This window comes from Allobosea sp. GW822-FHT03F07 (assembly GCF_058801345.1).
In genome coordinates, this window is the sequence record NZ_JBXAND010000001.1 from 1281764 (window position 1) to 1338951 (window position 57188).

A 57188-nucleotide genomic window follows, 5' to 3' on the forward strand; every position below is an offset into this window, starting at 1 on the left:
GTCTCCGGCGAATGGTGGATCGCCTTCTTTCCGGGGCTGGCGCTGATGACGGCGGTGTTCTGCTTCAACCTGCTCGGCGACGGCGTGCGCGACCTCGTCGATCCCCAGCGTCGCAACTGAGGGCCTTGTCATGATCCCGGCACCGCTCCTCGACATCACGAACCTCACCGTCGAATTCGCCACGCGCCGCGGCACTGTGAAGGCCGTCAAGGCGATCGACATCAGCGTCGGCAAGGGCGAGACGGTCGCCATCGTCGGCGAATCCGGCTCGGGCAAGTCGGTGACCTCCTACGCTGTCGTGCGTATCCTTGACCGGGCCGGCCGGGTGGCGGAGGGCTCGATCACCTTTTCCGGCATGGACCTCGTCACCGCGCCCGAGTCGCAGATGCGCGACCTGCGCGGGCGCGAGATCTCGATGATCTTCCAGAACCCGCGCGCGGCGCTGAACCCGATCCGCAAGGTCGGCAAGCAGATCGAGGACGTGCTGCTCGAGCATGTCCAGGCGACGCGGGCCACCGCGCGGGAGAAGGCGATCGAGGCGTTGACCAAGGTCAAGATCGCTCGGCCCGAGGAACGCTACGACGCCTATCCCTTCGAGCTTTCTGGCGGCATGTGCCAGCGCGTCGTCATCGCGCTCGCGCTCGCCTGCCAGCCGCAGCTCCTGATCGCGGACGAGCCGACCACCGGCCTCGATGTCACCACGCAAAAGGCGGTGATGGACCTGATCGTGGAACTGACGCGCGAGCGCGGCATGTCGACGATCCTGATCACCCATGATCTCGGTTTGGCAGCCGCCTATTGCGACAAGGTCGTGGTCATGGAGAAGGGCCTCGTCGTCGAGACGGCGGCGGCGGGCGAGATATTCCGCAACCCGCAGCACCCCTATACCCGCAAGCTGATGCAGGCGACGCCGCGCATCGGCATGAGCCTGCGCGACCTGTTGCCCGACGCGCCGAAGGCGCCGCCGGCGCAGGCCGCCGCGCCGCACCCGGCGCAGGCGCCCGGGGCCGAACCGCTGATGCGGGTCGAGAATCTGGTGAAGGAGTACCCACGGCCGGAGACAGGCAGTTTCCTGGCGAAGCTGATGGGCAAGGCTGAAGCGCCGAAGCCGGCTTTCCGGGCGGTCGACGGCATCAGTTTCACCGTGGCGAAGGGCGAGACGCTCGGCCTCGTCGGCGAGTCCGGCTGCGGCAAATCGACGACCTCGATGATGATCACCCGCCTGATCGACCCGAGCGGCGGCAGGATCGTCTTCGACGGTACCGATATCGGCGCGATTCCCGCCAAGCAGTTCGCGGCCTCGCCGCACCGCCGGCGCATCCAGATGGTGTTTCAGGATCCGACGGACAGCCTCAACCCGCGCTTCACGGCGGAGCGGGCGATCGTCGATCCGATCCTGCGCATGGGCTCGATTGCGGGTCGCGATGCGCTGCGGGCGCGCTGCGAGGAGCTGGCGCGGCTGGTCGGTTTGCCGGTCGAATTGATCGACCGCTTTCCGCATCAGCTTTCCGGCGGCCAGAAGGCGCGCGTCGGCATCGCGCGCGCCATCGCGCTCGATCCCGATCTCGTCATCCTCGACGAGCCGACGGCGGCGCTCGACGTGTCCGTGCAGGCGGTCGTGCTGAACCTGCTGGAGGAGCTGAAGGGCCGGCTCGGCATGAGCTACCTCTTCGTCTCGCACGATCTCAACGTCGTCCGTCTGCTCTGCGATCGGGTGATCGTGATGCGGACCGGCGCCATCGTCGAGCAGGGCACGGCCGAGGAGGTTCTGGGCGCTCCGAAGGCGGAGTATACTAAGCAGTTGCTGACGGCGATTCCGCATCCGCCGCTCTAACATGACACCCTCCGCCGTCATTCTGGACAAGCCGCGTCAGCGGCGCCGCTCCGGAATCCATCGTAGAGTTTAGTGCCCTCCGATGGACGCCGGGTCTGCGCTTCGCTTGCCCGGAATGACGGCGCGGTTTTGAGACAGGACGACGCAAGATGAAGATCAACGACCCCGCCGTGCTGGCCGAAGTCGAGGCCGCCTTCATGGCCTATGAGAAGGCGCTGAACGAGAACGATGTCGCGGTGCTCGATGCGTCTTTCAAGGACGCGCCGGAGACGATCCGCTACGGCATCGGCGAGAATCTATACGGTTTCGGCGAGATCGCGGCGTTCCGTTCGGCGCGCTCGCCCGTCGGGTTGCTGCGCACGATCGAGCGGACCGTCATCACCACCTATGGCGATACGATGGCGACTGCCAACACGCTGTTCCGGCGCGAGAGCATGGCCGGCAAGGTCGGCCGCCAGAGCCAGACCTGGGTCAAGTTTCCGGAAGGCTGGCGCGTGGTCGCCGCCCATGTCAGCGCGATTGCCGAATGAACGCTCACATCCGATGATCCCGCCGCCGCTGCCTGCGGACCTGGCGCGCATCCAACCAGCCGAGATCATGCCTCCATGCTGCGCCACGCCGCCATCCCCAGGACGCCCAAGCCGGTCGCGGCGCCGTTGACGCGCACCGAGACGCTGCGTTTGCAGATCGCCGACGAGATCGTTTCGGGCGTACTCGAGCCGGGTACCCCACTCGACGAGCAGGAACTGGCGGCGCGGTTCGGCGTGTCGCGCACCCCGGTGCGCGAGGCGATCCGCCAGCTTTCGGCTTCGGGACTGGTCAGCGTGCGGCCGCATCGCGGGGCGGTCGTCGCGCTGCCGACGCCTGCCCAGCTCAACGACATGTTCGAGGCCATGGCCGAGCTGGAGGCGCTTTGCGCCGGGCTCGCTGCCCGCAGCATGACCGTCCCCGAGCGGCGCGGGCTCGAGGCCCTGCATGGCGAGCTGCGGCTCCTGGTGCAGGAGGGCGATCCGGTAAGGTACCACGAGAAGAACGAGGCTTTTCACGCCGCGATCTATGCAGGCTCGCATAACGGCTATCTGGCCGAGCTGACCCTGATGACGCGAACGCGCGTCGCGCCGTTCCGCCGCGCCCAGTTCCGCGCCACGGGCCGGCTCGGCGGCTCCTATCAGGAGCACGACCTGATCGTCGAGGCGATCCTGCGCGGCGACCAGGCGGGCGCCAGCGAGGCGATGCGCGCCCATATCGGCATCGTCAGGGACGCGTTCCGGAGTTATGCCGAGACGCGGTGAGAAATACCTCGGCTGGACTACAACGCGCCGTCATCCGGACGAAGCGAAGCGGAGATCCGGGATCCATTCCGGAGCCTTTGTCGGATGCGCTCCGGCGTGAATCCCGGATCGGCGCGGCTGCGCCGCTTGTCCGGGATGACGCCGCGGGTGTTACGTGGCGTTACATCAAGCATTCAACCCGTGCTCGTCTGTGCCGCCACAAAAGCTCGCCAGCCGCCGAATTGCGTCACGTCGCGGGCGGCTTCCGTCGCGATTGTCTCGCAGAGGAAACCCTTGACGCGCGTGCCGTCGGCCAGCGCCAGCGTGCCGATGCCGAGCGGGGAGGGGATGCCGGCGACGAAGCGGCCGAAGCCCTCCGGCGGCAGCGACCAGACTTCGAGCGCGATCGCCGCACCGCCCTCTCCGACGCGGACCAGGCCCGGCCGCGCCGGGGGGCCGCCAGGCAGTGCGAAGAGGCGATAATCCGGGGTCGTCGCGGTAGCGCGCAGGAAGGTTCCCCCGAGGCGCGTCAGTTCGCCGTTCAGCGGCATGCCTGAGAGATGCGCGCCGACGACCGCGATCTCGATCGCGTCCGGGGTTGCCCTGACCGGCAAGGGGGCGGAGGACGGGTATGGCAGGCCGGTCGCACCCAAAGGCAGGCCGGCGGCCTCATGCAGGGCGCGGCCGAGACCGGCGAGGACCGCGTCGTGGCCGGAGGGCGCGATCAGCGTGACGCCGGCCGCCGTGCCATCCGCTGCCAGGCTGACCGGGATGGCCAGGGCGCACATGTCGAGCAGATTGACGAAATTGGTGTAGCGGCCGAGCAACGAGTTCGCGCCGATCGGGTCGGCGGCCATCTCGCTGAGCGTGACGGGCCGCGGCGCGGTCGGGACCATCAGCGCATCGACGCCCTTGAGCGCGGCCTTGGCCGTCAACGCCAGTTCGGCGACGCGATAGCGCGCGGCGAAGGTCTCGGCGGCGTCGGGCAGGGGCTTGCCGGCGATGACGGTGCGGATCACCGGCAGGATCGCTTCGGGATCCCTCGCGAGCAGGTCGCGGATCGCCAGGAAGCGCTCGGCCACCCACGGGCCTTCATAAAGCAGCCGCGCGGTCTCGTAGAGGGGTGCCATGTCGAGCGAGGCGATCTCCGCGCCGAGCGCCAGCGCGCGTTCCACCGCCAGGGCGAAGCTTTCCTTCGCATCGGCATCGCCGGCGAAGTCGAGATCCTCCGGGCGGGGGACTGCGATGCGGAGTTTCGACGGCACAGTGCCGGGCTGGCCAAGCGGGACGGGCCGGGAGAACGGGTCGGTCGCGTCCGGGCCGGCTATCACGTCGAGCACGGCCCAGGCGTCCTCCACCGTCAGGGCAAAGACCGAGACGCAATCGAGCGTGCGGCAGGCCGGTACGACGCCCGACGTCGGAACGAGGCCGAGGCTGGGCTTCAGGCCGACGAGGTTCTGCAGGCCGGCGGGGACGCGGCCTGAGCCGGCCGTGTCGGTGCCGAGGGCGACGGGGACGATCCCGGCAGCGACGACGCTGGCGGAGCCGGAGCTGGAGCCGCCGGGGACGAGATCGGCGCGCAGCGTGTTGAGCGGCACGCCATAGGGCGAGCGCGTGCCGTTCAGCCCGGTGGCGAACTGGTCGAGATTGGTCTTGCCGATGATGATCGCGCCCGCCGCCCGCAGGCGCGCGACCGCGCTCGAATCCTGTTGCGGATCATAGGCGAAGGCCGGGCAGGCGGCCGTGGTCGGCAAACCTGCGACGTCGATATTGTCCTTCACCGCTACGGGTACGCCCCAGAGCTTTCGCCCGAGCGGTCCTTCCGCCTGCAGCCGCTCGGCCTGCGCCAGCACCTCGGCTTCCGGCCGCAAGGCGATGAAGATCGCCGCATCGCCATGAGCGCGGTGACGGGCATAGCAGGCCGCGATCGTCTGCGGGATGGTGGTGCGGCCGTCCAGATGGTCGGCGAGGAGGCTGGTCAACGTCGGCACAATGCCCTCTCAATCAATATGCCCATATCAAAGGCATAACTCTTCATCATGCATACAAGGATTATGCAATCGGCGCCCGGTAGTGCTCCCTGGCGTGTGGCGATGCGATGTGGCGTTCGGGAGCTAAGATTTCGATTCCGGACGATTCCATTGCGATCCCAAAGGCCTGGCATGCACTTCTGAGATCTCGATTCCGCGGCGGTCGCGTGACTCGCTCTCAGGCACGGCCCTTGCAAAGCCCGTTCCGTTCGTCCGCGATCGGGAGCGCCTGCCGTGAGCCGCTTCGAGATTCCAGCCCAGCCCTTTCCGCTCAGCGTCGATTTCGCACGCACGGCGCTGGTCATCATCGACATGCAGCGCGACTTCCTGGAGCCAGGCGGCTTCGGCGCGGCGCTGGGCAACGATGTCTCGCGACTGGTTACGGCAGTCGAGCCCTGCCGGGCCGTTCTGGCCGCGGCGCGTGCCGCCGGGACGCTGGTGATCCACACCCGCGAAGGCCATCGTCCCGACCTGTCGGACGCGCCGCCGGCCAAGGTCCTGCGCGGTCCCGCCGACAAGCGCATCGGCGCTTGCGGACCGATGGGGCGCATCCTGATCCGGGGCGAGGCCGGCCACGACATCATCCCGGCGCTCGCACCGCTGCCTGACGAGCCGGTGATCGACAAGCCGGGCAAGGGCGCCTTCTACCAGACCGATCTCGACCTGATGCTGCGTAATCGCGGCATCGAGACTCTGATGGTGACCGGCGTCACCACCGAGGTCTGCGTCCACACTACCGTGCGCGAGGCGAACGACCGCGGCTATCGCTGCCTCGTGCTGGGCGATGCCTGCGCTTCCTATTTCCCGGAGTTCCATGAGGTCGGCCTGCGGATGATCGCGGCGCAGGGGGGAATCTTCGGTTGGGTTTCGACGACGGGTGAGGTGCTGGCGGCGCTCGCCGCCACGGAGCGGGCCGCCTGAGCGCGGCGAGGGAGGGGACATGGCGACGACCACGACGGCTGCGACGACCTCGCCGAAACTCTGGACGCCAGGCGACTGGAACGCCCTGTTCGGCTTCGGGACGAACATCCTGGTCAACCTGCTGGTGCTGACCGGCCTGTTGCAATTCGTGTTGAAAATGCCGAGCGCAATCGTCTTCGGGCGCATCCTGCCGGCGCTCGGGCTGATGATGTTCCTATCGACCGGCTATTACGCCTATCTCGCCTGGAAGCTGGCGAAGGAGACCGGGCGCGACGATGTCTGCGCGCTGCCGTCGGGCATCAGCGTGCCGCATATGTTCGTCGTCACCTTCGTCATCATGCTGCCGATCGCGACGATGACAGGCGATCCGATCAAGGGCTGGGAGGCGGGCCTCGTCTGGGTGTTCTTCCAGAGCTTCATCCTGATGGCCGGCGGTTTCATCGCGCCCTATATCCGCAAGATCACGCCGCGTGCGGCGCTGCTCGGCACGCTGGCCGGCGTCTCGATCGCCTTCATCTCGATGCGGCCGGCGCTGGAGATCTTCCTGACGCCCGCGATCGGGCTCACCTGCCTCGCGATCATCCTGGTGAGCTGGTTCGGCGGGGTGCGCTATCCGCGCGGCATTCCGGCCGGGCTCGTGGCGATAGCCTTCGGCATGGTCATCGCATGGGGGGCGGCGCTGCTCGGGCTCGATGTGGGCGGGTTGTCGCTGGCCAAGCTCGGGGCGGCGTTCTCGACCTTCGGCTTCTCACTGCCGCTCCCGGCCTTCGACCACGTCTTCTCGGGCTTCAGCTATCTCGGGATTATCCTCGTCACGGCGATCCCCTTCGGCATCTACGATCTCGTCGAAGCCATGGACAATGTCGAGAGCGCGGAAGCGGCCGGCGACCATTACCCGACGACGCGGGTGCTGACGGCCGATGGCGTGGTGTCGCTGATCAGCTGCCTGATGGGCAACCCCTTCATCAACGCAGTCTATATCGGCCATCCCGGCTGGAAGGCGATGGGCGGACGGATCGGCTATTCGGCTGCGACCGGGCTGATCGTGATCGTGCTGTGCTGGTTCGGTATCATCGCGCTCTTGCTGGCACTGATCCCGATCGTCGCGATCTCGCCGATCCTGCTCTATATCGGCATGCTGATCGGGGCGCAGGCCTTCCAGACCACGCCGGCCAGCCATGCGCCGGCCATCGTGCTGGCGATCACGCCGCATCTCGCCGCCTGGGCCAAGGTGCTGATCGATGGCGCGCTCGGCGCGGCCGGGACCAATGCGGCGGCCGTCGGCATCGACAAGATGGCCAATATGGGCGTGCTCTATCACGGGCTCGAACTGATGGGCGGCGGTGCGATCCTCTCCGGCCTCGTGCTTGGCGCCATCGCCGTCTTCGTGATCGAGAAGCAGTTCATGCAAGCCGCGGCCTTCGCGGCAGCCGGTGCTGTCCTGACCTATTTCGGGCTGATGCATGGCGAGGCGATCGGCATCGGCAAGGGGCTCGGCGTCACGCCATCGATCAGCCTGGCCTACGCCATGGTCGCGGGCTTCCTCTACTACTGTGCCAAATCTTTGGCGGGAGAGACGGCCGGCAAGACGATGACGACCGAGCCGCATGCCAAGCTGGAGCCGGCCGAATGAGCAAACCCGATGCGGGGGGTGGCTTCGATGCCGCCCGCCATCTCGATGCGATGGCGCCGGCGCTCGGCCTGACGATCACCACGGAGCAGCGGCCGGCCGTGCTGCAGTTCCTCGCCATCGCGCATGGCATGTCCGAGATCGTGCGCAAGGCGCCGCTCGATCCAGCCTCGCTCGAACTCGCGCCCGTCTTTCGGCCGGCCGCTGCGCGCGGAGAAGCCTTGTGAGCTTCGATGTCTTTACGCCGGCTCATCGGATCGCGGCGGAGATCAGGGATGGCGGGGTTTCCGCCGAGACGGTTGCAACGGCCTTTCTTGCCCGCATCGACAAGGTCAATCCGGTCGTCAACGCCTTTACGGATGTGACGGCGGAACGCGCGCTGGAGCAGGCGCGCGGCATCGACAAGGCTCGCTCTGCCGGCCAGACGCTCGGCCCGCTCGCCGGCGTGCCCTTCGCTGCCAAGAACCTCTTCGACATCACGGGGCTGCCGACCAAGGCAGGCTCGAAGATCAACCGCGAGCGTCCGCCTGCCGCGCGCGACGCGGTGCTGATCGAGCGCCTGACGGCGGCCGGCGCGGTGTTGCTCGGCGGGCTCAACATGGGCGAATACGCCTATGACTTCACCGGCGAGAACGCCCATGACGGGCCGGGCCGCAATCCGCATGATCCGAGCCGGATGGCCGGGGGGTCATCCTCGGGGTCGGGCGCGGCGACGGCAGCGGGGCTCGCTCCGATCTCGCTCGGCTCGGACACCAATGGTTCGATCCGGGTGCCGAGTTCGCTCTGCGGCGTGTTCGGGCTCAAGCCCACCTATGGCCGGCTGCCGCGCACGCGCAGCTTTCCGTTCTGCGACTCGCTCGACCATCTCGGGCCCTTCGCGCGGCACGTCACCGATCTGGCGATAGCCTACGACCTGATGCAGGGCGCCGACCCCGAGGATCCCCACTGCGCACAGCGGCCGGTGGACCGGGTGCGGCCGGCGCTGGAGCTCGGGCTCGACGGTCTCCGGATCGCAGTGGCCGGCGGGCATTTCGCGACGGACGGCATGCCGGAGGCCGCCGCGGCCGTCGCCGCGGTGGCGCAGGCGCTGGGCACGAGGCGCACGCTCGATCTGGCGGGAGCGGGCATCGCGCGCGCCGCTGCCTTCCTGATCACCAATGCCGAAAGCTCGACCTTCCATCTCGACCGGCTGCGCGAGCGGGCGAGTGATTTCGACCCCGAGACGCGCGACCGCTTCCTGGCCGGGGCGATGCTGCCCGCGGCCTGGTATGTCCAGGCGCAGCGGGCGCGGCACTGGTTCCATGACGAGATGATGAAGGTCTTCGCGGATGTCGACCTGATCATCGCGCCGGCGACGCCCTGTCCCGCTCCGCTGGTCGGGCAGAAGGTTCTGGAACTGCGCGGCGAGAGCGTGCCGCTGCGGCCCAATCTCGGCCTGTTCACCCAGCCGATCTCGGCGATCGGCCTGCCGGTTGCGGCGGTGCCGGTGTTCGGGACGGGTTTGCCGATCGGCGTGCAGATCATCGCCGCGCCCTGGCGCGAGGACCTCTGCCTGCGGGCGGCCTATGTGCTGCAGCAGATGGGGGTCTGCGAGGCGAAGGCGCCGGCGCAGGGTTAGGGCGTCATTCCGGGGCGCTCCGCAGGGGCGAGCCCGGAACCCATAACCGCGGGTGGTGCGCCAATGTGCATCTTGCCGGGCCGCTTCATCCCGCATCAACGGCGGTTATGGGTTCAACGGCGGTTATGGGTTCCGGGCTCTTCGCTTCGCGAAGCCCCGGAATGACGTCGAGCGGTCGCTCACGCCCCGCCGATCAGAATTCCCGCCGCGAGCACGAGGCTTCCGCCCAGCACGATCTGGAAGGCGGCGCGCAGGAAGGGCGTCTCCATGTAGCGGTTCTGGATCCAGACGATGGCCCAGAGCTCGACGAAGACCACTATCAGCGCGATCACGGTCGCCGTCCAGAAATGCGGGATGAGATAGGGCAGGGCATGGCCGAGCCCGCCCAGGGCCGTCATCACGCCCGAAGCCAGTCCACGCTTCCAGGGGGCGCCGCGGCCCGACAGCTTGCCGTCGTCATGAGCCGCCTCGGTGAAACCCATCGAGATGCCGGCGCCGACCGAGGCGGAGAGGCCGATCAGGAAGGTGGTGCGCGGGTCCTGCGTCGCGAAGGCCGTGGCGAAGATCGGCGCCAGCGTCGAGACCGAGCCGTCCATCAGCCCGGCGAGGCCGGGCTGGACCCAGGTCAGCACGAACTGGCGCTTCGCGGCGTGGTCCTCCTCGGAACGGGTCTCGCCGTCGAGCTTTTCCTCGGTCAGGGCCTGTGCCTTCGCTTCGTGCCCGGCTTCGGCGGCTGCGAGCGAGCCCAGCAAGCTGCGCGTGTCGACGTCGGTCGAGCGGCCGGCTGCCGCGACATAGAAGTCACGCGCCTCCCGCTCCATGTCGGCGGCTTCCTCGCGGATCCGCTCCAGCCCGAGATTCTCGACCAGCCAGACGGGCTTGCGGGTGTAGAAGTCCGCGACATGCTCGCGGCGGATCGGCAGGACGACGTCGCCGAAGCGCAGCCGATAGAGCTCGAGCAGGCGCTGGCGGTGTCCGTCTTCCTCCTGCGCCATGCCGTCGAAGATCGCGGCCGAGGCGGGGTAAGCCTGCCGCAGGATCTGCGCATAGGTCGCATAGATGCGACCATCCTCCTCCTCGGATGAAATTGCGAGAGCCAGCATCTCCTTCTCGGAGAGGTCGTCGAAGCGGCGCTTGCCTCCGAGGCTCGGCAGGGAGAGGCGAGAGAGCATAGTGATACCTCTAATTTAGAATTATTCTAAATTAGAGGTTGCCGACGCGCTGCGCAAGAGGCGTGCTCATGCCGGAGACTGCCACAGCGACAAAAAATACCCGGCCTCGCGGCCGGGTATCGCAAGCTCCGTCAAAGAAGCGTCGATCAGACAGTCAACTTGCCGGCCTTGGCGGCGGCGTAGCGCTCGTTGACCTTGGCCCAGTTGACCACGTTCCACCAGCCCTTGAGGTAGTCGGCGCGGCGGTTCTGGTATTTCAGGTAATAGGCGTGCTCCCAGACGTCGTTGCCCATCAGGACCGTCTGCTTGTCCATCAGCGGGCTGTCCTGGTTCGGCTTGCTGAGCAGCGTCAGCTTGCCGGCCTTGTCGACGGTGACGAAGACCCAGCCCGAGCCGAAGACGCGCAATCCCGCCGCCTCGAAATCGGCCTTGAACTTGTCGAAGCCGCCGAGATCCTTGGTGATCGCGGCTGCGACGTCCCCGGTCGGTGCGCCGCCGGCGCCCGGCCCCATGATCTCCCAGAACATGCTGTGGTTGGCGTGGCCGCCGCCGGCATTGCGCACGGCTACGCGTACCCCTTCCGGCAGGTTGGTGATGTCGCCGAGCAGTTCGTTGATCGGCTTGGTGGCGAGCACACCATGGTCCTTGGCGGCCGTGTTCAATCCCGTGACGAACGCGGCATGGTGCCGGGTGTAGTGGATGTCCATCGTCATGGTGTCGATATGCGGCTCCAGCGCGGCGGCCTCATAGGAGCGCTTCGGCAGTGAGAAGGGACCGGTCGGGGCGGCAGGCGCGGCCGCCTGGGCCCAGACCTTCGGCGCGGCGGAGACGGCGATGGTGGCGGCACCGAAACCGAGCAGGGAGCGGCGCGAGAGAGATGTCGTGGCGATCATGGGATCCTCCAATGGCGGAATCCGATTCCGCCTTGCCCCTAGGTTATGCGGGATGGGCGCGGGCGGATGCAACGGGTATGCGACTTTCGCTTCGACAGGATGTCCTGACGGTGCGGCCTTCGTGTTCGAACGCAGTAACAGGCGGATGAAGCTATCCGGTGAGCAATCGGAAATTCGCCCGAAAGTTGCATTAACCCTCGATTTACCGCGTTTTGCTAGCGTCAGGATCGAATTACCGAGGCCCGAAAAGGACCCGCCGATCATGCATGCGCTCGCGCTGAAGGCCCCTGAGCCGGCCAATGAGGACATGCCGACCCAAGCCCTTGCCCCGACCTCTGCCGAAGCTTCCGCCGAGCGCGCCGTGCGCGAGATTGCCGAGCGCTTCGGCAAGCTCGGGGTGGAGATCACCGACATCTCCGGGCGCATCAGTGATGTGACCCGCCAGCTCGAAGGTCAGACGGACGGCCTGCATCGCGTCGTCACCGCGGTCGAACAGGTGTCCCGGGCCAACCGCTCGATCCAGCAGGCAGCCGAGGGCGCACAGACGACCGCGTCCGTCGTCCGCACTGGGCTCGAACGCGTCACCGGCGCGGTCAAACTCGGCTTGAACGCGGCACAATCGGACATCGAGGCCCTGTCGCAGGGCGCCCAGTCGATTTCTGAGGCGCTGACCCAGGCCGTTGCCGATGCCCACAAGGTGCAGGCGTCGAGCGATGCGATCCAGGCGATCGCACGCGAAATCCAATTGCTCTCGATCAATGCCGGAGTCGAGGCGGCGCGCAGCGGCGCCGCCGGGCGCGGCTTCGCGGTCATCGCGGCCGCGGTCAAGCATCTTGCCGAGCAGACCCGCGACGCCACGGCACTCAGCTCCCGGCAATTGGAGGCTCTGGTCAAGTCGGTCGATCTGCTGGCGAGCAAGAGCGACGAGAACGCCTCGACGGCGCGACGCGCCAGAGACGAGAGCCAGTCGATCTCGCAGCATCTCGGCGAACTGGACAGTTTCGGCCGATCGGTCGTCGGCCTGATCGGCGACATCGACGCGATCTCGAACCCGACACGGGAGAATGCCGTCGCCTTCGCCAAGGTCGGCGACGACCTGCGGGCGCTCGTCGAGGGCGTCGATCATTCGAACGCGAACCTCGAGCGGGCAGCGCAGCGCGGCGACGCGCTGGTGGCGATCAGCGAGGGGATTCTGGGCGCGATCGCGGCCTCCGGCGTGCGCACCGCGCAATCGGAGCTGATCGCAACTGCAATGGAGACGGCCGCCAGAATTGGCGGGCTGTTCGAGCGGGCGCTGGACAAGGGCGAGCTTAGCCTCGCCGATCTCTATGACGAGGCCTATCAGCCGATCGCCGGCACCAATCCCGTGCAGCACATGACGCGTTTCGTGACCCTGTGCGACCGCTTGTTGCCACCGATCCAGGAGGCCCTGCTGACGTCCAACCGGCGCATCGTGTTCTGCGCGGCGGTGGACCGCAACGGCTTCCTGCCGACACACAACCGCAAATACGCGCAGCCGCAGGGTTCCGATCCGGTCTGGAACAATGCGAACTGCCGCAACCGGCGCATCTTCGACGATCGCACCGGGCTGGCGGCGGCACGCAATCGAAAGCCGTTCCTGCTCCAGACCTACAGGCGGGACATGGGCGGCGGCCAGTTCCTGGTGATGGAAGACCTTTCGGCGCCGATCATGGTGAAGGGCCGGCACTGGGGCGGCTTCCGGTTCGGCCTCAGCGTCTAGCCAAACAAAGATTTGCGTTGCGTCAGTTTCAGGTCGAGTGAGTTGGCGAGCCCCGCGTCATGCATATAGCACCGTCATTCCCAAATCTGTCGGTGCTCCTGATCGACGCGAGCCCGCATTACCGGCGCATCGTGCGCACGATGCTCTATCAGGCCCAGCTCAGCCGCATCTTCGAGGCCGCGGACCTCGCCTCCGCCGCGACGATGTTCATCCAGAAGCAGCCGAACATCGTGATCCTGGATTGGGATCTGCCCGATAATGGCAGCACGAAGTGCCTGGCGTCGATCCGCTCCTTCAAGACCTCGCCCTTCGCCAAGGCCCCGGTGCTGGTCATGATGGAGCGACCCGACAGACGCTCGGTCGTGCAGGCAGCCAAGCTCGGGGCTCACGAGATCATCACCAAGCCGATCTCGCCCAATAATCTCTGGCTGCACCTCTCGGGCATCATCAATATCCCGCGCAAGTACCGGGAGGCGAACGGCAGCATCTCGCTCGTGCCCCGCGCCATCAGCAACAGCATGTTCTGAACGGTCTGCGCGCGCGACCGGCGCCCTCCCGACCGCAGGCGCGGTCGCCTGCGCGCCGCACCGTGGCAGGAGGCCATGCCGCAGCGCAACAAAAGTTGCGGTTTCCTGCCTTCGCTTCGCCCAAAACGTTGACGCATCGTCCTCCGGTTAGGGAAATTTTTACCAGTCTGCCGTGATGTTGAGTGGCGCAATCCTGGGTCGTGTCACCATGGTCATCACCGTCTCGCTCCCCACCTTTCTGGGCCGCTCCGAAGCGGCAACCTTCCGCAACCAGTTGCTCGTCGCGCTGGAGCAGAAGGAGAGCATCGCCGTCGAGTGCGCCGAGGCCGGGCCGCTGCCCAGCCTTTGGGTCCAGCTGCTGCATTCCGCCGCTGCCAGCGCCAAGGCGCGCGGGTTGTCGGTCTCGCTCAAGGCGGCGTCGGTAGAGTGCCGCGATTCCTTGCGGGCGATCGGTTTCGATCCCGCTCACAGCGCTCTCGTTCTGGAGTGATATGAATGCGCATTCTTGCCATCGACGACACCAAGACACTGCTCAGCCTGCTGAGCCTGACCTTGCGCAATGCCGGCCATGAAGTGGCGGAGGCGGAGAACGGCGAGGACGGGCTGGCGAAATTCGACCAGTTCAAGCCCGATCTCGTGATCACCGACCTCAACATGCCCCTGATGGACGGCATCGAGTTCACCCGGGCCTGCCGCGCGCGGCCCGCCGGCCAGAACACGCCAATCATCGTGCTGACGACGGAGAACGGTGCCGAAATCAAGGCCGAAGGCCGCCGCGCCGGAGCCAGCGCCTGGATGGTCAAGCCGTTCGAGCCCAACACCCTGCTCGGCCTCGTCGCCCGCTACCAGAACTGAGGCTGCTCTATGGATCCGTTGGCCGAACTCAAGCAGACCTTCTTCCAGGAGTGCGAAGAGCTTCTGGGAGCGCTCGAACAGCGCCTCCAGGCGCTGGATGAAGGCTCGACCGATCCCGAGGACGTCAACGCCGCCTTCCGGGCGATCCACTCCATCAAGGGCGGCGCGGGCGCCTTCGGCTGCACCGAACTCGTCTCCTTCGCGCATGTGTTCGAGGCCTCGCTCGACCATCTGCGCTCCGGCCGCGTCGCACTGGAGGATGCGCCCTTCGCACTCTTCCTGCGCTGTTCGGACGCGGTGGCCGATCTCGTCTCCGCCGCCCGCAACGACGAGCCCGCCCGGGCGCGCCCGGATCTTCTGGAAGCGCTGGAGCAGGTCGGCAAGCCGGCCGGCGCTGTGGCGCCCCAGCCGGCCGCGCCAGCGGCGCCGCCCGCTCCCCCTGCGCCGGCACCCGTCGCCGCCGCTCCTTCCGCACCGGCGAACGATGCTCCGCTCGGCGTCGCCGCGCTCGGCAACCTGCTCGCGATGGTCGAGGCCAAGACCGGCATGGGCGCGCCGGCCGCCGATCTCGGCTGGGACGACGCGCCGGCCGCAAAGCCTGCCTCCAGCAAGCCGGGTCGCGACGTCGTGCTGCGGATTTCGCCCGAAAGCGATCTGTTCCGCCGGGTGATCGAACCGCGCGTGGTGTTCGCCTCGCTGCCGGCCGATGACATCGTCTCGATCGTCTGCGATCTCAGCCATGTGCCGATGCTGGAGACGATCGACGTCTCCGACTGCTTCATGCGCTTCGTCGTGACGATGCGCACGGAATTGTCGATCGAGGAGATTTGCAGCCGCTTCGACTTCACCCTCGCCACAGAGGAATTCGAGATCGAGGTTCTGGCCGAGGCGGCGAACGATGATGCGCCGGTCGTGGCCCCGGTTGCCACTATTCCCGTTGCGGCTGCGGCGCCTGTATCCCCCGAGGTGCCTGGTTCGGTTGCCGCCGATCTCTCGGCCATCCTCGCCAAGCTCGGCCCCGCCCCAGTTGCGACGGCCGTGCCCGATATCCAGCCGGCAGCGCCAGCGCCCGCGGCCTCGCCGGTTCCGGCCCCGGTCGAGGCGGCTCCGCCCGCGAAGGCCGCAGCTCGCGCTCCGGCCAATGACGCTGCCGCGGCTCGCCAGCGCCAGGCCGTCAGCGTCCGTGTCGATCTCGACCGTATCGACAAGCTGATGAACCTCGTCGGCGAGATCGTCATTACCCAGTCCATGCTGGTCGAGTGCGTCCGCTCGCTGCCCTATGACGTCTATGCCAAGACCGCCGAGGGCATCCTGACGCTGTCGCGCCAGACGCGCGAGCTGCAGGACCATGTCATGGCGGTCCGCGCCCAGCCGGTGAAGGCCGTCTTCCAGCGCATGCCGCGCCTGGTGCGCGAGCTCGCCCAGACGCTCGGCAAGGAAGTGCGCCTCGTTCTCGAAGGCGAGAACACCGAGGTCGACAAGACGATCATCGAGGAACTCGCCGATCCGCTGACCCACATGATCCGCAATTCGATGGATCACGGGCTGGAGACGCCGGAAGACCGCATTGCTGCCGGAAAGCCGCCGGAAGGTACGATCAAGCTCATCGCCGAGCATCGCGCCGGCCGCATCGTGATCTCGGTCACCGACGACGGACGCGGCATCGGCCGCGACAGGCTGCTGGCGAAAGCCAAGTCGCGCGGCCTGGTCGGCGCCGACGAGAAGCTCGCTCCCGAGGAGATCGATCAGCTCATCTTCGCCGCTGGCCTGTCGACGGCTGAGGTGATCAGCGACGTCTCCGGCCGCGGCGTCGGCATGGACGTGGTGCGTCGGAACGTGGAATCGCTCGGCGGCCGCATCTCGGTCGATTCCGAGCCGGGCAGGGGCTGCAAGTTCACGCTCGCCTTGCCGCTGACGCTCGCCGTGCTCGAAGGCATGGTCATCCGCTGCGGTGACGAGCGCTACGTCATCCCGATCGCCAGCGTGATCGAGACGCAGCATCTGGCTTCGACGCCGATCGAGCACCTGACCTTTGGCCAGGAAGTGCTGCGCTGGCGCGGCGAGATCACGCCGCTGCATCGCCTGGGCGCCGTGATGGGCTCGTCGGGCACGCCCAACGAGAACATCATCATCATCGCCGAGACCGAGCGGGGCGACAATGTCGGCATCGCCGTCGACGAGATCGTCGGGCAGCAGCAGGTCGTCGTGAAGAGCCTCGAAGGCAATTACGGCACGGTCCACGGCGCCTCGGCCGCCACCATCCTGGGCGACGGACTCGTCGCGCTGATCCTCGACGTCGACTCCATGCTACGCCTCGCCGCCTCGGGCGAGCGCCACCCTGCAACCGAAATGAAACTGGCTGGATGACCATGAGCGTGCAACTCGGCGAAAAACACTTCTCGTCGGCGCAGCCGGAATCGGCAGCGCGCCGGATCGTCACCTTCAAGGTCGGTGACCGGACCTTCGGCATCGATGTCGGCATGGTTCGTGAAATCAAGGGCTGGCAGACGACGACGCCGCTGCCGCATGCGGCTCCGCATGTGCGCGGTGTGCTGAACCTGCGCGGCGTCATCCTGGCGGTCTACGACCTGCGCACCTCGATCGGGCTAGGCACCACCGATGCGACCGCGACCCACGTCATTGTCGTCGTCGACATCGAGGACAAGGTGGCGGGTCTGCTGGTCGACTCGGTCTCCGACATCGTCGACGTGCCCGTCAGCGCGGTTCGCCCGGCGCCCGATCTGGAGCGCGACGAGCATGGCCTGATCGAGGGCCTCGTGCTGCTCGACACCGATATCGTGGCACTGCTGGATCTTGCGGCGGTCATCCGTGACGGCGGCGTCGAGACCTCGGCACGGGTCGCCCGCGCGAGCTGAGTGCAAAACAAGGCCGGGCCCGAGGAGTCGCGTTGGGAAAAGCCCGGACCAGAAAAGAAACGACACCATCCATGGGCAGCGTCCCCGGTCCCTTCACGCGACTCCCCTTCGAGCTTCCGCTCCTGCTCGCCACCACAGCCCTCGTCGCGGGCGGCACGGCGGGCGGCGTTGCCTATCATGCCGCGCTGGGGCAGCTCGGAGGTACGTCCTTGCTCGCCCTGAGCGTAGCGGGCCTCGCTTTCGCCGGGCTTATGATCTGGGGTTCGGCGCGCCGCCTTCAGCATCCGATCTCCGCAATGCGTGCCGCGATGACACGGCTCGCCGCCGGCGAGGATGCGGCTGTTCCCGGCCTCGATCGCAGCGACGAGATCGGCGATCTCGCCCGCTCCCTCAAGGCGATGCATGATTCCGGCGCCGAGGCGGCCCGCATCCGGGCGGCGCTCGATGGCTGCCGAACCAATGTCATGGTCTGCGACGCCCAAGGCCATGTGGTCTACGTCAACAACTCCTTGCTGAAGTTCTTCGGCGAGGCGCAGGAAGACTTTCGCACCGCCTTCCCCGGCTGCTCCGCCAAGGACATGCTCGGCAAGGTGATGGAGAGCGTGCAGGCTCAGGCCGGATTGCGCCAGGGCCAGCAGCAGGCGATCCGCTTCGCGCTCGGCCGGCGCACCGTCTCGCTTTCGCTCTCGCCGGTGATGCACGCCGATGGCCGCAGGCTCGGCACGGCGGTCGAATGGCTGGAGCTGACCGACGAACTCGCTGCGGCGGCAGAGGTCGCCGAAATGGTGGCCGCGGCCGTCGAGGGCGATTTCTCGCGCCGGGTGCCGGTGGCGGGCAAGCCGGACGCGCTGCTGCGCATCGCCGAAGGCATGAACGAGATCAATGCGCTGGTCGAGAGCGCGGTCGGGGAATTCGCGACGGTGGCGGGCGGGCTCGCGGAGGGCGACCTGACGCGGCGCATGACCGGGACCTACCGGGGGCGCCTGGCAGAGCTAAAGTCCAGCCTGAACACGGCACTCGATCATCTGGGCGAGACCGTTGCGACGATCCAGGGCACGGCGGGCGATGTCGCACGGGCTGCGAGCGAAATCGATTCCGGCGCAGGCGATCTCGCCGGCCGGACGGAGCAGACCGCCGCCAGTCTCGAAGAGACGGCGGCGACGACTGAACAGCTCGCGGCCTCCGTCAAGCAGAGTGCCAGCCGCTCACGGGAAGCGACCGAACTCGCCAACGAGGCGATGGGCGTGGCGCAAGACGGCAAGGACGTCGTCGCCCGGGCGGTCGGAGCGATCGAGCGCATCGAGAGTTCGTCGGAGCGCATCTCCGAGATCGTCTCGGTGATCGACGACATCGCATTCCAGACCAATTTGCTGGCGCTGAATGCCGCGGTCGAGGCCGCGCGCGCGGGCGATGCGGGGCGAGGGTTTGCCGTCGTGGCCTCCGAGGTGCGGGCGCTGGCGCAGCGCTCCGGTCAGGCGGCCAAGGACATCAAGGGGCTGATCGTCAGCTCCAACGAGCAGGTCGGCGAGGGCGTGCGCTTCGTGCGCTCGACCGGCGATGCGCTGGAACGGATCGTCGCGGCGGCGGGCAAGGTCTCGACGACAGTCGCCGACATCTCGCGTGCGGCGGCCGAGCAGGCGCATGGCATCGATGAGATGAGCCGCGCCGTCGCGCATATGGACGAGACCACGCAACAGAATTCGGCCCTGGCCGAGCAGAGCGCGACCTCCGCCACCGAGCTGATGACCGAGATCGCGGCGCTGCGACGCCTCGTTGCGTTCTTCCGGGCCGATGCCTCCGTCAGCGGCGAGAGCAATTCCGCTCAGGCGCCGCTTCGCGCCGGTGTCGAGATGCTCAGGTCACAACGTCAGGCCGCGCCTGCTGCGACCCCGCGCCCGGCTTCGCGAGCCAATGAAACACGCCGGGCCGAGCCGGCACCGAAATCCTGGCAGGAGCCGCGCAGGCGCGCAGCAGGCGGCGGACGTGCCGATGACTGGGCGGAGTTCTAATGAGCATGTCGAGATCCAGCGCCGCCTTCGCCCAGCCACAACTCGCCGACGTCACGCTGACGCGCGACGATATGGGCTTCATTTCGAAGCTCGTCTACGAGCAGGCGGGCATCGTCATCCGCGAGCACAAGGAAGCGATGACGCGTGGCCGGCTGGCGCGCCGCGTCAAGGCGCTGGGCCTGAATTCCGTCGCCGAATACTGCGCCTTCCTCAAGACGCCGCAGGCCGTCGACGAGATTCCGGAACTGATCAATGCGGTGACGACCAACCACACCTCGTTCTTCCGCGAGCGGCACCATTTCGACCATCTGCGCAAGGAGGTGCTGCCGCGCCTGCTGCAGGAGCGCAGCGGGCGACGGGGCCGCATCCGGATCTGGTGTTCGGCTTCGTCATCGGGCGAGGAGCCCTACAGCATCGCGGCGGTTTCGCGTGACGTGCTCGGCACGCGCAGCGATGTCGACTTCAAGATCCTCGCCACCGACATTGACACCGACATCCTCGTGAAGGCCGAGACGGCGGTCTATTCGAGCGACCAGTTCGACCGGCTGCCCGCCGACATCAAGCCGCTGCTCAAGCTGGAGGCGCATGCCGGCAGGGGTGAGTCCCGCATCAGTGAGGATTTGCGCCGCATGATCGCATTCAAACGGCTCAATCTGATCGAGCGCTGGCCGATGAGCGGCCCGTTCGATGTGATCTTCTGCCGCAACGTCTTCATCTATTTCGACACGCAGACCAAGGCATCCATCCTCGACCGTTTCGTCACCCTGCTCGCACCCGGCGGGTTCCTCTATCTCGGCCATTCAGAATCGCTGCCCCAGCCTCACCCTCAACTGCGGCTGATTGGCCGTACGATCTATGAGAGACTGCCATGAGCGTCGCGCGTACATCCCGTCGCTATTTCGATCCCCGCTTCGAGGCGACCATCATCACGGTCGCTCCTGGCGAGCACGAGATCACCTCCGCCAAGGACGAAATCGTCGCAACCGTGCTGGGCTCCTGCATCTCGGTGTGCATGCGCGATTCTCATACTGGAGTCGGCGGCCTCAATCATTTCCTGCTGCCCAAGAACAATGGCGGTGCGGATGCCAGCGCGGGCGAGCGCTATGGCGACACGGCGATGGAAGTGCTAATCAACGGGCTGCTGAAGCGCGGCGCCAAGCGCAGCAATCTCGAGGCCAAGGTCTTCGGCGGCGCGCGCGTGCTGTCGGGTGCGACCATGCTGGCGATCGGTGACGGCAATATTGCCTTCGTGACCGAGTTCCTCAATCGCGAGGGTATTCCGACCGTGTCCAAGGATGTCGGCGGGACGCGCTCCCGGCGCATCCATTACCAGCCTGCCACGGGGCGAGCCTGGGTCCAACATGTCCAGTCGAGCCAGAAGAGCACCGAGCACGAGCAGGAAGTCGCCTATCTCAACCGCCTCAAGACCCAGCCGGTCGCCGGCGAAGTCGAAATCTGGTGACGAGCATGCCGAGCATCCCCGCAGATCCGGTTCGCGTCCTCGTCGTCGACGATTCCCTGCTGATGCAGAAACTGATGACGCAGATCATCGACGGAGCCCCGGGCTTCAAGGTGATTGGCGTCGCCGGCAGCGCCGAAGAGGGCTGGGACGCCATTCAGGCGCTACGTCCCGATGTGGTGACGCTCGACCTGGAGCTTCCCGGCCGCCATGGCCTGAAGCTCCTGGCGCGCGTCCTGAAGCAGGACCCCCTGCCGGTGCTGATCGTCTCGGCCTTTGGCGGGCCGGGCGCAGATAATACCATCCAGGCGCTCGAACTCGGCGCCATCGACTTCATCGAAAAGCCTGACGGCACGACCCATACGCTCGAAGGCTTCATGCGGCATCTGGTGGGAGCGCTGCAGCGCGCCTCGGCCAGCCGGAGGATGTTCGCGTCTCGTCGCGAGGCGGCGCCAATGCGTGTGGCGGCGCCGCGCGAGCCGGCCCGCATGGGCGGCAAGGCCTCCTTCATCGCCATCGGAGCGTCGACCGGCGGCGTGCCCGCGGTCCAGGTCGTGATGCGCGATCTCGCCCATCTGCGCCTGCCGATTGCCGTGGTGCAGCACATGCCGCCGGGCTACACGGCCAAGTTCGCCGCGAGGCTCGCGACCGCGACAGGGCTCGATGTCCGCGAGGCCAGCGATGGCGACCGGCTGAAGCCGGGGATGGCGGTGGTCGCGCCGGGCGGGCCGCGCCATCTCGAGATCGAGGAGCGTCGCGGCGAGTTCGTCTGCGTGCTCAGGGAAGGGCCGCTGGTCAGCGGGCACTCGCCTTCCGTCGACGTGATGTTCCATTCGGTCGCCCGCAGCATCGGGCCGCAGGCGGTCGGAATCCTGCTCACGGGCATGGGGCGGGATGGTGCTGAGGGTTTGTTAGCCATGCGCAAAGCTGGCGCCGAGACGTTAATCCAAAGTGGGGAAACCTGTGTGGTAAACGGGATGCCGAAAGCGGCATTCGAGATCGGAGCCGCCGACCGGGTTGTTGCGCTCGACCAGATCGGCGCTGCCGTGAGCAACCTGCTCGGCGAGCGAACGCATCTGCGCACCGCGTAAGGAGAGCGTGATGAAAGCGAGAAGCGAGTATAGGATCCTTGTGGTCGACGACCAGAAGAGCATGCGCGGACTCGCGACCTATTTCCTGAAGCAAATCGAGTTTCAGGACATCGACGAGGCCGAGAACGCGCGCGAGGCCCTGATGAAGATGCAGAGCAAGCGCTACGACTTGCTCCTGCTCGACTGGAACATGGACGGGATGAGCGGCATCGACCTGCTGCGCGCCATCCGTTCGGTGCCGGAGCTCAACCAGATCAAGATCATCATGGCGACCTCCGAGCGCTCGGTCGACAAGATGGACGAGGCGACGACGAACGGCGCCGACCACTATGTCGTGAAGCCGTATGAATTGCGCGACCTCGAAGTGCGCGTGAAAAAGGTTCTGCAGCTCAGTTCGTGAGCCGTTCTCGCCGGCCTCGCCGGCCGGATGACGCTTTCCTCCCAGGATGATCGCCCCGGGCCGGCAGGCTTCCGGGGCGCATCTGTCTTTGCATCCCGGTCGTGGAAGGGAGCATGATGCGGCATCGGGTGGGCGAAGCTCGTCCGATGACGGCGGAGGGACAGGCCATGGCAGTGCAACGTCGGGAGGTTCTTGGGTTGCTGGCGGGCGCCGGCTCTATACCGCTGCTCGGTCGCGGTGCGGGCGCCCAGGGTGTGCCCGGCGCATCGTCCTTCGTCTTTGCGCGCGCCGGAGGCGGGACGTTGTCGCTGGCGGATTACCGGGGCCGCCCGGTCCTGATCGTCAACACGGCGACGAATTGCGGCTTCGCCGGGCAGTTCGGCACGCTGGAGCAGCTCTGGCAGCGCTATCGCGAACGCGGCCTCATGTTGATCGCAGTGCCGAGCAATGATTTCGGCGGGCAGGAACCGCTGGAGGGCGCGGCGATCGCCGAAGCCGCCCGGCAGAGCCATGGCGCGACCTATCCGTTCGCCGAGAAGAGCGTGGTGAAGGGCCCGGACGCGCACCCCTTCTATCGCTGGGCGGCGACACAGCGCCCGACCGAAACGCCGCGCTGGAATTTCCACAAATACCTGATCGGCCGTTCAGGCGAACTGCTCGGGGGGTATTCCTCTGTCACCGATCCGATCGGGCCGCAGCTCGTACGCGCGATCGGGCAGGAATTGCAGGCGGGCTGAGCGCCGCCCGCATGGCTCAAGCATAGGCGGCTGGCACCGTTTTCGCTAAGCCGGTCGGGTCGTCACGCCCGTCACTGCTTTGCCTGCCGCCGAGGTTTTCATGTCCCGCATCCTGACCGTCGCCGCCGCCCAGCTCGGGCCGATCCAGAAAGCCGAGACGCGGGCCGAGGTCGTCGCCCGGATGATCGCGCTGATGGAGGAGGCCAAGGCGAAGGGCGCCGACTTCATCGTCTATCCGGAGCTGGCGCTGACGACCTTCTTCCCGCGCTGGTATCACGAGGACCGCGCCGAGGCCGATCCGTGGTTCGAGGCCGCGATGCCGAATCCGGAGGTGCAGCCGCTCTTCGACAAGGCGCGCGAATACGGCATGGGCATGAGCTTCGGCTATGCCGAGCTGACGCCGGAGGGCCGGCATTTCAACTCGTCGATCATTGTCGACAAGGCCGGCGCGATCGTCGGCAAATACCGCAAGATCCATCTGCCCGGCCATGTCGAATATGATGACAGCCGCTCGCATCAGCATCTCGAGAAGCGCTATTTCGAGCCGGGCGATCTCGGCTTCCCGGTCTGGCGGACGATGGGTGGCCTGATCGGCATGTGCATCTGCAACGACCGGCGCTGGCCGGAAACCTATCGCGTGATGGGGCTGCAGGGCGTCGAGATGGTGGTGCTCGGCTTCAACACGCCCTCGGTCAATTCGCAGAAGGGTGGCGAAGGCATCGAGCAGCGCCTGTTCCATCACAGGCTTTCGGTGCAGGCCGGCGCCTATCAGAATTCCTGCTGGGTCGTGGCCGTGGCCAAGGCCGGCGACGAGGACGGGCATCACCTGATGGGCGGGACTCTGATCGTCAATCCCGATGGCGAGATCGTCGCGGAGCTCGAGGGCGAGGCGGACGGCGTCATCGTCGTGCCTTGCGACCTCGACGCCACCCGCTTCGGCAAGGAGACGATCTTCGATTTCAAGCGTCATCGTCGGATCGAGCACTACGGCTCGATCACCTCCCAGGTCGGCGTGGTCGAGCCGGAATGAGCGCTTTCACTGCCGCGTTCGCCGATCTCGCGCCGCGCGAACGCTACAAGCTGCTTTGCGCCAGCGTGACGCCGCGCCCGATCGCGCTGGTCACCACGCTGTCGCGCGATGGTGTCGTCAATGCCGCGCCGTTCAGCTTCTTCAACGTGTTCTCGGAGGATCCGGCGCTGATCGTGCTCGGCCTCCAGCACAAGCCGGGCAACGACCCCAAGGACACCACCCGCAACATCGCAGCTGCCGGCGAGTTCGTTGTCAATCTCGTCGACGAGGCGCTGGCGGAGGCGATGAACGTCTGCGCCGTCGATTTCCCGCCCGAGGTCAGCGAGATCGATGCGGCGGGGCTTTCGCTGCTGCCGGGCGTCTCGATCTTGGTGCCGCGCATCGCGCAGGCGCCCTTCGCACTGGAATGCCGCAAGACCGTCTCGATGGCCTTCACGCCGACGCGCGAACTGCTGATCGGCGAGGTGGTGCGCATCCATGCGCGCGAAGGGCTGGTCGATCCGGCGACGCTGCGCGTCAGCATGAGCGACTACAAGCCGGTGGGGCGGATGTTCGGCGATGGCTATTCGCGCCAGGGCGACCGCTTCGACATGAAGCGCGGCAGCTATGAGGATTGGCTGGCGAAGCGGGGCTGACAACCCCATCGTTTACTCAGGCTGTCATCCCGGACAAGCGGCGTCAGCCGCGCCGATCCGGGATCCATTGCGGAACGGTTCAGGCATGGATCCCGGGTCTCCGCTTCGCTCCGCCCGGGATGACGGCGGCGGGGTCGGAGATGGCCGGCAGATCAGCTCAGCCCTTCGGCTTCTGCCCCGGCCTGAAGGCTGCGATCACGGCCGGGTCCGTCTCCAGATAGGGCCCCTCGATCAGGTCGATGCAGTAGGGGATCGCGGGCATCACGGCGTCGAGGCATTCGGCGATGGCGCGGGGCCGGCCGGGCAGGTTGACGATGAGCGAGCGGCCGCGGATGCCGGCGGTCTGGCGCGAGAGGATCGCCGTCGGGACCTTGGCGAGGCTGACCTGACGCATCAGTTCGCCGAAGCCCGGCATCGGCTTTTCGACGACGTCCTCGGTCGCTTCTGGCGTAACGTCGCGCGGCGCCGGGCCGGTGCCGCCGGTGGTGACGATCAGGCAGCAGCCCTCCTGGTCGGCGAGCTCGACCAGCGTGCGGGCGATCAGCGCGCGGTCGTCGGGGATGATGCGGGGGACGGCCGTCCAGGCCGAGGTCAGAGCCTTGTCGAAATAGGCGTGGATCGCCGGGCCGCCCTCGTCCTCATAGACGCCGGTCGAGGCACGGTCGGAGACGGTGACGATGCCGATCCTGATCGCATTGGCCATGCCGCAAGTCCCTGTCGTGATTCCGCAGCGCAGATGTGGCCGATCCGCCGTGCATCCGCCACTGAATTGTCGGGCGTCAGCGCCGTAGCCTCGCGCGGGTGCGGCGTAGGACTTGGCGCAACCGCGCGGCGGTGTCGGGCAAAGCAGGCGATGCCTGTCCCAGCCCGATCAGGGCGTTGGCCATCGGGCGGCGCTCGCCCCAGACATAGGTGCCGGCGTCGACGTCCTCCCCCGCGCCGCTGTCGAAGAAGTTCGGGGGCGTTCCGGCAAAATCGGCCTGGAGCATGGCGATAGTCAGGGCGCGGCCGGGAGAATGGCGCGCTTGCGTTTCGTCATAAGCGATCTTGAGGAAATGCCGCGTGCCGGCGCTTTCGACGAGCAGGCCCATGGCGAGGGGGTGGTCGTCGAGCAGCAGCGTGTCGATCTGCAGCGCATCGGCGGCCGCGAAATGCGCGGCGAGCGCGTCGAAATAGGCTGATGCCTGCGGTAGGCGGGCGATCGCCGTGCCGGCCTCGCCCTTCCAGCCGGCAGCCTCCAGAGCCAGGAACTCCGGCAGGGCTTGCCGTGCGGCCTCGCCACGGCGGCGTCGGAAGCTCAGCGCGCCATGTTTCGCGATGGCGCGGAACTGCTGCATGCGCTTCTTGTAGCCCTGGCCCAGGGAGCGGCGGAGATAGCGCTCGGCGTCGTCGCCCGGTTCGGGCCGCATGACCGGCCGCTGCCAGCGCTCATAGGTCGAGAGCTTGCTGCCGGTGACGCGGCAGGCTTCCTGCAAGGCTAGGAAGGATGACCCTTCCAGGGGCAGCAGCGGAAGCGCAAGCGTGCGCGGCAGATCGCCCGCGGCGAGGAGATGGCGCAGCATCGCCTGCACCACGTCGTCGGCATGGTCGCGGTCGATGACGGGTAGGGACGAGACCTCGTAGAGCGGCAGGAGCGGCGCGGTGAGAACGGGGGAGAAGCCGCTGCGCCAGTCGCGCTGCCGGCGCAGCGCCCAGAGGCCGGCGAGGCGCTCCGACCCCAGCGCCTCGCTCAGCCAGGCCGCAAGGATGACGATTCGGTCTTCGGGCACGACGACGCGCGCGGCGGCGACGGCGGCCGGTGACATATGCGGGTTGGGTTCGAGCGCACGCGCGGCCAATTCGGCGAAAGCGGGGCCATAGCCGAAATAATCGGTGGGCCGGATGCGCCTGACGATGATGCCGGTGTTCAAGAGGAGCCGCCATCCCGGCGATGACGCCGCATCTCGCCGCGCAGCGAGAGTACGAAGGCGATCACCTGCGCCGTAGCGCGATAAAGCTCTTCCGGGATCTGGTCGTCGAGCTCGACGGCCGACAGCGCCTGCGCCAGCACGGCGTTCTCCTCGATCGCGACGCCGTGCTCGCGGCCGGTCTCGACGATGCGCTGGGCCAGCTCGCCTCGGCCCTTGGCGGTGACGCGCGGCGCGCCTTGTCCGTCATATTCGAGTGCGACGGCGATCTGGCGGGGAGAGGGCCGGTCGGAGGGAGTGGTCATGACATGCGGTCGAGGAACTGGCCGGCCGTCGGCTGCGCGACGCGCGGCTGGCCGGTGTGGATGTCGATGGTGCCTTTCTCGAACTGCGCATCGGCCAGAGCCGCTTCCAGGCCGGGGGAGGCCCCACGCAGAACCCTGCTGGTTTCCTCTCGTTCGGCCCAGAGCGTGATGCCGACGCTGCGCCCCTGCAGCGTGACGACACCTTGCAGCGGCCCCATCGGCTCGACGTCGAGCGCAAAGCGGACGCGCCAGAGCGGGCCGGCTGCGCCATCGACGTCGCGGCGGGGAGGCTCCTTCTCGATCTGCAGCGGCAGTATCGCGGCGCCGTTGTGGAAGGCGAGGGGGATTTCGGTCAGCCAGCGCTGGCCGGTTTGCGCCTCTGGGCGGGGGCCTTCCGGCGGCAGCGAGGCGTATTGTGCGAGCTTGATGCGGTCGAGCGCGGCGTCGGTCTGCTCCAGCAGGGTCCCGACGATAGCGAGCGGCTTCTCGCCGGCCGCGAGGCTGGGTTCGGCGATCGGCTGCGGGATCAGCGCGCCGTCGCGCCGTGGCGGGGCGGGCCTTGCCGCCTGCTCCGGCGGCGATTGCGACAGATTGGCCTCGTCGGGCGCTTTTCCGGCCGCCTCGGCCCTCGTGGCCTGCGGCGGTGAGAGGGCTTCCAGCAGCGGAGCGAGGCTGGCGCGTAGCGCTTGCAGATTGGCCTTCAGGTCGCCGCCCGGAGGCAGCGGGCGGCCTTCGGCCTGGTGGCTTTCGAGGAAGAGGCCGGAGTTCTGAACCGCAGTCTTCAGCACGAGCGCCGTGACGGGTTTGCGGTCGACCGGGATGGCCTGGCCGAGAACGCGGTCGACGAGCGTCAGAAGCGGTTTGGGGAGCGCGACCGCGACCGAACCATCGGCGAGCGCGCGCATATTCGCCAGCAGCGGTGCGAGGCTGTCCTGTCGCGCCAGTGCCGGCCCGAGCATCGGCCCCGCCAGCGCGCGCGGCGACGATGCTTGGGCGGCGAGCGGCGCAGGGGCTGCCTGGGCCGGCTTCGTCACTCCGGGCGCAGCCGTGCCCTCCCGCAATGTGGGGGGCAGGGCCGTGGAAAGAGTTTGCGATGCGCCATTCTGTGGCAGTGCGGCAGTGAGGGTGGTGGAGGGATTTCCGGCCGCCGGTTGACTCGATGGCGTGCTGAGGGCCGCGGCCCCAGTCGCAACTGGCTGCGCCGCTGCCGTGGTCTGTGCTGGCGGTGAGGCGGGCTGCGTGACGGCGGCGGTCGGGGGGCGGACCTCGACCAATGTTGCCTTCAGGCCGGCTTCGGGGCTGTCGGGCGCGTCGAGCTTCAGGACGAGGGTGGCGCCGGGCTGCAAGGCCGCCTGCTTCGCGGCGGGGCCGGCGAGCACCAGCGCGATCGTCTCGCTGCCGACCTGTGCGGTCGCCGTGCCGTCAGCGGCCAGGGCGAGCAGGCGCGCCTCGACCGTCTTGCCCGGCACGAGCCCGCTCGCCGGCGCGAGCGCCTGCAGCAGGGTGGCCAGGGTCTGGCTCTGGACGAGCGTGGCGAGGTTCATCGGCTCCGGCCGTGAGAAAGACGCCGAATCCTGACACAAGAAGTTAAGGATTCTCTTGCGGTTGCGGTCACTCGGGCGGGCTGCAGGCAAGTGGGCGCGTGGCTTGCAGGGTGCGGCTGCGCGCGGCGTGCTGGCGCGAGGCCCGGCGCCGGGGCAGGTTCGGGGCTTGCAGGGCCCCGGTCCCGCTGTCCGATGCGATGGAGCGTTTCGATGGATTATCGTCAGCTTGGCCGGTCCGGCCTGAAAGTCTCGCCTTTGTGCCTGGGCACCATGATGTTCGGCGGTGCGACCGACGAGGCGGCGTCACGCGCCATCGTCGACCATGCGCGCGGCGCCGGCATCAACTTCATCGATACGGCGGACGTCTATACCGACGGGCGTTCCGAGGAGATCACCGGGCGCGCCATCGCGGCCAACCGGCATGACTGGGTGCTGGCGACCAAGCTCGCGAACCCGATCGGTTCCGGGCCGAACCGTGGCGGGCTCTCGCGCAAGTGGGTGCTGCAGGCCTGCGACGAGAGCCTGCGGCGGCTCGGCACAGATTTCATCGACATCTACTACCTCCACAAGGAGGACCATGCGACGCCGCTGGCCGAGACGGTGCGCGCCATCGGGCAACTCGTGAGCCAAGGCAAGATCCGGCATTTCGGCGTCTCGAACTACCGCTCCTGGCGGCTCGCCGAGATCTGCCGGCTCTGCGACGAACTCGGCATCGACAGGCCTGTCGTCAGCCAGCCATACTACAACGCGATGAACCGGATGCCCGAGGTCGAGCATCTGCCGGCCTGCGGCTATTACGGGCTCGGCGTCGCCTCCTACTCGCCGCTGGCGCGCGGCGTGCTGACCGGCAAATATGAGCCCGGCCAGGCGCCGCCCGAAGGCACGCGCGCCGGCCGCGCCGACAAGCGGATCATGCAGACCGAGTGGCGCGAGGAGAGCCTCGTCATCGCCCGGACGATCAAGCGCCACGCGGCCGAGCGCGGCATGACGCCGATCCAGTTCGCCGTCGCCTGGGTGCTGAACAACAAGCTGCTGACGGCGGCGATCGCCGGCCCGCGCACGATGGAGCAGTGGCAGGCCTACCTCGCTGCGCTCGACGTCACCTTCACCGCCGAGGACGAGGCGCTGGTCGATGGACTAGTGCCGGCCGGCCACCCCTCGACGCCGGGCTATAGCGATCCGGCCTATCCAATCGAAGGACGGCCTAGTCGCACGGGAGCGTGAACGAGGCCGAAGCGTATTTGCCATGCGGGCGCAGCGCACCTAACTGGACACAGGCGCCTCCGCTGGGGCGACGGGCTGGAAGGGGAATGGATGGCGGTCGAGGGTGTCACCGGCGATCTGATCAAGGTCGTGAGTCTTCTGGGCGCCGGCGTCGTTGCCGTGCCGATCTTCCGACGCCTCGGCCTCGGCTCCGTGCTGGGCTACTTCACCGCCGGCCTCGCGATCGGGCCTTATGGGCTCGGGCTTTTCAGCCACCCCGAAACGATCCTGCATGTCGCCGAATTCGGCGTCGTGATGTTCCTCTTCATCATCGGACTGGAGATGCAGCCTTCGCGGCTGTGGAATCTGCGGCGCGAGATCTTCGGGCTCGGCGTGGCGCAGGTCGCGCTCTGCGGCGCGCTGCTGACGGGTGTGGGATATGCCTATGGCCTGCCCCTGCCGGCCGCCTTCCTCGCCGGGATGGGCTTCGTCCTCTCCTCCACCGCGGTCGTGATGCAGATGCTCAACGAGCGCGGCGAGACCTCGACGCCGCAGGGCCAGCAGGCGGTCTCGATCCTCCTGCTCGAAGACCTCGCGATCGTGCCGCTGCTGGCGGTGGTTGCCTTACTGGCTCCGGTCAAGGACCCGAGCGCCGATGGCTGGCTTTCGTTCGGCATCGGCGTCGCCAGCGTCGCCGGGCTCGTCGTCGCCGGGCGCTACCTGCTCAACCCGATGTTCCGCCTGCTGGCTCTGGCCCAGGCGCGGGAGGTGATGACGGCGGCGGCGCTGCTCGTCGTTCTCGGCTCGGCCCTGGCGATGCAACTCGGCGGGCTGTCGATGGCGATGGGCGCGTTCCTCGCCGGCGTGCTGCTGTCGGAATCGAGTTTCCGGCATCAGCTCGAGGCCGATGTCGAGCCGTTTCGCGGCATCCTGCTCGGGCTGTTCTTCCTGGCGGTGGGCATGTCGCTCGATCTCGGCGTCATCGCCGCGCAATGGCGGCTGATCGCGCTCGCCGTGCTCGCCTTCATGGCGGTCAAGGCGCTCGGCATCTTCATCGTCGCGAAGCTGTTCCGGTCGCGGACGCGAGAGGCGATCACGCGGGTCGCGCTGTTCTCGCAGGGCGGCGAATTCGCCTTCGTGCTCTACGGCGCGGCGCTCGCGGCCGGCATCTTCGACGGGCAGACCAACGCCATCGCCAGCGCGACGGTGATCCTGTCGATGGCGCTGACGCCGCTTCTCGCGATCGCGCTCGATCGCTTCATGCCGCCCGAGGAGACCTCACTCGACGGGGTCGATCTGGCCGATGGACTGAGCGGGCGGGTGCTGATCATCGGCTTCGGCCGCTTTGGCCAGGTGGCCAGCCAGGCGCTGCTGGCGCGGGGATTCAGCGTCTCCATCATCGAGGTCGATGTCGAGTTGATCAAGGCGGCCGCCGATTTTGGCTTCAAGGTGCATTACGGCGACGGCACGCGCGCCGAAATCCTGCACGCCTCCGGGGCCGACCGGGCCGAGGCGATCCTGGTCTGCGTCGAGAATCGCAACACCGCCGACCGCATCGTCGCCGTGTCGCAGGAGGCTTTCCCGCACGCCAAGCTGTTCGTGCGTGCCTTCGATCGCGGCCATTCGATGGACTTGATCCGCGCCGGCGTCGAATACCAGATTCGCGAGACCTTCGAATCCGCGATGGCCTTCGGCACGGCCGTGCTGCTCGGCATGGGCGTGCCGGAGGAAGAAGCCGCCGAGATCGCCGAGGATGTGCGCCGTCGCGACACGGAACGGCTCGACCTGCAGGTGGCCAGCGACATCTATGCCGGCGTCAACCTGATCCGGGGCAATGCGCCCATCCCGGCGCCGCTGACCAAGCCGAAGGCAGCCGGCAGGATCCACGGCAACGTGCCGGACGACATCGCCGATTTCTGAGTGCCAACGGCTAAGGGCTAATTGAGCACGCAGAAGCCGCCGACGACGACCTCGCTGCGGCACCAGACCTTCGTGCCGTCATTCACGGTGAGCTTCATCAAGGTCGGCGCGGGTTCCGCTTGCGCCGTCGTCGCGGGAGGGAAGGGGACGCGTTTCGGGGCTTGCTCCCCCGCCTTCGCCGCTCCTGTGGTGATACCCGGGACGACCGCTAGGCTTCCGCTCCTGCCGCCGGAGCCCGAGGTCTCGGCCGTGGGCTTGGCGCTGCTCGTCCCGCTGCTGGCCCCACTGCTCTTGCCGCCGAAACGCATCTTGGCAGCCTCGGCGCTGGCGGGCAGCAGGAGGGCAGTCGACAGACAGGCGATCACGAGCGCGCGCTTCATCGCGAGGCTTCCTGATGGACAATCGGAGACCTGCCAGAATGCCGATGTCGCAGGCTCTCGCAACGGAAGCCTGCGATCAGCCTGACCGGGAGCTTAACGGGGGGCAGCGGCCTTTCCGTTGCGAGCGGGCCTCAGTGGCCGGGCAGGACGATCACGGTCGGCCTCGCAGGCAAACCCGCCTTGGTCACCGTGATCACCGGCTGTTCGCGGCGCTCGACCGGCCAGAGATCCTGCGAGCGCGCGAGGAAGCGGTTCAGCGTGCCGCCGCCGAAGAAGTGCATCGGGATCATCACCCGCGCCTGCAGCGATTTCAGCACCTCGAGCATGCCCTCCTGGTCGAGCGTGTAGCTGCCGTCGACCGGGAACAGCACGACGTCGACGCGGCCGAGCGCGCGCAGATGGCCGGGCTCCAGCGGGTGGTGGAGATGCCCGAGATGGGCGATGCAGAGCTCGCCGATCTCGAAGACGAAGATCGAGTTGCCGTCGAAATCGGTCGATCCGGAAAAGGAGCGGATATTGGTCGGCACGTTGCGCACGCGCAGATCGCCCATGGTGACGTCGTGCTTCGCCGCGCCCGCGCCCGTCGGGTCCCAGCCGGGCAGGACCTGCTTGATGGCGGGGTCAGGATTGCGCGAGTTGTGGGTCGAATGCGCCTTGTTCATCGTGGCGATGTCCGGCGTCACCTGCGGCCGGACATAGTCGTTGTAGTCGGTCGCGACCTTCACGCCACCTGGGGTCTCGATCAGGAAGGTGGCGTGGCCGACGAAGGTGAGGCGGACCTCGTCCTTCGCGAGGTTGGCCTTGGCGAGATTGACGCGCTGGATCGGCAAGCGCAGCGAGGCCATGTCGGGGCGGCAGCCCGGCTCGTCGGACTGGGCGTAGGCCGGGGCAGCGCCCAGCCAGGAGGCCAGCAAGGCGACAAGGCCGAGCCCGAAGGCTCTCGCGGACGTCATCGCTGGTCGCATCCTTCACCTCCCTCAAGCCTCGGCCCGGCCAGTCTGATGCATGGTCCGGGCCGAAGGGAAGCGTGGGGGCGAGGCGATGTCACGTTTGTGAAATCGGCTCGCGGCGATGGATGTCAGTCCTTGGCGAGGCCGAGTTCCTTGAGGACGCCGTTACCGCGCTCGGTGAAGGTCTTCACATAGGCTGCGAATTCGGCCGGCTTGTCCCAGACGGGGGTGATGCCGCGATCGGCCATGGCCTTGCGCACTTCCGGCCGCTGTAGGGTGCGTTCGGCCGCGTCGAACAGGATCTTGCGGCGGTCGGCCGGGATGCCCTTGGGCGCGGCGAGTGCGAACCAGTTCTGGTAGGTCCAGTCCAGCCCAGCCTCCTTGGCGCTCGGTACGTCGGGAAAGTTCGGGTGGCGCTCCTCGGTCATCAGCAGGATGGTGCGCACCCGCCCGGCCTCGAGCATCGCCTTGGCCTCGATCGGGGAGCCGGTGAAAACGCTGATGCCACCGGCGACGAGATCGTTGAGGGCCGGCGCACCGCCGTTGCTGGGCACCCATTTCACGGTGTCGGGCGCCATGCCGGCCGCCTTCAGCAGGCCGCCGGAGGCGATGTGCCAGGAGCCGCCGACGCCGGTGCCGGACGCCATGAACGTGCCCTTCGGAGCATCCTTCACCGCCTTGAGATAGTCGGCGATGGTCTTGATCGGGCTGTCCGCCTTGACGGTGACGCCGGCGGGAATGAGCGAGACGCGCGAAAAGGCGTCGACGCTGTCGATCGTCAGATCACCCATGCCGAGCGATTTGAAGAAGGAGATCTCGGGGCTGATGCCGCCTATCGTGTAGCCGTCGGGCGTGCCGGTCGCGATCGCGGTGTGGCCGGTGATGCCGCCGCCGCCGGTGCGGTTGACGACGTTGACCGGGGTCTTGAGTTCGGCCTCCAGCCCATTGGCGACGATGCGCATCACCGCATCCATGCCGCCGCCGGCGGCCCAGGGCACGATCAACTGGACAGGGCGGTCCGGGAAGGCCCAGGACGGGCCGGCGACCAACAGCATTGCCACCGCGCCGAGCGCGGCCTTGACGATGATTTTCATGTTCCCTCCCCAGGGATCGGCCACAGCTTCAGGTCGGTGGTCCGGACGGGAGAGTAGACAGCTTTTCGGCGAGCCTCAAGATATGCTGTATACTGTGTTCGGTGTTCAGGGGTGACGTCGCGGCGACGGCTCCCCTACGCCTGCGCCTGCGCCTGCGCCTGCGCCTGCGGCTCGGGCTTCGCGCTGACTGTGACCCGGGCGTCGGCGAGGCGCTGGAACAGCCGCCGCCGGCGGACGAGCGGCAACCAGTCGTAGAGAAACATCTCGGCGGGTCGCCAGATCACGACCCAGCCGACGATGATGAGGCTTTCCTGGAAGATGCGGGCGAAGCCGCCCTCGAAACGCTGGGTCAGTAGAAAGCTCAGGAAGAGGCAAATGCCGAGCCCTGCGAAGCCGATCAGGAAGGCGAGCCGGCCGTCGCGGAACAGCTCGCGCAGCGCCTGGGTCTCGGCGCGCGCCTTCGCCGCGAACCAGTCCGTCAGCGCCGTCGCGAGATCCGGAACGGGCTTGGCGTTCTTTTCCGGCGACTGGAGATGGATGACGATCGCGATCGGCTCGTCCTTGGGCAGTTCCTGCGCCCATTCGACGATGTAGCGCTCGGCATCGGGGTCGATGTCGCCCTCGCGGAAGGGGAAGGGGTCGAGCGTGTTGAAGAGCTGGGCGCTATCACGCAGCCTCAGCTCGATCGGCGCCCTGCCGTCTTGATCGGACACGTCGGATTCGCCTCGAACGATTGCGACGACCGTCATTATTCAGGCGGCGGGGCACGGCGCAACCGCCGCGAGGCGGCCCGATTGGCGGCGGGCACCGATCCAGAAGCGCGTTGCGAGTGGCCGTCAATGGTAACGGTTGAAGGAGTAGCGGCGAACGATGCGCGCCATGGCGAGCATGTCCGCTACGTTAACGCCTATGCCTCCGCGGTGTAGCTCGATCGCTTTAGCGATATGCTCCAGGCGTTTGAGTTTGAAGCGAACACTTTCGATGGATTTATAGGCCTTCGCCGAATGTCCAGGATAAGGGTTCGCTTCGATAGGGATGTTCGGAGCTGTTGGGTCATCTTCCGGCGCTAGTTCCGCCAGCGTGTGCCCCTGATCAATCCCGGCAAGTCCTTCGTACCAGGCGTCCGCAACTTCCACCGGCTGCCCGCATTCGACGGCCGCGAGAAAAACCGCGACTGGCCACGTTGGCGGCTTGTCGTTTGTTCCTAGGAACTCCGCCAACTCCGCCTCGCTCATGCGTGCCCGGATAATGCGGTAGACATTGATCAGTCGCTTGACCGCGCGCGGGCTTTTGGCGGCAATCGCGCCGATTTCGGGACTGGCGAGGAAGTCGACTTCCGGCTGCGTCAGACGAATGGTCGCGAGCGCCTGATCAATGGAATCCGGCTCTTCCATTGCCGCTGCTTGCGGGGTGATAGCGTCGTCGGGGAACGATACGGCCGCTTCGTCGTCTTCCGACCCTGTGAAGGTCCTGGAGGTGGAAGCACCTGCCTTCGCTGCAAGAGAGGATTCTGCGTCTTCCGGCACATCGCGATTCGTTTGCAGCAGGTCCTTCACATAGGCTCCATAGCTGCCGCCGGAATCGCCTGCGGTTGAGAGGGGGCGCAGCCAGAAAGGAAGCTGGAAGATTTTCTCGAGATACTCGATGGCGCGCTTACGCCGGTCGACCTCGTGCTCCGCCGGCGTAGCGGTCGCCTCCATCGGAGCTGTCGCGAACTGGCGGGCCACGGCCTCCTCGACCCAGCGGACGTCGACGCCGACGACCACGACGAAGAGTTCGAAGGCGAGCAGCAGGTGGATCGCCTGCAGCACGTCATAGACCTGCGCGTGGGTGCAGCGGTCGAGGTCGTCGATGTAGAGGACGATGCGATCGGGAATCTGCAGGGCGTGCTGGTCGAGGTCCATCTTCTCGAAGCGCTCCAGTGATCTGGCTTGCGCCTCGGATAGAGGCAGGCCGGCCGCGCGCTTGTCCCTGGCCTCGCGTCCATCGCGGGCGGCGGAAAAGATCGCGTCGAGCTGCTCGAAGGAGCGGCGGGCGCGGCTGACGAGGCCGACATGCTTGTCGTACTCGCGGACATCGCTGTCCTCGAACAGGAAATAGCGCAGGATGGTGCCCGGCGCGCCGGCTGCTGCGGCATCGCCGTATTTGACCAACGGCGCCTTGGCCGCCTGCGCCTGCTGCCTGGCCTCGTCGAGCACATTGGCGGCCTTACGCGCCTCGACTTCCTTGTCCTCGACCTCGCGGGCGAGTTCCTTGCGCGCCTTCTCGACAGCCTTGGCGTAGGTCCAGGCGCCTTCGAGCACCGGCTTCGCCAACTTCAAAGCGCCCGCCACGGCTCGGAACGCTGCGAGGGAAGCTCCGGCCCAGGCGAGCAGGCGTCCTACGGCCACCGCCGCCGAAGCCTCATCGACGATATGCCACCCAATACCGGCAAAGGCGACGAGCACGATCGCCAGCACCGCCAGCCGGCGCTCCATGCCGCCACCAGCGATGATCCTTGCGACCAGCGCGAGCTTGCCCGGCCAGTGGGCCGCCTCCGACACGGTGGCGGTGAAGCCATCGAGATCGGCGGCGAGATCGTCGCGGTAAAGCCGTCGGCCGACTTCCTGGAGCTTGGCCCGGTCGTCCTGGTCTGACTGGATCGCCTCGAACTGGCTGGAGAGTTGCTCGGATGCCAAAGCGAGATCGCTGGTGGCGAGTTTCTTCCGGGCTGCCGCCAGCGCCTCTACCGCGCGCTGTGCCGCGCGCTCGGCGTCGGACAGCTTGTCCTGTGCCTTCTGAGCGAGGGCTTCGAGGCTTCGGACACGTTCGGCGACCTTTTCGATCAGAGCCAGGTAGTTGCTGTCGCGCTGTCCGTCATAGCCGCCGCGGCGCAGCTGATCGAAGAACTCCGCCGTCAGGCTGGCCCAGAGATTGGCGTCGGCGTAATGCCAGGCGTTGAAGCGAATCTGCACGACGTTCTGGACGAAGCGAGGGCTCGGTTTCGGGTCGGACGGCGAGCCGGGCGACGCTTGCGCTTCGGCCCGGCGCGAGGAGCGTTCCTTGCGGGTCAGTTCGGTGATCTCGCCTTGCAGCCGCTCCATGAAGCTCGACTTGCCGGATCCCCATTCGCCGAACAGTCCGATGGACAGCGGTGGCCTGGCTTCTTCCAGGCAGATCAGCCGGGCGAAGGCGGAGACGTCCGCGCCAATGCCGAGCGGATCGGTATCGCCGACGGTGGCGCGGTCGGCATGGAAGCCTGAAACCGTCATGGCATTGGTGCCCGAGGCGAAGCTGAGCTGCGGCATGATGCGCGCCCATGCCGTGGCGGGGGCCGTCCGCAATTGCTGCCAGAGTGCCGCATCCTCTCCCGTCTCTGGCGTCTCGATGACGCGCGCGATCAGCTCCTCACGTAGCGCGGCGTGGTCGAGGCCCGCTGCAGCGAGGTCCAGCCGCATCTGGCGTGCGGCGGATGCGTCCGGGCAATCCAACCCGGCCACTACCAGATGACGCGCATCGAAGCCGGCCCGTCCGACTGTGGCGACGGCCAGCGCTTGGGCCATGCGGATGCTCGTGGCGGCGGCGGGGCGAAGTGCGATCCTGCCGCTGACAGGGGTCGGCCGTGCCGGAGCTCTGACCGACACAATATCCGAGGCCGAAAGGCCCCGAGCCGCGACGAAATCCACCAGCCAGCGTGGGGTCGACACCCGCCCCTCAGGCATCCGAAGACCCGCTGCCAGCGCTCCCTGCAGCATCAGCAGCAAGCCGATGCTGGGCTCTGCTTCCCCATCGCGCTGAATGGCGCGCCGAGCTGCCTCCCGAAGAATGGCGCGCGCCGCATCGGAGTGGGCCAGCGCCAGCGCGTCGGACAGTCGCATCGCAGGGGAGGTGCGTTCTTGCTCGGGAGGGCGCGCAGGCCCGTCGGCACTGGATCTGGGCGATGGCCGAGGCTTGGGTTTGCGAGACGGTCGCTTCTGCCGTTGCGGAGGAGAGATCTCTTGCTGCGTGGGCGCTGGCTCGGTCGCCTTCTGCTCCGGAGCCGCCTGTTGCTCCGCCTGCGAAAGGAGCGAGCTAGGCATGGAGGTACTGTCGGATCCGAAAAACGACGATGGAATCCAACTCGGCAGGCCGGTCGGCCCCGTGCTGCTCATGCCGGTTGCGGACGGGTTGTCTTTTGAACCCGACTTCGTCGAACCAAACGACCTGAGAGCTTTGTCAACGTAGCCGACGGTGTCTGTCTCTGCCGACGCTGCAGGGCTCTCCGACTCCTTGACGCGCCGCCCCTTCGGCCCCCTTGGCTTGCTTGTTTTGTCCATCGCATCGTCCCCTATCCCGAGCGGGAGCTCGTCTCAGATTGATGCGGCGGCAGCGATAATGCAATCATAGGTTGCTGCATCCGGGCGCGTTGCGCCCTCGGCTCGCATTGCCTTCCGCGGCCTCGTCGCCTATCTACCCGGCAGATTTCCCCTCACGATCCGAATGCCAGCCGGAAAGCGGAGCCCGCACCCTTATGTCCCGTCAGTTCATCTACCATATGCGCGGCCTGTCGAAGACCTATCCGGGCGGCAAGCAGGTCCTCAACAACATCCACCTCTCCTTCTATCCGGACGCCAAGATCGGCGTGCTCGGCGTCAACGGCGCCGGCAAGTCGACTCTGCTCAAGATCATGGCCGGCATGGACAAGGAGTGGACCGGCGAGGCCTGGGTCGCGGAAGGCGCGCGCGTCGGCTACCTGCCGCAGGAGCCGAAGCTCGACGAAACCCTGAACGTCCGCGACAACGTCATGCTCGGCGTCGCCCCGCAGAAGGCGATCCTCGACCGCTACAACGAACTCGCCATGAACTATTCGGACGAGACCGCCGACGAGATGACGAAGCTGCAGGACGAGATCGAGGCCAAGGGCCTGTGGGATCTCGATTCCAAGGTCGACCAGGCGATGGACGCGCTGCGCTGCCCGCCCGACGATTGGGCGGTCGACAAGCTCTCGGGCGGTGAGCGCCGCCGTGTCGCGCTGTGCAAGCTCCTGCTCGAAGAGCCCGAACTGCTCCTGCTCGACGAGCCGACCAACCATCTCGACGCCGAGACCACCGCCTGGCTCGAAGGCCACCTGCGGACCTATCCGGGTGCGATCCTGATCGTCACCCACGATCGCTACTTCCTCGACAACGTCACGAGCTGGATCCTCGAGCTCGATCGCGGCCAGGGCATCCCCTATGAGGGCAACTACTCGGCCTGGTCGGTGCAGAAGCAGAAGCGCCTCGCCCAGGAAGGCCGCGAGGACGTCTCGCGCCAGAAGACGCTGGAGCGCGAATCCGAATGGATGGCAGCCTCGCCCAAGGCGCGCCAGGCGAAGAGCAAGGCCCGCATCCAGCGCTATGACGAACTCGTCCAGAAGGCCAACAACAAGGGGCCTGACACCGCGCAGATCATCATCCCGATCGCCGAGCGTCTGGGCAACAACGTCGTCGATTTCGAGGGGCTGTCGAAGGGCTTCCAGGACAAGCTCCTGATCGACGACCTTTCGTTCAAGCTGCCGCCGGGCGGCATCGTCGGCGTGATCGGCCCGAACGGCGCCGGCAAGACGACGCTGTTCCGGATGATCACGGGCCAGGACAAGCCCGATGCCGGCACGATCAAGATCGGCGAGAGCGTCAAGCTCGGCTATGTCGACCAGAGCCGCGACTCGCTCGACGACAAGAAGAACGTCTGGGAGGAGATCTCCGGCGGCAACGACGTGATCTATCTCGGCAAGAAAGAGATCAATTCGCGCGCCTACTGCTCCGCCTTCAACTTCAAGGGCGGCGACCAGCAGAAGAAGGTCGGCTCGCTCTCGGGCGGCGAGCGCAACCGCGTCCATCTCGCCAAGATGCTCAAGTCGGGCGCCAATGTCCTCCTCCTCGACGAGCCGACCAACGACCTCGACGTCGACACGCTGCGGGCGCTGGAAGAGGCGCTGGAGGACTATGCCGGCTGTGCCGTGATCATCAGCCACGATCGCTGGTTCCTCGACCGCATCGCGACCCATATCCTCGCCTTCGAGGGCGACAGCCATGTCGAATGGTTCGAGGGTAACTTCGCCGATTACGAGGAGGACAAGAAGCGCCGCCTCGGCATCGACTCGACCATCCCGAAGCGCATCCAGTACAAGAAATTCTCGCGCTGAGGCGTTGACTTCTGCTTCGAAAAGCCCTGCGGCGCCATGCGCGCCGCGGGGCTTCTTGTTGGTGGATGCGCTGAAGGCCAACCAAAGGGCGGCTCGAGGCTTCGCCAGCCGTAGCTCGCGTTCGCGGTATCGCGACCTAGCCGGCCAGCCGCTGCATCGCGCCCTCACGGCCGCCGACGAGAATCTTCTCGTCCACGTTCTTTACGTCCCTCAGGCCACACAGCGCCATCGTCACGTCGAGCTCCTTGCGGATGATGTCGAGGCAGCGGGTGACGCCGGCCTCGCCCATCGCGCCGAGACCATAGAGGAAGGCGCGGCCGATGAAGGTGCCGTGGGCGCCCAGGGCGAGGGCCTTGATCACGTCCTGGCCCGAGCGGATGCCGCCGTCGAACAGGATTTCGGTGCGCCCGCCGACGGCGTCGACGATCGCCGGCAGGGCCGCGATCGAGGACAGCGCGCCGTCGAGCTGGCGACCGCCATGGTTGGAGACGATCAGGGCGTCGGCGCCGCTCTGCGCTGCCATTTCGGCATCTTCGGGGTCGAGGATGCCCTTCAGGATCAGCTTGCCGCCCCACTGCTCCTTGATGCGCTTGACGTCGTCCCAGTCGAGCTTCGGGTCGAACTGATCGGCGGTCCAGGAGGAGAGCGAGGACATGTCGGCGACGCCGGAGACATGGCCGACGATGTTGCCGAAGCTGCGGCGCGGGGTATCCAACATCTTCAGGCACCAGCGCGGCTTGGTCGCCAGGTTGATCAGGTTGGCGAGCGTCGGCTTCGGCGGGGCGGTGAGGCCGTTGCGGATGTCCTTGTGGCGCTGGCCGAGGATCTGCAGGTCGAGCGTCAGCACGAGCGCGGTGACGCCGGCCTTCCTGGCGCGCTGGATCAGCCGGGCGCTGAAGTCGCGGTCCTTCATCACATAGAGCTGGAACCAGAAGGGCTGGCCGACATGGTTGGCGATGTCCTCGATCGAGCAGATGCTCATGGTCGAGAGGGTGAAGGGCACGCCCGCCTTCGCCGCGGCCTTGGCGGCGAGGATCTCGCCGTCCGGATGCTGCATGCCGGTCATGCCCGTCGGCGCGATCGCCACGGGCATCGCGACCTTCTGGCCGATCATGGTCGATTCCAGCGTGCGGTCGGTCATGTCGACCGCGACGCGCTGGCGCAGCTTCACCTTGGCGAAATCGGTCTCGTTGGCGCGATAGGTGCCCTCCGTCCAGGCGCCGGAATCGGCGTAGTCGTAAAACATGCGCGGGACGCGGCGCTTCGCCAGCAGGCGCAGATCTTCGATGGTCAGGGGAAGGGCCATGGTGTCGAGCCTCTTTGCGTCTGGTCAACTGGCGTGTGATCACCCGGCGGGGTGACTCGCATGCCAGATGCCGGCATGCAAGGCCGCCGGCTCAGGACACGCCCATATAGCGCCCGGGCTTGTGGTTCATCCCGAGGACGGCGTTCAGCACCAGCGTGCCCAGCAGCGAGACCGCCAGCCGGTCGAGCGGGAGGATGAACACGGCGGCGGCGAAGATGCCGGCATCGATGCCGAGTTGCGTCCAGCCGGCGCGCCAGCCCTGCTTCTCCTGCAGATAGAGCGCGAGGATGTTGACCCCGCCGATCGCGGTGCGATGGCGGGCGAGCGCCAGCAGCCCCAACCCCATGGCGCTGCCGCCGGCGAGCGCGGCGTAGACCGGCTGGATCGCGGCGATGTCGAGCCAGAGCGGCGTCGCCTGCACCAGCATCGAGACGAGGCCGACCGCGACGAAGGTGCGCAGCGTGAAACCAAGGCCCATGCGGCGGAAGGCGAGCCAGTAGAAGGGCAGGTTGATGATCGAGAAGAGCAGGCCGAATTCGAGGCCGGTGGCGTATTGCAGCAGGAGCGCGAGCCCGGCCGCGCCGCCCGTCATGATCGTCGCCTTGGCGAAAAGCGCGATGCCGATCGAGACCATCAGCGTGCCGAGCAGGATCGCCAGCACGTCTTCATAGAGCCTGTGCCGCTCCGTCGACGAGGCGAATGAGGCGCTGGTCTGCGACATGGCGGGTCGATCCGATTCAGACGAGGTTCAGGCGCTGCCTGCGATGCAACGGGCGAGCCAGTTCGGCCAGCGCCGAGGTTGAGCCGGCTTGTTCATTCCTGTAGGGCGGCGCTCGACATTCGTCACTGATCTTCTCGCTGCCGCCTGCTCCATCCGTGTTCGCGCCTCCCCGAAAGATGTCCTCCATGACCCTGCGGCTCGCCGCCACGCTTCTTGCCTGCTCCCTCACCATTTCGACGCTCGCCCCAGCGGCTTGGGCCAAGCAGGCTGCGGCCTCGGTTTCGGTTTCGGACGGGGTCGGCTGGAAGACCGGCCGCGAGGCCACCGCGATCGAGCGGCGGATCGACGGGCTGCTCGGGCAGATGACGCTGGAGGAGAAAGTCGGACAGCTGCACCTGTCGGGTCGCGGCGACGGCTTCGACATCAACCAGATCAAGGCCGGCCGGATGGGCGCGGTGATGAACTTTGTCGTTCCGGCCGAGGTTCTGGAGGTCCAGAAGGCGGTTCGGCAGACGCGGTTGAAGATCCCGCTGATCATCGGTCTCGACGCGGTCCATGGCTTCTCGACCTATTTTCCGCTGCCGCTCGGCCAGGCCGCCACCTGGAACCCGGCGCTGATCGAGGAAGCCGCTTACTGGACCGGCCGGGAGGCGTCCGCTGCGGGCGTCAACTGGACATTCGCGCCCATGGTCGACATCTCGCGCGATCCGCGCTGGGGCCGGGTGCTGGAAGGGTCGGGCGAAGACGCCTTCCTCGGCTCGGTCGTCGCGGCGGCGCGCACCCGCGGCTACCAGCGCGGCGGCGTCGCTGCCTCGGTCAAGCATTTCGTCGGTTACGGGGCGGCCGAGGCCGGGCGCGACTACAACTCGACTTGGATCCCGATCAGCCAGCTCCACGACGTCTTCCTGCCGCCGTTCAAGGCCTCATTCGAAGCGGGATCGATGACCGCGATGGCGGCGTTCAATGCGCTGAACGGCATGCCGGCCACGGCCCATCGCGGCATGCTGACCGATCTGCTGCGTGGCCAATGGGGCTTCAAGGGCTTCGTGACTTCGGATTTCGGCTCGATCACGGAACTGCGCCTGCACGGCATCGCCAAGGACGATGCCGAGGCCGCGCGCAAGGCACTGCTGGCCGGCATCGACATGGACATGATGGGCGACGTCTACCACAAGCATCTCGCGGGCGAGGTCAAGGCTGGGCGCGTGCCGATGAAGGCTCTCGACGAGGCGGTGCGCCGGGTGCTGCGGGTCAAGTTCCATCTCGGCCTGTTCGAGCGCCCCGACGTCGATCCCGCTGCCGCGCCGGCGCTGATGCAGACGCAAGGCGCACGCGACGTCGCGCTCAAGGCGGCGCAGGAAGGCGCGATGCTGCTCAAGAACGCGAACGGCACGCTGCCGATCGGGCCTTCGGTCAGGTCGGTCGCGGTGATCGGCGCCATGGCCGTGCCTGAGGACGAGCGGGTGTGGACCGATCCGGCCGGGCTCGGCCGGCGTGTCATCACCCCGTTGCCCGAGGCGCTTCGCGAGCGGTTGCCGAAGGAGGTCAGCGTCGCCTATGAACCCGCCTTCACCAAGGCCTGCGGCACCGAATTCGCCGACAAGGAGGCCGCGATCCGTGCAGCGGCCGCGAGCGACCTCGTCGTCGCCATGCTCGGCGAGGATTGCGAGTTCATGGGCGAGGCCGCCTCGCGTACGAAGCTCGACCTGCCGGGCGTCCAGCAGGAACTGCTGGAGGCGCTGGTCGCGACCGGCAAGCCGGTGGTGCTGGTTCTGGCGACCGGGCGGCCGCTCGTCCTGACATGGGCCGACAGCCACGTCGCGGCGATCCTGCAGACCTTCCATGGCGGCACCGAGGGGCGCACCGCCATCGCCGACATCCTGACCGGCAAGGTCAATCCGTCCGGTCGCGTGCCGATGAGCTTCCCGCGTTCGGTCGGGCAGATTCCAGTCTATTACGACCAGCTTCCGACCGGGCGGCCGCAGAAGATTCGCCAACGCTATGAATCGATCTTCATGGACGAGGCCAACGAGGCGCTCTACCCCTTTGGTCACGGGCTTTCCTACAGCCGCTTCACCTATGCGAATGCGCGCGTCTCGAAGCCGAGCATGGCGCTGAACGGCGCGGTCGAGGTTTCGGTGGATCTGACCAATGCCGGCTCGCGCGACGGGCAGGAGGTCGTTCAGCTCTATATCCGCCAGCCGGTCGCCAGCCGCTCGCGCCCGCTGCGCGAGTTGAGGGGCTTCGACAAGGTCATGCTGAAGGCCGGAGAGACGCGCACGATACGCTTCCAAATCGACGCACAACGGCTTGGATTCCATGACGACGACGGTCGTTACAAGGTCGAACCGGGCGAGATAGAGATATATCTGGGTGGTTCGTCGCAAGCCACTGTCCGGACGCAAGTGCTCCTGACCAAGTCTTGACCGTCGGGTGCTTTCGCATGCCTGTGGTTTGCTCTCGACAAGCCTGAATTTTGTGTCAATTCTTGTTTTCGCGGCCTCCGGACGCTTGCTTCCGTGGGCAGCGAAGACGCGCTGGCTTAGGGGATGCGGCGATGGCGACCGGAACCGTCAAGTGGTTCAATACTGAGAAGGGCTTTGGTTTCATTCAACCTGCGGATGGCGGCAAGGACGTGTTCGTCCACATCACTGCCGTAAAGGAAGCTGGGCTGATGACATTGACCGAAGGCCAGAAAGTCTCGTTCGAGCTCAAGACCGAACGCGGCAAGACGGCAGCGGGTTCGCTGCAGGTGCAGTGAGCCTGCCGGCTTGGTGACACAAAGGGGGCGAGCGCCCGGCTCGCACCGCTGACGGTCGCGTGTGCGTGCCGTTTCCTGTCGGAGCTTTGACGCGGGTGCCTGCACCGCGCAGGAGTTTACTCGCGACGGTTGCGGTTTGGTGCGCGCCTGATCGAACTCCCGACATTCAAGGCGATTTTCCGCGCGACTTGACGGGATCGCCTGCCTCCTTGCGCCGCGGGATCGAGGCTATCGCGCGAAGCGCTTCGCGCCGGCGACGCAGGCCGCGACGGCGGCCGAAACCGCCAGCATCTGCCAACTGATGGTCTCGCCCAGCAGGAGCCCCGCCAGAGCCAGCCCGAAGAAGGGTTGCAGCAGCTGCAATTGCCCAACGGCCGCGATGCCGCCCTGTGCGAGGCCGCGATACCAGAAGACGAAGCCGATCAGCATGCTGAACAGCGAGACATAGGCGAGACCGAACCATGCCGGCTGGCCGGTTTCGGCGAAGGAGGCTGGAAGCATGCTCAGCGCGAGACCGGCCGTGACCGGCAGCGACAGCAGCAGCGCCCAGGAGATCACCTGCCAGCCGCCGAGCCGGCGCGACAGCGCGGCGCCTTCGGCATAGCCGAGGCCGCAGATCGTGATCGCCGCCAGCATCAGGAGATCGCCGGTGGGGGAGGCGGTGAAGCCCTGCGTCAGCGTAAAGCCGGCGACGAGGCCGCTGCCGAGGCAGGAGAACAGCCAGAAGGCGGGGCGTGGGCGCTCGCCGCCGCGGATGACCCCGAACAGGGCGGTGGCGAGCGGCAGCAGGCCGATGAAGACGATCGAGTGCGCCGAGGTGACGTGTTGGAGGGCGACTGCCGTCAGCAGCGGGAAGCCGATGACGACGCTGAGGGCGACGACCAGCAGCGGCGCGATATCGCTACGCTCCGGCCGCTTCTCCCGGAAGGCGATCAGCAAGGCGAGCGCCAGCACGCCGGCGATGGCGGCGCGGGCCAGGGTCAGGAAGACCGGATCGAGATCAGCGACCGCGACACGCGTAGCCGGAAGCGAGCCGCTGAAGATCAGCACGCCCAGGAAGCCGTTGATCCAGCCGCTCGCCATCTCATCCATCGCAGGGTTCGGGTCTCGCACCATCCTTTGGCTCGCTCTCGCCATTTCTCCAGAGACAGTTCAGTACAATTCGGGCAAACTGTACTGATAACGGAGACCGTACAGATGATCCCGGGCGCGGTTTTGGAGGAGGATGGCGGCACGCGCGTGGGTCAGGTCATGCAGGCGGTCAGGGCGCGGATCGCCGGGCGCATATTGGCTCCCGGCGCGAGGCTGCCGTCGATCCGGGCTTTCTCCGAGGCGATGGCGGTGTCGAAATCGACCGTGGTCGAGGCCTATGACCGTCTCGCCGCCGAAGGGCTGATCCAGGCGCGCCGGGGCTCCGGCTTCTATGTGGCGGGGCATGCGCCGCCGTTCTCGGTGGCCGATCTTGGGCCCCGGCTGGAGCGGGCGGTCGATCCGTTCTGGGTCTCGCGGCAAACGCTCGATGCCGGCGATAACGTGCTTAAGCCCGGCTGCGGCTGGCTGCCGGCCGACTGGCTGCCGCAGGATGCCTTGCGCCGGGGGCTGCGGGCGGTGTCGCGCGCTCCCGCCGAGACGCTGGCGGATTACGGCACGCCGCTGGGGTCGTTGCCGCTTCGGCAGCTTCTGACCCGGCGGCTGGCGCTGCACGGCATTGAGGCGGGGCCAGACCGGATCATGCTGACGGAATCCGGGACACAGGCGCTGGACCTTGTCTGCCGCTTCCTGGTCGAGCCCGGAGACACGGTTCTCGTCGATGATCCCTGCTACTTCAACTTCCACGCCCTGCTGCGGGCCCACCGCGTCCGCATCGTCGGCGTGCCCTATACGCAGCATGGCCCCGATACCGCCGCGTTCGAGCAGGTTCTGACGGAGCAGCGTCCGCGGCTCTACATCACCAATTCGGCGCTCCACAATCCGACGGGGGCGACGCTGTCGCCGGTTGTGGCGCATCGGGTTCTGAAACTCGCCGACCAGTTCGGGCTGATGATCGTCGAGGACGATATCTTCGCCGATTTCGAGCCGGAGCCGGCGCCGCGGCTGGCCGCCTTCGACGGGCTCGACCGGGTCGTGCAGATCGGCAGCTTCTCAAAGGCGCTCTCGGCCTCGGTGCGCTGCGGCTACATCGCGGCGAATTCGAGCTGGATCGAAGGGCTGATCGACCTGAAGATCGCGGCTTCCTTCGGCACCGGCCGACTTGCGGCCGAGGTGGTGCTGACCATTCTGAAGGACGGCAGCTATCGCAAGCATATGGATGGCTTGCGAGCCCGTCTTGCGCGGGCCATGGGCGAGACGTCGCGGCGGCTGCGGGCGATGGGGATCCAACCCTGGATCGAACCGCGCGGCGGCATGTTCCTGTGGTGTGCTCTGCCCGAGGGGCTGGATTCCTCGACCATCGCCCGGCAGTTGCTCGCCGAGGACATCGTCCTGGCGCCCGGCAATGTCTATAGCCTGTCGCAGACGGCGGGGCGCTTCATGCGCTTCAATGTCGCCCAGTCAGGCGACGCGCGCCTGTTCAGCGCGTTGGGACGTGCGATGGCGGCAGGTGCGCAACGGGATGGCGCTGGTCGAGTTTGAACTTGCATCGACGTGTCGTCTGATATAAAGATATCTTTATATCTTTTTCTTCTTCTCGCCGGAGCCGCGCGCTTGCGTCAGCCGACCACGCTCTCCTCGGATGTCCTCCTCGCCGGCCTGCGTGCCGCGGGCGAGGAGACGCGGCTGCGCATTCTGGCGCTGCTGTCGGAGGGCGAATTGTCGGTGTCGGATTTGACCGACATCCTCGGCCAGTCGCAGCCGCGGATCTCGCGCCATCTCAAGCTCCTGGCCGAGGCCGGGCTGGTGCGGCGCTCGCGCGAGGGGGCCTGGGCCTTCTTCCGGCTCGACGAGACCGGGGCGGGCGGGGCCTTCGCCGCGTCGCTGGCGGCCTGGCTCGACCGATCCGACCCGGTGCTGGCGGCCGATCGCGAGCGGCTTGCGGCGGTGCGCGGCACGCGGGCCGAAGTGGCCCAGAACTATTTCGCCAGCGTCGCTCGCGACTGGGACCGCCTGCGCCGGCTGCATGTGCCCGACGATGCGGTCGAGGCGGCGGTCGAGGCCGCCGTCGGCGAGGGCACTGCGGGCAGCATGCTCGATCTCGGCACCGGCACGGGCCGGATGCTGCAGCGCATCGCGCCGAAATTCGGCCGGGCGGTGGGCGTCGACGCCAACCACGCCATGCTGGCCGTGGCGCGCGCCAATCTCGAGAAGGCCGGGCTGTCGCGGGTCGAACTGCGCCAGGGCGACATCTATGCGCTGCCTTTCCCGCGCGGGGCTTTCGATCTCGTCATTATCCATCAGGTGCTGCACTTCCTCGACGATCCCGGCCGCGCCGTGCGCGAGGCCGCCGCGATGCTGGCTCCGGGCGGGCGGCTGATCGTCGTCGATTTCGCGCCGCATGAGATGGAATTCCTGCGTACCGAGCACGCCCATCGCCGGCTCGGCTTCTCGCAGGCGCAGATCGCCGGCTGGTTCGCGGAAAGCGGGCTGAGCTGCGACTTGTCCGAGGAAATCACCCTGGCCGGCGGCGGCAGCGGCCAGTTGCCGGTGATGCTCTGGCGCGGAAGCGACCGGCGCGTCCAGTCGGATCCGGTGCTGCGACAGAACAATCTAGAGGTAGCCTGATGAATGCGTTTCGCCCGAGCCGGCACGGCTCCCGCCGCCCGAAGGTGTCCTTCGAATTCTTCCCGCCCAAGACGGAGGAGATGGAGGTCGCGCTCTGGGAGAGCGTGCGCCGGCTCGAGCCGCTCGGACCCTCCTTCGTCTCGGTGACCTATGGCGCCGGCGGTTCCACGCGCGAGCGCACCCATTCGACCGTCAAGCGCATGGTCGAGGAAACCGGGCTGAAGCCGGCCGCCCATTTGACCTGCGTATCGGCTTCGCGCGACGAGGTCGACGAGGTCATCCGTGCCTATTGGGATGCCGGTGTGCGCCATGTCGTGGCGCTGCGCGGCGACCCGGCCGGTGGGCTGGGCACGGTCTACGAGCCGCATCCGCAGGGCTATCACCAGACCTCGGACCTCGTCGCCGGCCTCAAGCGCATAGGCGATTTCGAGGTGACGGTCTCGGCCTATCCCGAGAAGCATCCGGAAGCCGCCTCGCTCGATGCCGATATCGACGCGCTGAAGAAGAAGGTCGATGCCGGAGCGACGCGGGCGATCACCCAGTTCTTCTTCGATAACGACGTCTATTTCCGCTATCTCGACAAGGTGAGGGCGGCCGGGATCGACATCCCGATCCTGCCCGGCATCGTGCCGGTCCAGAACTTCAAGCAGACCGCCAACTTCGCCCGCAAGACCGGGGCGAGCGTGCCGCAATGGCTCGCCGACCGCTTCGAGGGGCTGGAGGAGGACGCGGCGACGCGCCGGCTGGTGGCGGCCGCCGTCTGCGCCGAGCAGGCGCTCGACCTGATCGATCGCGGCGTCGGCGACCTGCATTTCTACACGATGAATAAAGCCGACCTGGTCTATGCGATCTGCCATCTTGTCGGGGTCAAGCCCGAGAAGGCGGCTGAACAGGCTGCAGCGGCGTGAATTGAGAAGCCCTCGTCCTTCGAGACGCCGCTTCGCGGCTCCTCAGGATGAGGGCTGAGGGAATTTTCGGACTGATCCGGGTTCGATGAAAGCGCGACAATGACCGACTTTACCCCCACCCCCGTCGACGGCGCCGAGATCCAGCGTGCGCTACGCCAGTCCGCTTCCGAGCGCATCCTTGTGCTCGACGGCGCGATGGGGACGCAGATCCAGAACCAGAAGTTTTCCGAGGCCGATTTCCGCGGCGAGCGCTTCAAGGGTTGGAACCACGACCTCAAGGGCAACAACGACCTTCTGGTCCTGACCCAGCCCGAGGCGATCCGCGATATCCACCTGGCTTATTTCACGGCCGGCGCGGACATCGTCGAAACCAACACCTTCTCCTCGACCCAGATCGCCCAGGCCGATTACGGCATGGAGGCGCTGGCTTATGAGCTGAACGTCGTTTCGGCGAAGCTGGCGCGCGAGGCGGCCGCGATCGCGCAGAAGGCCGATGGCCGGCGCCGCTATGTCGCGGGTGCGATCGGCCCGACCAACCGCACGCTTTCGATCTCACCCGACGTCAACAATCCCGGCTTCCGGGCGGTGACCTTCGACCAGGTGCGGGAGTCCTATGCCGAGCAGGTGAGGGGGCTGATCGACGGCGGCTCCGAGATCATCCTGGTCGAGACGATCTTCGACACGCTCAACGCCAAGGCGGCGATCGTCGCGATCGAGGAAGTCTATCGCGAGAAGGGCATCCGTCTGCCGGTGATGATCTCCGGTACGATCACCGACCTGTCGGGGCGCACGCTCTCGGGCCAGACCACGGAAGCCTTCTGGAACGCGGTCCGCCATGCGGCGCCGCTGACGATCGGGCTCAACTGCGCGCTCGGCGCGCGCGAGATGCGTGCCCATATCAAGGATCTGTCGCGGGTCGCCGACACGCTGATCTGCGCCTATCCCAATGCCGGTCTGCCCAACGAATTTGGCATGTATGACGAGAGCCCAGAGGCGACGGCGGCGATGCTGGCCGAGTTCGCCGATGCCGGGCTCGTCAATGTTGTCGGCGGCTGCTGCGGCACGACGCCCGGCCATATCGCTGCGATCGCTCAGGCGGTTGCGGGCAAGGCGCCGCGCTCCGTGCCCAATATCAAGCCCTATCTGCGGCTGTCGGGGCTCGAGCCCTTCACGCTCGACGAGACGATCCCGTTCGTCAATATCGGTGAGCGCACCAACGTCACCGGCTCGGCCAAGTTCCGCAAGCTCATCACCAATGGCGACTATGCCGCAGCGCTCGACGTGGCGCGCGACCAGGTCGCCAACGGCGCGCAGGTCATCGATATCAACATGGATGAGGGCCTGCTCGATTCCGAGAAGGCGATGACCGAGTTCTGCAATCTCGTCGCATCGGAGCCGGACATCAGCCGCGTGCCGATCATGGTCGATTCCTCGAAGTTCCATGTCATCGAGGCGGGGCTGAAGACGATCCAAGGCAAGCCGATCGTCAATTCGATCTCGATGAAGGAGGGCGAGGCTGCCTTCCTCGAACATGCCCGCATCTGCCGCGACTATGGCGCTGCCGTCGTCGTCATGGCCTTCGACGAGAAGGGCCAGGCCGACACCTATGAGCGCAAGATCGAGATCTGCACCCGCGCCTACAAGCTGCTGACCGAGGAGATCGGCTTCCCGCCCGAGGACATCATCTTCGACCCGAACGTCTTCGCGGTGGCGACCGGCATCGAGGAGCATGACAACTACGGCAACGACTTCATCGAGGCGACCAAGACGATTCGCGAGACGCTGCCGCACGCCCACATCTCGGGCGGCGTCTCGAACCTGTCCTTCTCGTTCCGCGGCAACGAGAAGGTCCGCGAGGCCATGCACTCGGTCTTCCTGTACCACGCTATCAAGGTCGGCATGGATATGGGCATCGTCAATGCGGGCCAGCTCGGCTCCTATGACGATCTCGATCCGGAACTGCGGGAGCTCTGCGAGGACGTGGTCCTCAACCGCCGCAAGGACTCGACCGAGCGCCTGCTCGACGCGGCGCCGCGCTTCAAGGGCGATGGTTCCGCCGCGGTTTCCGGCAAGGATATGGCCTGGCGCGAGTTGCCGGTCGAGAAGCGGCTCGAGCACGCGCTGGTCAACGGCATCACCGCCTTCATCGATGCGGACACCGAGGAGGCCCGGCAGAAGGCCGAGAAGCCGCTGCACGTCATCGAGGGGCCGCTGATGGCCGGCATGAACGTGGTCGGCGACCTGTTCGGCGCGGGCAAGATGTTCCTGCCGCAGGTGGTGAAGTCGGCCCGCGTCATGAAGCAGGCGGTGGCCTATCTCATGCCGTTCATGGAGGAGGAGAAGCGCCTGAACGGCGGCGGCGAGCGCTCGGCCGCCGGCAAGGTGCTGATGGCGACGGTGAAGGGCGATGTCCACGACATCGGCAAGAACATCGTCGGCGTCGTGCTCCAGTGCAACAATTACGAGGTTATCGACCTCGGCGTGATGGTGCCGACGCAGAAGATCCTCGACACCGCCCGCAAGGAGAAGGTCGACATCATCGGGTTGTCGGGGCTGATCACGCCCTCGCTCGACGAAATGGTCACCGTCGCCTCCGAGATGGAGCGCGAAGGCTTCGACATTCCGCTCCTGATCGGCGGGGCGACGACCAGCCGCGTGCATACGGCGGTCAAGATCCATCCCTCCTACGAGAAGGGACAGACGATCTACGTCACGGACGCATCGCGCGCCGTCGGCGTCGTCTCCAGCCTGCTCTCGCAGGACCAGAAGCCGGCCTATATCGAAGGCATTCGTGCGGAATACGCCAAGGTCTCGGCGGCGCATCGCCGTTCCGAGGCCGACAAGCAGCGCCTGCCCCTGGCCAAGGCCCGCGCCAACGCCTTCAAACCCGACTGGAGCGGATACCAGCCGCCGAAGCCGAGCTTCCTGGGCACGCGGACCTTCCGGACCTATGATCTCGCCGATCTCGTGCCGGTGATCGACTGGACGCCGTTCTTCCAGACCTGGGAGCTGAAGGGGCGATACCCTGCGATCCTCGAGGACGAGAAGCAGGGCGAGGCGGCGCGCGCGCTCTGGGACGACGCGCAGGCGATGCTGAAGCGCATCGTCGAGGAGCGCTGGTTCAATCCGAAGGCGGTGATCGGCTTCTGGCCGGCGAATGCGGTCGGCGACGACATCCGCCTCTACACCGGCGAAAGCCGGCAGGAGACGCTCGCGACCTTCCACGGCCTGCGCCAGCAACTCTCGAAGCGCGACGGCAAGCCGAACATGTGCATCTCCGACTTCTTCGCGCCGGAGGGCATCGAGCGGCCTGACTATGTCGGCGCCTTCGTGGTGACGGCCGGCGCCGAGGAAGAGCGGATCTCGGAGAAGTTCGCGCGCGACAATGACGACTACCGCTCGATCATGGTCAAGGCGCTGGCCGATCGCTTCGCCGAAGCCTTCGCCGAGCGCATGCACCAGCTCGTGCGCAAGGAATACTGGGGTTACGCGCCTGACGAGGCCTTCTCGAACGAGGAGCTGATCCGCGAGGAATATCAGGGCATTCGGCCCGCGCCGGGCTATCCGGCCCAGCCCGACCATACCGAGAAGGCGACGCTGTTCGAACTGCTGCAGGCGGAGCGCCGCGTCGGCGTGAAGCTGACGGAGAGCTTTGCGATGTGGCCGGGTTCGTCGGTCTCGGGCCTCTATCTTTCGCATCCGGACGCCTATTACTTCGGCGTCGCCAAGGTCGAACGTGATCAGGTCGAGGACTACGCGGTGCGCAAGGGCATGCCGATCCACGAGGTCGAGCGCTGGCTCGCGCCGATCCTGAACTACGAGCCCTCGGCCTATCGGCTGGAAGCGGCGGAGTAGGGCTCTTCCTCCCGCCGCTGGCTTGCGATCGGTTCGGCTATTTATACAGCTGGGTCCTGTTGAATTGGCGGCCTGGCTCGTATAGCCGTGCAGGGCCGGGCGGTCCGGCGTTATAGTTTACGGTGCGGACATGGCTGGCGACGACGACTACGTCTATGACGAGACAACGGGCGAGTGGCGTCCGGCTTCCGAGATGGCGGCCGCTACAGCGCCTGTGCGCGCCGAGGTGCGCGATGCGGCCGGAAATATCCTCGCCGACGGCGACTCGGTGGTCCTGATCAAGGATCTGAAGGTCAAGGGTGCCGGCCAGACCCTGAAGCAAGGTACGGTGATCAAGTCGATCCGCCTGACGGACGATCCGGACGAGATCGATTGCCGCCACGAGGCGATCAGGGGCCTCGTCCTGCGCACCGAATTCGTCCGCAAACGCTGAGATGGCGGCTGCCTCTTCCTCCATCCGCAAGGCGACGGCGGCCGACCAGCCCCGCATCCACGCGATCCGGATGGGTGTGAAGGAGAATGTGCTCTCCGATCCGTCCAAGGTGAGCGATGAAGAAGTCGCCTGGTATCGCGAACAGGCGATCTTCCTGGTGGCGGAAGAGAACGGGGAGATCGTCGGCTTCGCTTGCGCCAATCACCTGAGCGGGCTCGTCTGGGCGCTCTTCGTCGATCCCGCCCATGAGGGGCGCGGCCATGGCCGTGCGCTCCTAGACGAGACGCTGGTCAGGCTGAAGGCCGCCGGACACTCCCAGGCGCATCTCAATACCGGGGGAGGGACGCGCGCCGAGCGCTTCTACCGTCGGCATGGCTGGCGCGACATGGGCTACGACCTCGGCGGGCAGATCGTCTTCGTCCGGTCGCTCGACTGAAAACGAAAGGGCCGCCTTGCGGCGGCCCTCGAGAGACGCTCCGGGACAAGCGCTCAGGCCGGAGCAACCGCCGGCATCATGCCGCCCAGATCGCGGGGCGCACCGACCTCGGCCCGCGTCTCCGCTTGAACCTCGCGCGAGACTGAACGACGTTCGGCGTCGATGCGCTCGATCATGACATAGGCGCGTTCGGCGCTGCCGAGCAGCGCCAGGATGGCGCCGCGCTCGACCCAGGGCAGTTCCGCGCCGAGGCGCAGGCAGCGTTCGCGCAAGCTGAGCAGTGCGTCGATGCGCGGCTGCGCGTCGGCCGTCACCAGCGGGTTGACCTGGTTGATTGGGACGATGGCGCGCAGGGCGTCGGTCACCTGGTCGATGACTTCGTTGACGAGGCCCCGGCCGATCTCGCCGAAGGGCTGGCGCTCGACCCGCCTGGCGACCTGGTAGAGCGTCTCGCCGAGGCTCGCCGTTTGATCCTCTTCCTCGATCAGGCTGGCGACGAGATCGGCGCGGGCATACGACATATCGGGAGTGAACATGCCGGAGGTGTAGGCGCGGATGTCGCGGTTCAGGATGTCGATCGCGGCATAGTGCTCCTCGATCTTGTCGGGGGCATTCGGGTTGCCGCGGGCGATGTCCATGAACAGCTTGGCTGCTTCAAGATAGCGGCCGGTCTCGCGCTGGATCGCCTCGATCGCCTGCGCGTCGTTCCCGGCCTTCACCAGATAACGTGGCTGGCTATAGTCCTCGATGTCATCGATCGAGGAGGCCCCGACCTTCGACAGCACGCGCTCGAACACGCCGACGAAGGGGAAGAGCAGGGCGGTGTTGAAGATGTTGAAGAAGGTCGAGTAGAGGCCGACCGCGACCGGCACGAGCGGGAAAGTCTCCTTGCCGTCCTTGACGACAGGCATGCCCGGATCGCCGCCGAACCACTGCATCGCCCAGGTCAACACATCCATCGATACAAAGAAGAGCGGGATCGTGATCGCGACGCCGATCAGGTTGAAGGATATGTGGGCATAGGCGGCGCGCTTGGCGTTCTTCGACAGGTTGAGCGAGGCCATCCAGGAGGTGATGGTGGTGCCGAGATCGGCGCCCAGCGAGAAGGCGACAGCGGTCTTCCAGTCGAGGATGCCGGCGGCGCCGAGCCCCATGACGATGCCAATCGTCGCCGAGGACGAGTGGATCATCGCGGTGATGCCGGCGGCGATCAGCACGCAATAGATCAGGTTCAAATAGGTGTCGGCCCGGAGCGCGGAGATCACGCTCATGACCTCGGGCATGTTGCGCAACGGGCGCAGGCCGCCCGTCATAAGGTTCAGCCCGTAGAAGATCAGCGCGAAGCCCATGCAAGCCAGCGCGATGTTCTTCATCTTGTCGGTCCTGGCGAAAATGTGGACGAGCGCAAAGATGCCCGCCAGCAGCAGGCCCAAGGGGCCGAGCGGGAGCGCGATCAGGCCGTTGCCGAGCGTCGTGCCGATGTTGGCGCCCATGATGACGCTGATGGCGGGCCGCAAGCCGATGACGCCGGCATTGACGAGGCCGACGACCATGACGGTCATCGCTGTCGAGGACTGGATGACGCCGGTGATGAAGGTGCCCGCGAGCACGCCCTTCGACGGGGTGCCGGCGATGCGGGCCAGCAGGGCCCGCATCTTGTTGACCGCGAGCGACTGGATGCCGTTGCTCATGAATTCGAGCCCGAGCATGAAGATGCCGAGACCGCCGATCACGGGCACGACGACCTGGGTGAAGATGTCGATCTGCATGACGTCCCCTGAACTGTCTCTGCCCTGAAGTACACCTGCCGCCCGCCTGTGCCCCGAGGCAGGCCGCGCGATCACGGCTGACTAGGGCAGCCACACGACATGGAGGTGACGATAGTGGGGGTGGGCGGGACCTTGCGGCAGCGCCATGGCGGTCCTGCGTCGTTGCAACCGCGCGGGCATTGAAGCCGCCGCTGCGCTGCAACATCTTGGCGGCACCCAACGGGTTCATTCCGACAGAGGCTCGACCATGACCAAGATCGCCATCGTGTTCCACTCCGGCTACGGCCACACCAGGAAGGTCGCCGAGACCGTGCAGACGGGCGCGGCTGCGGCCGGCGCCAGCGTCGATCTCGTTGCGATCGATGCGGAGGGCAATGTTCCGGAAGCCGGCTGGGAGACGCTAAAGGCCGCTGACGGCATCATCTTCGGCTCGCCGACCTATATGGGCATGGTGTCCTGGCAGTTCAAAAAGTTCGCCGACGCCTCCAGCAAGCCCTGGTACACGATGGACTGGAAGGGCAAGGTCGCGGCCGGCTTCACCAATTCGGCGACGCTCAACGGCGACAAGGGCTCGACCATCGCCTATCTCGCGACGCTGGCTGCCCAGCACAAGATGCTGTGGACCGGCACGGGCATGCATCCCTCCAACGCCAAGGCCCATGGCCGCGACGACCTCAACCATCTCGGCGGCTATCTCGGCCTGCTCGTGACCTCGCCGTCGGATGCCGGCGTCGACGAGATGATCGCCGGAGACCTCCAGACGGCCGAAGCCTTCGGTCGGAACGTCGCCGATGTGGTGAAGAGCGTGAAGGGCTGAGCGGTAGCGCGGCGCGAAGCGCTTCTAGGCGGGCCGCGATCCGGGGAGGATCGCGGCCTTGCCCTCTGCGTACGGACAGGATGCGGGCGCGAGGGGCCTGGCGACCATGCCGTCGAAGATGCGAACGCAGTTGCTGCCTGCCGCCTTTGCGACATAGAGCGCCGCGTCGGCCTCGGCGAACAGCTTTCTCGGATCGTGCCGGTGCGAGGGCTTCAGGACGGCCGCACCGATCGTGACGCCGATCTCTATGGCCAGAGTGTCGCGAGGCACCGGCCGGGCCAGCAATCGCTG

General features: G+C 66.9%; 51 protein-coding genes (2 of these 51 running past the window's edge). 34 read left to right on the forward strand and 17 right to left on the reverse strand.

All coding sequences use genetic code 11. The features are described from left to right. The 4 genes from AC1RMY_RS06150 to AC1RMY_RS06165 form a co-directional block, all read left to right on the forward strand. On the forward strand, positions 1-120 hold the end of the coding sequence (locus tag AC1RMY_RS06150) for an ABC transporter permease (protein WP_492863069.1). It extends 786 nt beyond the left edge of the window; 120 of the gene's 906 nt are visible here — the last part of the coding sequence; its start codon lies off the left edge, out of view; its stop codon occupies positions 118-120. A gap of 10 nt (positions 121-130) precedes the next feature. Next, entirely contained in the window at positions 131-1834 is a 1704-nt protein-coding gene (locus AC1RMY_RS06155) for a dipeptide ABC transporter ATP-binding protein (RefSeq protein ID WP_492863070.1), read from the forward strand. 149 nt (positions 1835-1983) lie between these two features. Next, positions 1984-2364 carry an oxalurate catabolism protein HpxZ gene (gene hpxZ / locus AC1RMY_RS06160; protein ID WP_492863071.1) on the forward strand — a complete coding sequence of 127 codons (381 nt, stop codon included), beginning with the start codon at positions 1984-1986 and terminating at the stop codon, positions 2362-2364. A gap of 75 nt (positions 2365-2439) precedes the next feature. Next, positions 2440-3126 carry a GntR family transcriptional regulator gene (locus AC1RMY_RS06165; protein ID WP_492863072.1) on the forward strand — a complete coding sequence of 229 codons (687 nt, stop codon included), beginning with the start codon at positions 2440-2442 and terminating at the stop codon, positions 3124-3126. Positions 3127-3299: 173 nt separating this feature from the next. Here the strand turns inward: AC1RMY_RS06165 and atzF are convergent, their stop codons facing one another. Beyond that, a complete protein-coding gene (gene atzF, locus AC1RMY_RS06170; RefSeq protein WP_492863568.1) occupies positions 3300-5099 on the reverse strand; it encodes an allophanate hydrolase in 1800 nt (599 codons plus the stop codon). Between the two features lie 270 nt (positions 5100-5369). On the opposite strand from atzF, the gene AC1RMY_RS06175 reads away from it, so the two are divergent. Genes AC1RMY_RS06175 through AC1RMY_RS06190 form a run of 4 tightly spaced genes read left to right on the forward strand, consistent with a single transcriptional unit; the run spans position 5370 to position 9304 of the window. After that, positions 5370-6056, forward strand: a complete 687-nt coding sequence (locus tag AC1RMY_RS06175) for a cysteine hydrolase family protein (protein ID WP_492863073.1) — start codon at positions 5370-5372, stop codon at positions 6054-6056. A 19-nt stretch (positions 6057-6075) separates the two neighbouring features. Then, positions 6076-7689: a regulator gene (locus AC1RMY_RS06180; protein ID WP_492863074.1), complete on the forward strand. Its 1614-nt coding sequence runs from the start codon at positions 6076-6078 to the stop codon at positions 7687-7689. Beyond that, positions 7686-7913: a DUF4089 domain-containing protein gene (locus tag AC1RMY_RS06185; protein ID WP_492863075.1), complete on the forward strand. Its 228-nt coding sequence runs from the start codon at positions 7686-7688 to the stop codon at positions 7911-7913. The genes AC1RMY_RS06180 and AC1RMY_RS06185 overlap by 4 nt, the downstream gene beginning before the upstream one ends. Continuing rightward, positions 7910-9304 (forward strand): AtzE family amidohydrolase, encoded by a 1395-nt coding sequence (locus tag AC1RMY_RS06190; RefSeq protein WP_492863076.1) that lies wholly within the window; start codon positions 7910-7912, stop codon positions 9302-9304. The genes AC1RMY_RS06185 and AC1RMY_RS06190 overlap by 4 nt, the downstream gene beginning before the upstream one ends. A gap of 179 nt (positions 9305-9483) precedes the next feature. On the opposite strand, the gene mbfA is transcribed toward AC1RMY_RS06190, so the two are convergent. Further along, positions 9484-10476 (reverse strand): iron exporter MbfA, encoded by a 993-nt coding sequence (mbfA, locus tag AC1RMY_RS06195; RefSeq protein WP_492863077.1) that lies wholly within the window; start codon positions 10474-10476, stop codon positions 9484-9486. Positions 10477-10622: 146 nt separating this feature from the next. Then, positions 10623-11369 carry a superoxide dismutase gene (locus AC1RMY_RS06200; RefSeq protein WP_492863078.1) on the reverse strand — a complete coding sequence of 249 codons (747 nt, stop codon included), beginning with the start codon at positions 11367-11369 and terminating at the stop codon, positions 10623-10625. A gap of 262 nt (positions 11370-11631) precedes the next feature. Here AC1RMY_RS06200 and AC1RMY_RS06205 point away from each other — a divergent pair, with 262 nt between their 5' ends. The 14 genes from AC1RMY_RS06205 to AC1RMY_RS06270 all read left to right on the forward strand — a co-directional run bounded on the left by AC1RMY_RS06205 (position 11632) and on the right by AC1RMY_RS06270 (position 24729). Further along, positions 11632-13110, forward strand: coding sequence for a methyl-accepting chemotaxis protein (locus AC1RMY_RS06205; protein WP_492863079.1), 1479 nt, complete (start codon positions 11632-11634; stop codon positions 13108-13110). 92 nt (positions 13111-13202) lie between these two features. Beyond that, entirely contained in the window at positions 13203-13637 is a 435-nt protein-coding gene (locus AC1RMY_RS06210; protein ID WP_492863080.1) for a response regulator, read from the forward strand. A 175-nt stretch (positions 13638-13812) separates the two neighbouring features. Next, the gene (locus AC1RMY_RS06215) at positions 13813-14127 is read left to right on the forward strand and encodes an STAS domain-containing protein (RefSeq protein WP_492863081.1); all 315 of its coding nucleotides are present in this window, start codon (positions 13813-13815) and stop codon (positions 14125-14127) included. 5 nt (positions 14128-14132) lie between these two features. Then, on the forward strand, positions 14133-14492 hold the full coding sequence (locus tag AC1RMY_RS06220) for a response regulator (RefSeq protein WP_054210774.1): 360 nt from the start codon (positions 14133-14135) through the stop codon (positions 14490-14492). A gap of 9 nt (positions 14493-14501) precedes the next feature. Beyond that, on the forward strand, positions 14502-16859 hold the full coding sequence (locus AC1RMY_RS06225; protein ID WP_492863083.1) for a chemotaxis protein CheA: 2358 nt from the start codon (positions 14502-14504) through the stop codon (positions 16857-16859). Next, a complete protein-coding gene (locus tag AC1RMY_RS06230) occupies positions 16856-17368 on the forward strand; it encodes a chemotaxis protein CheW (RefSeq protein ID WP_492863084.1) in 513 nt (170 codons plus the stop codon). Before AC1RMY_RS06225 ends, AC1RMY_RS06230 begins: the two co-directional genes overlap by 4 nt. 71 nt (positions 17369-17439) lie before the next feature. Beyond that, positions 17440-19377, forward strand: a complete 1938-nt coding sequence (locus tag AC1RMY_RS06235) for a methyl-accepting chemotaxis protein (protein WP_492863085.1) — start codon at positions 17440-17442, stop codon at positions 19375-19377. 5 nt (positions 19378-19382) lie between these two features. Further along, positions 19383-20249, forward strand: a complete 867-nt coding sequence (locus AC1RMY_RS06240) for a CheR family methyltransferase (protein ID WP_492863086.1) — start codon at positions 19383-19385, stop codon at positions 20247-20249. Further along, positions 20246-20839, forward strand: coding sequence for a chemoreceptor glutamine deamidase CheD (locus AC1RMY_RS06245; RefSeq protein ID WP_492863087.1), 594 nt, complete (start codon positions 20246-20248; stop codon positions 20837-20839). The genes AC1RMY_RS06240 and AC1RMY_RS06245 overlap by 4 nt, the downstream gene beginning before the upstream one ends. Positions 20840-20844: 5 nt before the next feature. Further along, entirely contained in the window at positions 20845-21927 is a 1083-nt protein-coding gene (cheB, locus tag AC1RMY_RS06250; RefSeq protein WP_492863088.1) for a chemotaxis-specific protein-glutamate methyltransferase CheB, read from the forward strand. Between the two features lie 10 nt (positions 21928-21937). After that, the gene (locus AC1RMY_RS06255) at positions 21938-22327 is read left to right on the forward strand and encodes a response regulator (RefSeq protein WP_492863089.1); all 390 of its coding nucleotides are present in this window, start codon (positions 21938-21940) and stop codon (positions 22325-22327) included. 167 nt (positions 22328-22494) lie between these two features. Then, the gene (locus AC1RMY_RS06260) at positions 22495-23064 is read left to right on the forward strand and encodes a glutathione peroxidase (protein ID WP_492863090.1); all 570 of its coding nucleotides are present in this window, start codon (positions 22495-22497) and stop codon (positions 23062-23064) included. Positions 23065-23164: 100 nt separating this feature from the next. Beyond that, positions 23165-24094 (forward strand): N-carbamoyl-D-amino-acid hydrolase, encoded by a 930-nt coding sequence (locus AC1RMY_RS06265; RefSeq protein WP_492863091.1) that lies wholly within the window; start codon positions 23165-23167, stop codon positions 24092-24094. Beyond that, the gene (locus AC1RMY_RS06270) at positions 24091-24729 is read left to right on the forward strand and encodes a flavin reductase family protein (RefSeq protein WP_492863092.1); all 639 of its coding nucleotides are present in this window, start codon (positions 24091-24093) and stop codon (positions 24727-24729) included. Before AC1RMY_RS06265 ends, AC1RMY_RS06270 begins: the two co-directional genes overlap by 4 nt. A 157-nt stretch (positions 24730-24886) precedes the next feature. On the opposite strand, the gene mog is transcribed toward AC1RMY_RS06270, so the two are convergent. The 4 genes from mog to fliK all read right to left on the reverse strand — a co-directional run bounded on the left by mog (position 24887) and on the right by fliK (position 28485). Continuing rightward, on the reverse strand, positions 24887-25432 hold the full coding sequence (gene mog, locus AC1RMY_RS06275) for a molybdopterin adenylyltransferase (RefSeq protein WP_492863093.1): 546 nt from the start codon (positions 25430-25432) through the stop codon (positions 24887-24889). A gap of 76 nt (positions 25433-25508) precedes the next feature. Beyond that, entirely contained in the window at positions 25509-26639 is a 1131-nt protein-coding gene (locus AC1RMY_RS06280) for a GNAT family N-acetyltransferase (protein WP_492863094.1), read from the reverse strand. Further along, positions 26636-26941, reverse strand: coding sequence for an EscU/YscU/HrcU family type III secretion system export apparatus switch protein (locus AC1RMY_RS06285; RefSeq protein ID WP_492863095.1), 306 nt, complete (start codon positions 26939-26941; stop codon positions 26636-26638). The genes AC1RMY_RS06280 and AC1RMY_RS06285 overlap by 4 nt, the downstream gene beginning before the upstream one ends. Beyond that, positions 26938-28485: a flagellar hook-length control protein FliK gene (gene fliK, locus AC1RMY_RS06290; RefSeq protein ID WP_492863096.1), complete on the reverse strand. Its 1548-nt coding sequence runs from the start codon at positions 28483-28485 to the stop codon at positions 26938-26940. The genes AC1RMY_RS06285 and fliK overlap by 4 nt, the downstream gene beginning before the upstream one ends. A 210-nt stretch (positions 28486-28695) precedes the next feature. On the opposite strand from fliK, the gene AC1RMY_RS06295 reads away from it, so the two are divergent. Together AC1RMY_RS06295 and AC1RMY_RS06300 are read left to right on the forward strand one after the other, a co-directional pair. After that, positions 28696-29709, forward strand: coding sequence for an aldo/keto reductase (locus AC1RMY_RS06295; protein WP_492863097.1), 1014 nt, complete (start codon positions 28696-28698; stop codon positions 29707-29709). A 90-nt stretch (positions 29710-29799) separates the two neighbouring features. Further along, positions 29800-31608, forward strand: a complete 1809-nt coding sequence (locus AC1RMY_RS06300; RefSeq protein WP_492863098.1) for a monovalent cation:proton antiporter-2 (CPA2) family protein — start codon at positions 29800-29802, stop codon at positions 31606-31608. A 17-nt stretch (positions 31609-31625) separates the two neighbouring features. Here the strand turns inward: AC1RMY_RS06300 and AC1RMY_RS06305 are convergent, their stop codons facing one another. The 5 genes from AC1RMY_RS06305 to AC1RMY_RS06325 form a co-directional block, all read right to left on the reverse strand. After that, positions 31626-31988 (reverse strand): hypothetical protein, encoded by a 363-nt coding sequence (locus tag AC1RMY_RS06305; protein WP_492863099.1) that lies wholly within the window; start codon positions 31986-31988, stop codon positions 31626-31628. Between the two features lie 131 nt (positions 31989-32119). Continuing rightward, entirely contained in the window at positions 32120-32941 is an 822-nt protein-coding gene (locus tag AC1RMY_RS06310) for an MBL fold metallo-hydrolase (RefSeq protein ID WP_492863100.1), read from the reverse strand. Between the two features lie 125 nt (positions 32942-33066). Further along, positions 33067-34032, reverse strand: a complete 966-nt coding sequence (locus AC1RMY_RS06315; RefSeq protein ID WP_492863101.1) for a Bug family tripartite tricarboxylate transporter substrate binding protein — start codon at positions 34030-34032, stop codon at positions 33067-33069. Positions 34033-34166: 134 nt separating this feature from the next. Next, positions 34167-34745 carry a hypothetical protein gene (locus AC1RMY_RS06320; protein WP_492863102.1) on the reverse strand — a complete coding sequence of 193 codons (579 nt, stop codon included), beginning with the start codon at positions 34743-34745 and terminating at the stop codon, positions 34167-34169. Between the two features lie 123 nt (positions 34746-34868). After that, positions 34869-37889, reverse strand: coding sequence for a P-loop NTPase fold protein (locus AC1RMY_RS06325; protein WP_492863103.1), 3021 nt, complete (start codon positions 37887-37889; stop codon positions 34869-34871). 632 nt (positions 37890-38521) lie between these two features. On the opposite strand from AC1RMY_RS06325, the gene ettA reads away from it, so the two are divergent. Further along, the gene (gene ettA / locus AC1RMY_RS06330; protein WP_492863104.1) at positions 38522-40174 is read left to right on the forward strand and encodes an energy-dependent translational throttle protein EttA; all 1653 of its coding nucleotides are present in this window, start codon (positions 38522-38524) and stop codon (positions 40172-40174) included. 136 nt (positions 40175-40310) lie between these two features. Here ettA and AC1RMY_RS06335 read toward each other — a convergent pair whose 3' ends face one another. Next, positions 40311-41480 (reverse strand): alpha-hydroxy acid oxidase, encoded by a 1170-nt coding sequence (locus AC1RMY_RS06335; protein ID WP_492863105.1) that lies wholly within the window; start codon positions 41478-41480, stop codon positions 40311-40313. Positions 41481-41571: 91 nt separating this feature from the next. Further along, positions 41572-42201 (reverse strand): DUF6198 family protein, encoded by a 630-nt coding sequence (locus AC1RMY_RS06340; RefSeq protein ID WP_492863106.1) that lies wholly within the window; start codon positions 42199-42201, stop codon positions 41572-41574. Positions 42202-42386: 185 nt separating this feature from the next. Between AC1RMY_RS06340 and AC1RMY_RS06345 the strand changes: the two genes are divergently transcribed. Together AC1RMY_RS06345 and AC1RMY_RS06350 are read left to right on the forward strand one after the other, a co-directional pair. Continuing rightward, complete coding sequence (locus AC1RMY_RS06345) at positions 42387-44627, forward strand: glycoside hydrolase family 3 N-terminal domain-containing protein (protein WP_492863107.1); 2241 nt, start codon at positions 42387-42389, stop codon at positions 44625-44627. A gap of 131 nt (positions 44628-44758) precedes the next feature. Further along, positions 44759-44962 carry a cold-shock protein gene (locus AC1RMY_RS06350; RefSeq protein ID WP_492863108.1) on the forward strand — a complete coding sequence of 68 codons (204 nt, stop codon included), beginning with the start codon at positions 44759-44761 and terminating at the stop codon, positions 44960-44962. A 228-nt stretch (positions 44963-45190) separates the two neighbouring features. Here the strand turns inward: AC1RMY_RS06350 and AC1RMY_RS06355 are convergent, their stop codons facing one another. Then, on the reverse strand, positions 45191-46054 hold the full coding sequence (locus AC1RMY_RS06355) for a DMT family transporter (protein ID WP_492863109.1): 864 nt from the start codon (positions 46052-46054) through the stop codon (positions 45191-45193). A 105-nt stretch (positions 46055-46159) separates the two neighbouring features. On the opposite strand from AC1RMY_RS06355, the gene AC1RMY_RS06360 reads away from it, so the two are divergent. The 6 genes from AC1RMY_RS06360 to AC1RMY_RS06385 all read left to right on the forward strand — a co-directional run bounded on the left by AC1RMY_RS06360 (position 46160) and on the right by AC1RMY_RS06385 (position 54311). Beyond that, positions 46160-47593 (forward strand): aminotransferase-like domain-containing protein, encoded by a 1434-nt coding sequence (locus AC1RMY_RS06360; protein ID WP_492863110.1) that lies wholly within the window; start codon positions 46160-46162, stop codon positions 47591-47593. A 72-nt stretch (positions 47594-47665) separates the two neighbouring features. Beyond that, the gene (locus AC1RMY_RS06365; RefSeq protein WP_492863111.1) at positions 47666-48679 is read left to right on the forward strand and encodes an ArsR/SmtB family transcription factor; all 1014 of its coding nucleotides are present in this window, start codon (positions 47666-47668) and stop codon (positions 48677-48679) included. After that, complete coding sequence (gene metF, locus AC1RMY_RS06370; RefSeq protein WP_492863112.1) at positions 48679-49587, forward strand: methylenetetrahydrofolate reductase [NAD(P)H]; 909 nt, start codon at positions 48679-48681, stop codon at positions 49585-49587. The genes AC1RMY_RS06365 and metF overlap by 1 nt, the downstream gene beginning before the upstream one ends. 99 nt (positions 49588-49686) lie before the next feature. After that, positions 49687-53442: a methionine synthase gene (gene metH, locus AC1RMY_RS06375; protein WP_492863113.1), complete on the forward strand. Its 3756-nt coding sequence runs from the start codon at positions 49687-49689 to the stop codon at positions 53440-53442. A 130-nt stretch (positions 53443-53572) separates the two neighbouring features. Further along, positions 53573-53875, forward strand: a complete 303-nt coding sequence (locus tag AC1RMY_RS06380) for an alkylphosphonate utilization protein (protein ID WP_492863114.1) — start codon at positions 53573-53575, stop codon at positions 53873-53875. A gap of 1 nt (position 53876) precedes the next feature. Continuing rightward, positions 53877-54311 carry a GNAT family N-acetyltransferase gene (locus AC1RMY_RS06385; RefSeq protein ID WP_492863115.1) on the forward strand — a complete coding sequence of 145 codons (435 nt, stop codon included), beginning with the start codon at positions 53877-53879 and terminating at the stop codon, positions 54309-54311. A gap of 53 nt (positions 54312-54364) precedes the next feature. On the opposite strand, the gene AC1RMY_RS06390 is transcribed toward AC1RMY_RS06385, so the two are convergent. After that, positions 54365-56080: a Na/Pi cotransporter family protein gene (locus AC1RMY_RS06390; protein WP_492863116.1), complete on the reverse strand. Its 1716-nt coding sequence runs from the start codon at positions 56078-56080 to the stop codon at positions 54365-54367. Between the two features lie 247 nt (positions 56081-56327). On the opposite strand from AC1RMY_RS06390, the gene AC1RMY_RS06395 reads away from it, so the two are divergent. After that, positions 56328-56897 carry a flavodoxin family protein gene (locus tag AC1RMY_RS06395; RefSeq protein WP_492863117.1) on the forward strand — a complete coding sequence of 190 codons (570 nt, stop codon included), beginning with the start codon at positions 56328-56330 and terminating at the stop codon, positions 56895-56897. 24 nt (positions 56898-56921) lie between these two features. Here AC1RMY_RS06395 and AC1RMY_RS06400 read toward each other — a convergent pair whose 3' ends face one another. After that, positions 56922-57188, reverse strand: partial view of a GGDEF domain-containing protein gene (locus AC1RMY_RS06400; RefSeq protein ID WP_492863118.1) — the final stretch only. Its footprint extends 507 nt past the window's final position; only the last 267 of its 774 coding nucleotides appear in the window; its start codon lies off the right edge, out of view — the gene reads right to left on this strand; it ends in the stop codon at positions 56922-56924.

Coding starts and splice junctions, on each gene's coding strand:
- cheB (WP_492863088.1), top strand. CDS start 20,845: ATGCCGAGCATCCCCGCAGATCCGGTTCGCGTCCTCGTCGTCGACGAT.
- AC1RMY_RS06265 (WP_492863091.1), top strand. CDS start 23,165: ATGTCCCGCATCCTGACCGTCGCCGCCGCCCAGCTCGGGCCGATCCAG.
- mog (WP_492863093.1), bottom strand. CDS start 25,432: ATGGCCAATGCGATCAGGATCGGCATCGTCACCGTCTCCGACCGTGCC.
- hpxZ (WP_492863071.1), top strand. CDS start 1,984: ATGAAGATCAACGACCCCGCCGTGCTGGCCGAAGTCGAGGCCGCCTTC.
- AC1RMY_RS06355 (WP_492863109.1), bottom strand. CDS start 46,054: ATGGATGAGATGGCGAGCGGCTGGATCAACGGCTTCCTGGGCGTGCTG.
- AC1RMY_RS06215 (WP_492863081.1), top strand. CDS start 13,813: ATGTTGAGTGGCGCAATCCTGGGTCGTGTCACCATGGTCATCACCGTC.
- AC1RMY_RS06350 (WP_492863108.1), top strand. CDS start 44,759: ATGGCGACCGGAACCGTCAAGTGGTTCAATACTGAGAAGGGCTTTGGT.
- AC1RMY_RS06305 (WP_492863099.1), bottom strand. CDS start 31,988: ATGAAGCGCGCGCTCGTGATCGCCTGTCTGTCGACTGCCCTCCTGCTG.
- AC1RMY_RS06260 (WP_492863090.1), top strand. CDS start 22,495: ATGGCAGTGCAACGTCGGGAGGTTCTTGGGTTGCTGGCGGGCGCCGGC.
- AC1RMY_RS06240 (WP_492863086.1), top strand. CDS start 19,383: ATGTCGAGATCCAGCGCCGCCTTCGCCCAGCCACAACTCGCCGACGTC.
- mbfA (WP_492863077.1), bottom strand. CDS start 10,476: ATGCTCTCTCGCCTCTCCCTGCCGAGCCTCGGAGGCAAGCGCCGCTTC.
- AC1RMY_RS06205 (WP_492863079.1), top strand. CDS start 11,632: ATGCATGCGCTCGCGCTGAAGGCCCCTGAGCCGGCCAATGAGGACATG.
- AC1RMY_RS06270 (WP_492863092.1), top strand. CDS start 24,091: ATGAGCGCTTTCACTGCCGCGTTCGCCGATCTCGCGCCGCGCGAACGC.
- ettA (WP_492863104.1), top strand. CDS start 38,522: ATGTCCCGTCAGTTCATCTACCATATGCGCGGCCTGTCGAAGACCTAT.
- AC1RMY_RS06285 (WP_492863095.1), bottom strand. CDS start 26,941: ATGACCACTCCCTCCGACCGGCCCTCTCCCCGCCAGATCGCCGTCGCA.
- AC1RMY_RS06395 (WP_492863117.1), top strand. CDS start 56,328: ATGACCAAGATCGCCATCGTGTTCCACTCCGGCTACGGCCACACCAGG.
- AC1RMY_RS06165 (WP_492863072.1), top strand. CDS start 2,440: ATGCTGCGCCACGCCGCCATCCCCAGGACGCCCAAGCCGGTCGCGGCG.
- AC1RMY_RS06225 (WP_492863083.1), top strand. CDS start 14,502: ATGGATCCGTTGGCCGAACTCAAGCAGACCTTCTTCCAGGAGTGCGAA.
- AC1RMY_RS06235 (WP_492863085.1), top strand. CDS start 17,440: ATGGGCAGCGTCCCCGGTCCCTTCACGCGACTCCCCTTCGAGCTTCCG.
- metF (WP_492863112.1), top strand. CDS start 48,679: ATGAATGCGTTTCGCCCGAGCCGGCACGGCTCCCGCCGCCCGAAGGTG.
- AC1RMY_RS06345 (WP_492863107.1), top strand. CDS start 42,387: ATGACCCTGCGGCTCGCCGCCACGCTTCTTGCCTGCTCCCTCACCATT.
- AC1RMY_RS06220 (WP_054210774.1), top strand. CDS start 14,133: ATGCGCATTCTTGCCATCGACGACACCAAGACACTGCTCAGCCTGCTG.
- AC1RMY_RS06255 (WP_492863089.1), top strand. CDS start 21,938: ATGAAAGCGAGAAGCGAGTATAGGATCCTTGTGGTCGACGACCAGAAG.
- AC1RMY_RS06390 (WP_492863116.1), bottom strand. CDS start 56,080: ATGCAGATCGACATCTTCACCCAGGTCGTCGTGCCCGTGATCGGCGGT.
- AC1RMY_RS06155 (WP_492863070.1), top strand. CDS start 131: ATGATCCCGGCACCGCTCCTCGACATCACGAACCTCACCGTCGAATTC.
- AC1RMY_RS06325 (WP_492863103.1), bottom strand. CDS start 37,889: ATGCGACTGTCCGACGCGCTGGCGCTGGCCCACTCCGATGCGGCGCGC.
- AC1RMY_RS06300 (WP_492863098.1), top strand. CDS start 29,800: ATGGCGGTCGAGGGTGTCACCGGCGATCTGATCAAGGTCGTGAGTCTT.
- fliK (WP_492863096.1), bottom strand. CDS start 28,485: ATGAACCTCGCCACGCTCGTCCAGAGCCAGACCCTGGCCACCCTGCTG.
- AC1RMY_RS06230 (WP_492863084.1), top strand. CDS start 16,856: ATGACCATGAGCGTGCAACTCGGCGAAAAACACTTCTCGTCGGCGCAG.
- AC1RMY_RS06245 (WP_492863087.1), top strand. CDS start 20,246: ATGAGCGTCGCGCGTACATCCCGTCGCTATTTCGATCCCCGCTTCGAG.
- AC1RMY_RS06310 (WP_492863100.1), bottom strand. CDS start 32,941: ATGACGTCCGCGAGAGCCTTCGGGCTCGGCCTTGTCGCCTTGCTGGCC.
- AC1RMY_RS06380 (WP_492863114.1), top strand. CDS start 53,573: ATGGCTGGCGACGACGACTACGTCTATGACGAGACAACGGGCGAGTGG.
- AC1RMY_RS06200 (WP_492863078.1), bottom strand. CDS start 11,369: ATGATCGCCACGACATCTCTCTCGCGCCGCTCCCTGCTCGGTTTCGGT.
- AC1RMY_RS06385 (WP_492863115.1), top strand. CDS start 53,877: ATGGCGGCTGCCTCTTCCTCCATCCGCAAGGCGACGGCGGCCGACCAG.
- metH (WP_492863113.1), top strand. CDS start 49,687: ATGACCGACTTTACCCCCACCCCCGTCGACGGCGCCGAGATCCAGCGT.
- AC1RMY_RS06360 (WP_492863110.1), top strand. CDS start 46,160: ATGATCCCGGGCGCGGTTTTGGAGGAGGATGGCGGCACGCGCGTGGGT.
- AC1RMY_RS06180 (WP_492863074.1), top strand. CDS start 6,076: ATGGCGACGACCACGACGGCTGCGACGACCTCGCCGAAACTCTGGACG.
- AC1RMY_RS06185 (WP_492863075.1), top strand. CDS start 7,686: ATGAGCAAACCCGATGCGGGGGGTGGCTTCGATGCCGCCCGCCATCTC.
- AC1RMY_RS06315 (WP_492863101.1), bottom strand. CDS start 34,032: ATGAAAATCATCGTCAAGGCCGCGCTCGGCGCGGTGGCAATGCTGTTG.
- AC1RMY_RS06335 (WP_492863105.1), bottom strand. CDS start 41,480: ATGGCCCTTCCCCTGACCATCGAAGATCTGCGCCTGCTGGCGAAGCGC.
- AC1RMY_RS06295 (WP_492863097.1), top strand. CDS start 28,696: ATGGATTATCGTCAGCTTGGCCGGTCCGGCCTGAAAGTCTCGCCTTTG.
- AC1RMY_RS06340 (WP_492863106.1), bottom strand. CDS start 42,201: ATGTCGCAGACCAGCGCCTCATTCGCCTCGTCGACGGAGCGGCACAGG.